At 43.6% G+C, this 57,671-nt stretch carries 53 protein-coding genes (1 of these 53 running past the window's edge); 31 read left to right on the top strand and 22 right to left on the bottom strand.

The window, feature by feature from the left end:
- Positions 1–1,201: the 5' portion of a trigger factor gene (gene tig / locus BK820_RS07870; protein ID WP_071320593.1), read on the bottom strand. Its footprint begins 131 nt before the window's first position; only the first 1,201 of its 1,332 coding nucleotides appear in the window; it begins with the start codon at positions 1,199–1,201; its stop codon lies off the left edge, out of view.
- Positions 1,202–1,703: 502 nt separating this feature from the next.
- Between tig and BK820_RS07865 the strand changes: the two genes are divergently transcribed.
- The 10 genes from BK820_RS07865 to rdgB all read left to right on the top strand — a co-directional run bounded on the left by BK820_RS07865 (position 1,704) and on the right by rdgB (position 16,449).
- Entirely contained in the window at positions 1,704–3,989 is a 2,286-nt protein-coding gene (locus tag BK820_RS07865; RefSeq protein WP_071320592.1) for a TonB-dependent receptor, read from the top strand.
- Positions 3,990–4,373: 384 nt separating this feature from the next.
- Entirely contained in the window at positions 4,374–6,629 is a 2,256-nt protein-coding gene (locus BK820_RS07860; RefSeq protein ID WP_071320591.1) for a catecholate siderophore receptor Fiu, read from the top strand.
- Positions 6,630–6,708: 79 nt separating this feature from the next.
- Positions 6,709–7,392 (top strand): Fe2+-dependent dioxygenase, encoded by a 684-nt coding sequence (locus BK820_RS07855; protein ID WP_071320590.1) that lies wholly within the window; start codon positions 6,709–6,711, stop codon positions 7,390–7,392.
- The gene (locus BK820_RS07850) at positions 7,392–8,498 is read left to right on the top strand and encodes an alpha-hydroxy acid oxidase (RefSeq protein ID WP_071320589.1); all 1,107 of its coding nucleotides are present in this window, start codon (positions 7,392–7,394) and stop codon (positions 8,496–8,498) included. Before BK820_RS07855 ends, BK820_RS07850 begins: the two co-directional genes overlap by 1 nt.
- 314 nt (positions 8,499–8,812) lie before the next feature.
- Positions 8,813–11,104 carry a TonB-dependent receptor gene (locus tag BK820_RS07845; protein WP_071320588.1) on the top strand — a complete coding sequence of 764 codons (2,292 nt, stop codon included), beginning with the start codon at positions 8,813–8,815 and terminating at the stop codon, positions 11,102–11,104.
- Between the two features lie 464 nt (positions 11,105–11,568).
- Complete coding sequence (leuA, locus tag BK820_RS07840) at positions 11,569–13,266, top strand: 2-isopropylmalate synthase (protein ID WP_071320587.1); 1,698 nt, start codon at positions 11,569–11,571, stop codon at positions 13,264–13,266.
- Positions 13,267–13,378: 112 nt separating this feature from the next.
- On the top strand, positions 13,379–14,539 hold the full coding sequence (gene metX, locus BK820_RS07835) for a homoserine O-succinyltransferase MetX (protein ID WP_071320586.1): 1,161 nt from the start codon (positions 13,379–13,381) through the stop codon (positions 14,537–14,539).
- Positions 14,539–15,132, top strand: coding sequence for a methionine biosynthesis protein MetW (gene metW, locus BK820_RS07830; protein WP_004890183.1), 594 nt, complete (start codon positions 14,539–14,541; stop codon positions 15,130–15,132). The genes metX and metW overlap by 1 nt, the downstream gene beginning before the upstream one ends.
- Positions 15,129–15,719: a tetratricopeptide repeat protein gene (locus tag BK820_RS07825; RefSeq protein ID WP_004813225.1), complete on the top strand. Its 591-nt coding sequence runs from the start codon at positions 15,129–15,131 to the stop codon at positions 15,717–15,719. The genes metW and BK820_RS07825 overlap by 4 nt, the downstream gene beginning before the upstream one ends.
- 103 nt (positions 15,720–15,822) lie before the next feature.
- Positions 15,823–16,449 carry an RdgB/HAM1 family non-canonical purine NTP pyrophosphatase gene (gene rdgB, locus BK820_RS07820; protein WP_071320585.1) on the top strand — a complete coding sequence of 209 codons (627 nt, stop codon included), beginning with the start codon at positions 15,823–15,825 and terminating at the stop codon, positions 16,447–16,449.
- 102 nt (positions 16,450–16,551) lie between these two features.
- Here rdgB and BK820_RS07815 read toward each other — a convergent pair whose 3' ends face one another.
- Together BK820_RS07815 and BK820_RS07810 are read right to left on the bottom strand one after the other, a co-directional pair.
- Entirely contained in the window at positions 16,552–17,433 is an 882-nt protein-coding gene (locus BK820_RS07815; RefSeq protein ID WP_071320584.1) for an AEC family transporter, read from the bottom strand.
- A gap of 112 nt (positions 17,434–17,545) precedes the next feature.
- A complete protein-coding gene (locus BK820_RS07810; protein ID WP_071320583.1) occupies positions 17,546–18,328 on the bottom strand; it encodes an NRDE family protein in 783 nt (260 codons plus the stop codon).
- Positions 18,329–18,422: 94 nt separating this feature from the next.
- Here BK820_RS07810 and lgt point away from each other — a divergent pair, with 94 nt between their 5' ends.
- From lgt to BK820_RS07795, 3 genes are all read left to right on the top strand, one after another.
- Entirely contained in the window at positions 18,423–19,232 is an 810-nt protein-coding gene (gene lgt, locus BK820_RS07805) for a prolipoprotein diacylglyceryl transferase (RefSeq protein WP_071320582.1), read from the top strand.
- 95 nt (positions 19,233–19,327) lie between these two features.
- The gene (locus tag BK820_RS07800; RefSeq protein WP_005220888.1) at positions 19,328–19,717 is read left to right on the top strand and encodes a hypothetical protein; all 390 of its coding nucleotides are present in this window, start codon (positions 19,328–19,330) and stop codon (positions 19,715–19,717) included.
- On the top strand, positions 19,710–20,084 hold the full coding sequence (locus tag BK820_RS07795) for a hypothetical protein (protein ID WP_071320581.1): 375 nt from the start codon (positions 19,710–19,712) through the stop codon (positions 20,082–20,084). Before BK820_RS07800 ends, BK820_RS07795 begins: the two co-directional genes overlap by 8 nt.
- Before the next feature lie 33 nt (positions 20,085–20,117).
- Here the strand turns inward: BK820_RS07795 and BK820_RS07790 are convergent, their stop codons facing one another.
- Positions 20,118–20,663: a hypothetical protein gene (locus BK820_RS07790; RefSeq protein WP_004813242.1), complete on the bottom strand. Its 546-nt coding sequence runs from the start codon at positions 20,661–20,663 to the stop codon at positions 20,118–20,120.
- 418 nt (positions 20,664–21,081) lie between these two features.
- On the opposite strand from BK820_RS07790, the gene BK820_RS07785 reads away from it, so the two are divergent.
- The 6 genes from BK820_RS07785 to msrA all read left to right on the top strand — a co-directional run bounded on the left by BK820_RS07785 (position 21,082) and on the right by msrA (position 25,447).
- Complete coding sequence (locus tag BK820_RS07785; protein ID WP_071320580.1) at positions 21,082–21,573, top strand: lipocalin family protein; 492 nt, start codon at positions 21,082–21,084, stop codon at positions 21,571–21,573.
- A 173-nt stretch (positions 21,574–21,746) separates the two neighbouring features.
- On the top strand, positions 21,747–22,589 hold the full coding sequence (gene thyA, locus BK820_RS07780) for a thymidylate synthase (protein ID WP_005220875.1): 843 nt from the start codon (positions 21,747–21,749) through the stop codon (positions 22,587–22,589).
- Between the two features lie 96 nt (positions 22,590–22,685).
- Positions 22,686–23,198, top strand: coding sequence for a trimethoprim-resistant dihydrofolate reductase DfrA44 (gene dfrA44, locus BK820_RS07775; RefSeq protein WP_071320579.1), 513 nt, complete (start codon positions 22,686–22,688; stop codon positions 23,196–23,198).
- Positions 23,199–23,226: 28 nt separating this feature from the next.
- The gene (locus BK820_RS07770; protein WP_071320578.1) at positions 23,227–24,273 is read left to right on the top strand and encodes an Lnb N-terminal periplasmic domain-containing protein; all 1,047 of its coding nucleotides are present in this window, start codon (positions 23,227–23,229) and stop codon (positions 24,271–24,273) included.
- A gap of 100 nt (positions 24,274–24,373) precedes the next feature.
- Complete coding sequence (locus tag BK820_RS07765) at positions 24,374–24,835, top strand: META domain-containing protein (RefSeq protein ID WP_004890277.1); 462 nt, start codon at positions 24,374–24,376, stop codon at positions 24,833–24,835.
- A gap of 93 nt (positions 24,836–24,928) precedes the next feature.
- Positions 24,929–25,447, top strand: a complete 519-nt coding sequence (gene msrA, locus BK820_RS07760; protein WP_071320577.1) for a peptide-methionine (S)-S-oxide reductase MsrA — start codon at positions 24,929–24,931, stop codon at positions 25,445–25,447.
- Positions 25,448–25,505: 58 nt separating this feature from the next.
- Here msrA and BK820_RS07755 read toward each other — a convergent pair whose 3' ends face one another.
- The 5 genes from BK820_RS07755 to BK820_RS07735 all read right to left on the bottom strand — a co-directional run bounded on the left by BK820_RS07755 (position 25,506) and on the right by BK820_RS07735 (position 29,183).
- Positions 25,506–25,910 (bottom strand): ExbD/TolR family protein, encoded by a 405-nt coding sequence (locus BK820_RS07755; RefSeq protein WP_004813257.1) that lies wholly within the window; start codon positions 25,908–25,910, stop codon positions 25,506–25,508.
- Positions 25,910–26,530 carry a MotA/TolQ/ExbB proton channel family protein gene (locus BK820_RS07750; protein ID WP_004813259.1) on the bottom strand — a complete coding sequence of 207 codons (621 nt, stop codon included), beginning with the start codon at positions 26,528–26,530 and terminating at the stop codon, positions 25,910–25,912. Before BK820_RS07750 ends, BK820_RS07755 begins: the two co-directional genes overlap by 1 nt.
- Positions 26,531–26,555: 25 nt before the next feature.
- A complete protein-coding gene (locus BK820_RS07745) occupies positions 26,556–27,329 on the bottom strand; it encodes an energy transducer TonB (protein ID WP_071320576.1) in 774 nt (257 codons plus the stop codon).
- A 207-nt stretch (positions 27,330–27,536) separates the two neighbouring features.
- Positions 27,537–28,403 carry a formyltetrahydrofolate deformylase gene (gene purU / locus BK820_RS07740; RefSeq protein WP_004813265.1) on the bottom strand — a complete coding sequence of 289 codons (867 nt, stop codon included), beginning with the start codon at positions 28,401–28,403 and terminating at the stop codon, positions 27,537–27,539.
- 60 nt (positions 28,404–28,463) lie between these two features.
- On the bottom strand, positions 28,464–29,183 hold the full coding sequence (locus tag BK820_RS07735) for a TetR/AcrR family transcriptional regulator (protein WP_008302057.1): 720 nt from the start codon (positions 29,181–29,183) through the stop codon (positions 28,464–28,466).
- Between the two features lie 136 nt (positions 29,184–29,319).
- Between BK820_RS07735 and BK820_RS07730 the strand changes: the two genes are divergently transcribed.
- The 4 genes from BK820_RS07730 (at position 29,320) to BK820_RS07715 (ending at position 33,211) form a co-directional block, all read left to right on the top strand.
- Positions 29,320–30,768: a coniferyl aldehyde dehydrogenase gene (locus BK820_RS07730; RefSeq protein WP_071320575.1), complete on the top strand. Its 1,449-nt coding sequence runs from the start codon at positions 29,320–29,322 to the stop codon at positions 30,766–30,768.
- Positions 30,769–30,933: 165 nt separating this feature from the next.
- Complete coding sequence (gene rpmB / locus BK820_RS07725; protein ID WP_004813275.1) at positions 30,934–31,170, top strand: 50S ribosomal protein L28; 237 nt, start codon at positions 30,934–30,936, stop codon at positions 31,168–31,170.
- A gap of 16 nt (positions 31,171–31,186) precedes the next feature.
- The gene (rpmG, locus tag BK820_RS07720) at positions 31,187–31,342 is read left to right on the top strand and encodes a 50S ribosomal protein L33 (protein WP_001205031.1); all 156 of its coding nucleotides are present in this window, start codon (positions 31,187–31,189) and stop codon (positions 31,340–31,342) included.
- Between the two features lie 153 nt (positions 31,343–31,495).
- Entirely contained in the window at positions 31,496–33,211 is a 1,716-nt protein-coding gene (locus BK820_RS07715; RefSeq protein ID WP_004813277.1) for a cation:proton antiporter, read from the top strand.
- A gap of 60 nt (positions 33,212–33,271) precedes the next feature.
- Here the strand turns inward: BK820_RS07715 and BK820_RS07710 are convergent, their stop codons facing one another.
- The 11 genes from BK820_RS07710 to BK820_RS07660 form a co-directional block, all read right to left on the bottom strand.
- On the bottom strand, positions 33,272–33,550 hold the full coding sequence (locus tag BK820_RS07710; RefSeq protein ID WP_004813278.1) for a hypothetical protein: 279 nt from the start codon (positions 33,548–33,550) through the stop codon (positions 33,272–33,274).
- A gap of 103 nt (positions 33,551–33,653) precedes the next feature.
- Positions 33,654–34,157 (bottom strand): DUF6586 family protein, encoded by a 504-nt coding sequence (locus tag BK820_RS07705; RefSeq protein ID WP_004813280.1) that lies wholly within the window; start codon positions 34,155–34,157, stop codon positions 33,654–33,656.
- A 410-nt stretch (positions 34,158–34,567) separates the two neighbouring features.
- Positions 34,568–34,819 carry an RNA recognition motif domain-containing protein gene (locus BK820_RS07700; RefSeq protein WP_004890294.1) on the bottom strand — a complete coding sequence of 84 codons (252 nt, stop codon included), beginning with the start codon at positions 34,817–34,819 and terminating at the stop codon, positions 34,568–34,570.
- An 83-nt stretch (positions 34,820–34,902) separates the two neighbouring features.
- Positions 34,903–36,891, bottom strand: a complete 1,989-nt coding sequence (locus BK820_RS07695) for an ATP-dependent helicase (RefSeq protein WP_071320574.1) — start codon at positions 36,889–36,891, stop codon at positions 34,903–34,905.
- A gap of 308 nt (positions 36,892–37,199) precedes the next feature.
- The gene (locus BK820_RS07690; RefSeq protein ID WP_071320573.1) at positions 37,200–38,327 is read right to left on the bottom strand and encodes a glycerate kinase family protein; all 1,128 of its coding nucleotides are present in this window, start codon (positions 38,325–38,327) and stop codon (positions 37,200–37,202) included.
- A gap of 122 nt (positions 38,328–38,449) precedes the next feature.
- Entirely contained in the window at positions 38,450–39,208 is a 759-nt protein-coding gene (locus tag BK820_RS07685; RefSeq protein ID WP_071320572.1) for a hypothetical protein, read from the bottom strand.
- A 3-nt stretch (positions 39,209–39,211) separates the two neighbouring features.
- Positions 39,212–40,015 (bottom strand): NYN domain-containing protein, encoded by an 804-nt coding sequence (locus BK820_RS07680; RefSeq protein ID WP_004890306.1) that lies wholly within the window; start codon positions 40,013–40,015, stop codon positions 39,212–39,214.
- Positions 40,016–40,107: 92 nt separating this feature from the next.
- The gene (gene topA / locus BK820_RS07675; protein WP_071320571.1) at positions 40,108–42,750 is read right to left on the bottom strand and encodes a type I DNA topoisomerase; all 2,643 of its coding nucleotides are present in this window, start codon (positions 42,748–42,750) and stop codon (positions 40,108–40,110) included.
- A gap of 31 nt (positions 42,751–42,781) precedes the next feature.
- On the bottom strand, positions 42,782–43,231 hold the full coding sequence (locus tag BK820_RS07670; RefSeq protein ID WP_048882541.1) for an ammonium transporter: 450 nt from the start codon (positions 43,229–43,231) through the stop codon (positions 42,782–42,784).
- Between the two features lie 70 nt (positions 43,232–43,301).
- Entirely contained in the window at positions 43,302–44,300 is a 999-nt protein-coding gene (locus BK820_RS07665; RefSeq protein ID WP_071320570.1) for a hypothetical protein, read from the bottom strand.
- Positions 44,301–44,478: 178 nt separating this feature from the next.
- Positions 44,479–44,724 (bottom strand): SlyX family protein, encoded by a 246-nt coding sequence (locus tag BK820_RS07660; protein WP_071320569.1) that lies wholly within the window; start codon positions 44,722–44,724, stop codon positions 44,479–44,481.
- 35 nt (positions 44,725–44,759) lie between these two features.
- Here BK820_RS07660 and BK820_RS07655 point away from each other — a divergent pair, with 35 nt between their 5' ends.
- A complete protein-coding gene (locus tag BK820_RS07655) occupies positions 44,760–46,670 on the top strand; it encodes an ATP-binding cassette domain-containing protein (RefSeq protein WP_071320568.1) in 1,911 nt (636 codons plus the stop codon).
- 121 nt (positions 46,671–46,791) lie between these two features.
- Positions 46,792–47,727, top strand: coding sequence for an LpxL/LpxP family acyltransferase (locus BK820_RS07650; RefSeq protein WP_071320567.1), 936 nt, complete (start codon positions 46,792–46,794; stop codon positions 47,725–47,727).
- Between the two features lie 765 nt (positions 47,728–48,492).
- Here the strand turns inward: BK820_RS07650 and BK820_RS07645 are convergent.
- Positions 48,493–49,620: an endonuclease/exonuclease/phosphatase family protein gene (locus BK820_RS07645; RefSeq protein WP_071320566.1), complete on the bottom strand. Its 1,128-nt coding sequence runs from the start codon at positions 49,618–49,620 to the stop codon at positions 48,493–48,495.
- 188 nt (positions 49,621–49,808) lie between these two features.
- Between BK820_RS07645 and asd the strand changes: the two genes are divergently transcribed.
- From asd to truA, 5 genes are all read left to right on the top strand, one after another.
- A complete protein-coding gene (asd, locus tag BK820_RS07640; protein WP_071320565.1) occupies positions 49,809–50,927 on the top strand; it encodes an aspartate-semialdehyde dehydrogenase in 1,119 nt (372 codons plus the stop codon).
- 141 nt (positions 50,928–51,068) lie between these two features.
- Entirely contained in the window at positions 51,069–52,655 is a 1,587-nt protein-coding gene (locus BK820_RS07635; RefSeq protein ID WP_081409051.1) for a FimV/HubP-related protein, read from the top strand.
- 73 nt (positions 52,656–52,728) lie between these two features.
- Positions 52,729–54,138, top strand: coding sequence for a T4P machinery localization factor FimV (fimV, locus tag BK820_RS07630; RefSeq protein ID WP_071320564.1), 1,410 nt, complete (start codon positions 52,729–52,731; stop codon positions 54,136–54,138).
- Positions 54,139–54,183: 45 nt separating this feature from the next.
- Positions 54,184–55,152, top strand: a complete 969-nt coding sequence (locus tag BK820_RS07625; protein WP_171260602.1) for an asparaginase domain-containing protein — start codon at positions 54,184–54,186, stop codon at positions 55,150–55,152.
- 18 nt (positions 55,153–55,170) lie between these two features.
- Entirely contained in the window at positions 55,171–55,968 is a 798-nt protein-coding gene (gene truA / locus BK820_RS07620) for a tRNA pseudouridine(38-40) synthase TruA (RefSeq protein ID WP_071320562.1), read from the top strand.
- Positions 55,969–56,059: 91 nt separating this feature from the next.
- Here the strand turns inward: truA and BK820_RS07615 are convergent, their stop codons facing one another.
- The gene (locus tag BK820_RS07615) at positions 56,060–57,067 is read right to left on the bottom strand and encodes an AraC family transcriptional regulator (RefSeq protein ID WP_071320561.1); all 1,008 of its coding nucleotides are present in this window, start codon (positions 57,065–57,067) and stop codon (positions 56,060–56,062) included.
- 231 nt (positions 57,068–57,298) lie between these two features.
- On the opposite strand from BK820_RS07615, the gene infA reads away from it, so the two are divergent.
- Positions 57,299–57,520: a translation initiation factor IF-1 gene (infA, locus tag BK820_RS07610; protein ID WP_001284370.1), complete on the top strand. Its 222-nt coding sequence runs from the start codon at positions 57,299–57,301 to the stop codon at positions 57,518–57,520.
- The last annotated feature ends 151 nt before the right edge of the window (positions 57,521–57,671 follow it).

The following is a 57,671-nucleotide window of genomic DNA, read 5'->3' as shown; positions in this document are numbered from 1 at the left end:
GTTGTTGCTTGTCGTTTTTGAAGTATTCAATCACTTCAGCAGGATCTTCATAAGAAGAAGCCATGTCTTCGATGTAAGCTTCTACACGTGCTTGATCAACTTCGATTTTCGCGTCAGCAAGTACTTTACTTACCAACACGCCAAGTTTCACTGATTTTTCAGCTTGTTCTTTGAACAGTTCATCTGGAAGCATGCTTGAATCAAATGCTTTCGCGCCTTGAGCACCAAACTGTTGAGTGAACTGCTGGATCATTTGTTGACGTTGACGGTCAACTTCTTGAGCAAGCATTGCAGCTGGAATTTCAACTTCGTTTGCAGCTACAAGCGCATCAAAAGTTGCGCCTTTCACCTGGTTGCGAAGACCATTTTTCACTTCACGTTCCATGTTTTTACGAACGTCAGCTTTCAGTTTTTCAATGCCTTCTTCTTCAGTTAAACCGAAAATTTTCAGGAATTCAGCATCAATCTCTGGAAGTTTTTGTTTTTCAACAAGTTTCACAGTGATTTTAAATTGAGCTTGTTTACCCGCAAGGTTTTCAGCCTGGTAGTCTTCTGGGAAAGTTACATCGATAACTTTCTCTTCGCCTTTCTTCATGCCGATGATGCCATCTTCGAAGCCAGGAATCATACGACCAGAACCTAAAACAAGTTTAAAGTCTTCTGCAGAACCGCCTTCAAATTTTTCGCCATCAACTGAACCTTCGAAATCGAAAGTTACTTGCATGTCTTTTTTCGCCATGCCTTTAGTTTCAGCCCAAGCAGCACGTTGTTTTTGAAGATTTTCGATCATCTTCTCAACGTCTTTGTCGTTTACTTCAGCTTCGTTGCGCTCAACTTCAAGGCCTTCAAACTTCACTTCAACTTCTGGGTAAACTTCAACAGTTGCTTCATAAACTAAAGCATCATCTTTCATTTCAGTTTTTTCGATGTTTGGCATACCAACAGCGTTGATTTTCTCTTGTTGGATTGCTTCAAAAACTGTATCGCGAATGATGTCGTTAACAACTTCTTGGTAAATACCAGCGCCGTATTCACGACGAATAACGTTCAAAGGCACTTTACCAGGACGGAAGCCGTTGATCTTCGCAGTTTTAGCAGTGCGTTTTAAACGAGCTTCAAATTGCTCATTAATTCGGCTCGTCGGTACAGAAACATTTAAACGACGGGCAACGCCCGAAACCGCTTCAGAAGTTACTTGCATGGCTTCCTCTATATATTTGGTAATAACAGGTTATAAAAAAATGTGCCACATTATATGACATCATTTAAAGATATACAAAACACAATACTTGAATCGTCTTTATTGATGCTGTAATAATCAAATTTATTCAGTCAAATTCATTTTTCTTTGATTAAATATCCCTTCCCTCAAATAACAATAGATATATTGATTACTCAAACTGGACAGATCATCCCATTCATCTCCATTTATGGATTTTTATAGGGCTTTTAGTAAACTTTCTTTTATTTTTTCTTCAAAATTTTTAAACTCTAATAATCTCAATAAAAGTAACGATAATAATCTATTAATCAGATTTAGTTTAAATACATTAACTTAGAAACATTTTGATACACTATAACATCGTTAAAGGCAATTAATATAATTTTTAAAATCGCCATTTCCTATCGGCAAGTAATTCTTAATTTAAATAAGAATTATTATTATTCGCATACATAAATTTTAAGCTTTTTCGGGTTCCCACATGTCGTTTATCAAATCACGTAAAAAACTCGTTTCATCGGCGATTGCCTCTTCCCTCTCGATTGTAACCGTAAATGCTGTGGCTGATGAAAATGTGGTCAAGCTCGAAACTATTCATCAAGAAGTTAAAGCTGAACAGGCACCAAGTTTAAAAGTAGATAATTCCGCAAATAAGAAATTTGTTGCACCCTTACTGGATACACCTAAATCTGTATCAGTAATTTCTAAACAACTGATTGAGGATACTCAAGTTACTACACTTTCTGATGCTTTACGTACTGTACCGGGTATTACTTTGGGTGCGGGTGAAGGCGGCAACCCGAATGGTGATCGTCCATTTATCCGTGGTTATAACTCTGAAAGCTCAATGTATGTAGATGGAGTTCGTAGTGCAACTTCGCAAAACCGTGAAATGTTTGCCGTTGAGCAGGTTGAAGTCACCAAAGGTTCGGCTTCTGCTATGGGCGGTGCAGGGACCACTGGTGGTAGCATTAACATGATTTCTAAAGTTGCCAAAGCAGGGGATTCTTTAGAAGGTTCTGTTGCTGGAGGCACTGACAGCTACGCACGTATTACCTTAGATGGTAATAAAGATTTTGGTAACGGTGTTGCAGCGCGTGTGGCTATCATGGGGCATCAAAACGAAAAAGCAGGTCAAAAAGACGGTGCTGAATATAAACGTGCCGGTATTGCGCCAAGTATTAGTTTTGGTCTAGATACCCCTACTCGTGGGACTTTAAGCTATTACTACTTAAAATCTGATGATACACCAGATTCTGGTGTGCCTTACTGGAATTCAGCAACTCAAACTGCTGTAGGCAAACCACTCAATGCTAAACAAGGTATTTATTATGGTTGGCTGGATCGTGACTTCCAGAAACAGGAAAACCAGATTGGTACTTTAAAGTTAGAGCACGATTTAACAGATGATCTAACCATTAGTAACACGGTTGTTTATGGTCGATCTAAAAATGATTATGTCTGGACTCAGCCAGATGATTCCAAATTAAATATTGCCAATGGACAAGTGGTTCGTCGTGCAAATACCCGTATTACTGACACAGATACATTTAGCGATCAGCTTTCATTAACCGGTAAATTTAATACGGGTACACTAAAGCATAGTTTTAATGTAGGCACTGAATATTCTAAGCAAGAATCTGACAAAGGAAATTATTTACTTACAGATTTAGGGCAGGCGGCAAGCTCTACTCTTCCGGCTAACCTTAGTGGAAGCAAAGCATGTAATACATTTACCAATGCTACCTCAAATTATTGGTGTACGAGTGCTGATAACCCGAACTCAAATGATCCCTGGTTAGGTTCAACTTCTGCAAATCGTGCAATTTCTACTACGACCACTAAAAATACATCAGTGTATTTCTTAGATAACATCGAGATTAACCCTCAATGGCTGTTAGATCTTGGTGTGCGTTGGGATAAATTTGATACTGAGCAGGTCTACAACAAAGAGTCAGGCTCTGGCAGTAGTTTAATTCCAGCTGGAACAAAATTTGGTACTAATGATGATTTCTTTAATTACCAGGCAGGTCTAACATTTAAGCCAGCTGCGAATGGCAGTATTTATGCAAGCTATGCAACTTCTGCCAACCCAGTGGGTGTAGACGCTGCTGATGGTTCAGAAGGACTTTCTGTACCTGGACGTAATACCACTGAAGCACAAGCTCAGGCCATGAACAACCTTAAACCTGAGGAAGTTCGCACCATGGAACTTGGCACAAAGTGGGATTTATTTAATGATAAATTGAATCTAACGGCTGCTATTTTCCGTACTGAAAAAACCAACACTCGCGCTACTGATACCGACGGTTTTACCCGTAATATTGGTGAAACACGTGTGGACGGTTTTGAACTTGGAGCGAACGGCAATATCACTGACAAATGGGCTGTATCTGCTGGTTATACTTATCTAGACAGTGAAATTGTTGATGATGGTGCAGGTACCAATGATGGTAACCAGGTTCAGAATGTTGCGAAAAATTCTGCGACACTTTGGACGACTTATGACCTAACCCCTGCTTTCACAGTTGGTGCGGGTGCAGTTGCCATGGATAAAGTTTACGGTAATGCCGACAACACCAGATACGTTCCAGGTTATGTTCGCTACGATGCAATGGCGCGTTATAATGTGAATCAAAATGTTGACCTGCAGTTGAATGTAAACAATCTGACTGATCAACGTTATTTCACTAAAGCTTATGCATCTCACTATGCAACTGAAGCAGAAGGTCGGAATGCAGTCCTTTCTCTAAACTTTAAATACTAAGTTTTCGCTTCATCCCTATTTAAAGATAGCCTCATTCATGAGGCTATCTTTATTTCTGTCCTATATATCAAGGACTACTTGAACATACTGTTTTTAACGCCTGTTAGCTATCTTGTTTAAGTCATGGCTTAGAACCTCAAGAAAAATATAGACCTTACTTTTTTTCTATAGAGATCCTGAATCAAATTCTAGAATTTAAACAGTAATTCCATGCACAAAGTTATAACAATGACTGAATTTAATATTGTTAATGATAATTATTATCACTAAAATTCGCAAAATTGTTAAAGGCCATAACAATAACTCCATAATTGCTGCTATTTGATGAACTCGAGCATATCAAGGTGGTAAGGGAAATATTATTTAATTCAGGAATTCTGCAATATGGCGCATATCAAAAGCCGGAAAAATCATTATAAGACTTCATTGGTCGCACTTGCTGCAACTCTGCCTCTCATCGCTCATGCGGATAACACCACCAAGGAAGGAGTTATTCAGCTTCCAGAAATTACGATTAAAAACAAAACTGTAAGTGAATATAAAGTAGATCAATTAAGCTCCGTTAAATCTAGCCAAGCTTTGGTAGATACGCCGCAAACTGTTTCGATTATCAACAAAAATTTATTAAAAGAACAAGGTGCGACTACCTTGGTTGAAGCTCTGCGTAATACACCAGGAATTACCTTGCAACTGGGTGAAAATGGCAATACCAGTGCTGGCGATGCTTTCCAGATGCGCGGCTTTTCAACTCAAAGCTCGACCTATCTGGATGGTATTCGTGATCTGGGCGCTGTGAATCGTGATGTATTTAATCTGGAGCAGGTGGAAGTTGTAAAAGGCCCGGCAGGTGCAGAGGGTGGACGTGGTACAGCATCCGGTTATGTGAATCTGGTCAGCAAGCTGCCTCATCTGGAAAACAGCCGTGAAGTGTCTGCAACCTATAACACGGCAGAACATACACGCCTTGCTACCGACATTAATCAGGCCATTAATGACAGCGTCGCCATTCGCCTGAATGCGATGGGACAAGATGGCGGTGTGGAAGGACGCAATTATATCGAAAATAAAGGCTGGGCTATTGCTCCTTCCATCGCCTTTGGTCTGGATAGCGATACTCGTTTATATCTTTACTCACAACACATTCGTCAGCGTAATATCCCGGATGGCGGTATTCCGACGATTGGCATGAAAGGATTTTGGAATGCAGACCCGCTGATCGCCAGCGCACCTAAAGTAGACCGTGAAAATTATTATGGCCATGCAGATGACCATGAAGATGTTGATGCTGACATGTATACAGCCAAAATCGAAAGTGACTGGGCTGAAAATCTGAAATTTACCAATATTACCCGTTTGGGCAATACCCATATGCAGCGTACTCTGACGGGGATTAATAGCCTTTCAAGAAATGACTCTACCGATCCTCAAGACTGGACAGTAAGCCGTTCACGCCAGGGTGTCGATCAGGAAAATAAAATTCTGGCTAATCAGAGCACGGTGAACTGGAATATCAAAACCGGTTCAGTGGAGCATGATGTGGTCGCTGGCGTAGAGCTATTAAAAGAGCGGCAATATTCTAGAACGCTGGCTACACAAATGCCAGGGCAGCCTACTAACAGTACACCACCCGCGAATCTATACCATCCTGACCGTCACCAGAATCTGCCTGATCCTGTGTATAAGGGCGCTTATTCAAATGGTGAAACCCAGACGGCGGCTGCTTATCTTTTTGATACGCTCAAGTTTGGTGAACGTTTTCAACTCAATGGTGGCGTCCGTGTCGATTATTACGATACCAATTACGATGCACTAGGTTACTCAACCGATAGTACGACACTAGCAGTAACTGAAACCAAAACAGATTTAAAAGCCCATGACACTTTATTCAGCTGGAAGCTCGGTGGTTTATATAAGCCAACTGCCTACAGCAGTGTCTATGCATCTTATGCCAAATCCCTGACACCGCCGGGTAGCAGTAACTTTAGCCTTTCAACCACAGGAATAAACAGCTCAGCCGCAGACCCTCAAGAAACTCATCATTATGAAATTGGCACCAAATGGGATCTACTAGAGGGTGATCTGGCTTTAAATGCTGCTGCATACTACACCGAAAATGAAAACCAGTTTACCCAAGATCCGATTACCCGCGAGTCTGTTCAGGAAGGTAAAACTACAGTTAGAGGAATCGAATTGGGTGCTGTCGGTAAAATTACCGATGCCTGGAATATTTCAGCAGGTGTAGCCCATATGAAAACCGAGCAAAAAGACCAGTTCAGTGTCAACTCCAACACGGGTGTAGTGACCCAGACCAATAGTGTACGCTGGTCACCTGAATGGACCGCTTCACTGTGGACGACCTATAACATTGCCGGTTTAAAACTGGGCTTGGGGGCACGTTATGTGGATGAGCAAAAACGTGTGATTACCGATAGTACTGCTGCAGCGAATATGCCAAGTATTCCAAGCTATGTGGTGTTTGATGCTATGGCCGGTTATACCTTTAATGACCAGACTTCCTTAAACCTGAATGTTTATAATCTGGCAGATAAAGAGTACATCAGCACGCTGAATAATGGAGGTGGTCGTGTGATCTTGGGTCAACCACGTTCAGCAGCTTTAACCTTGAACTATAAATTTTAATTTAGCTTTTATCTCTATCTATCAATATCGTGTATTCTCTTGAATGCACGATATTTTCAATTGCAGGAATGCTTTTAAAATGATGTTACATATCCCGGCAGTATTAAGCAAAGCACAAGTTGCCGAACTGAGACAGCAATTAGATCGTTCAGAACACTGGATGAATGGGCAACTCAGTGCCGGGAGTCAGGCACAGAAAATCAAAAAGAACCTACAACTGGATTCTTCTTCTGTCCTGTATCAGCAGATTAGCCCGATTATTTTACAGGCACTTAAAAGTCATCATTTAATTACCTCTGCTGCCCTGCCGAAACATATCCTGCCGCCCCTGTTTAACTGCTATCAGGATTCAGGTACTTATGGTAATCATGTCGATAATGCCATTCATTACTCTCCTCTACTCGGACAGGCCATTCGTACCGATGTGTCACTGACTTTATTTTTATCTGAAATCGATGAATATGAAGGTGGCGAGCTGGTCGTTGAAGACCAATATGGTTGCCATGAAGTGAAACTGGACGCTGGTGATGTGATTGTCTATCCATCGACCAGTCTGCATCGGGTTGAACCGGTGACTCAAGGCAAACGTATAGCAGCTGTCACCTGGATTCAGAGTATGGTTCGCGAAGATGCCAAACGCAGCATGCTATTTGATCTGGATATGACCATTATCAAACTGCGTCAGCAAATTGGCGATACGGAAGAAGTCCTGCAGCTGACCCATCATTACCACAACCTGATTCGTCAATGGGGTGACTTGTAATGTCGCAGGATCCAATCGCACCACTGACCCAGATTCCCGCCTACTTACAAACCATTGCCGATTATGAAATGGAGGCAAAAAAACATCTGTCCAGTATGGTCTGGGATTATCTGCAAGGTGGTTCTATGGATGAAGTCAGTGTCCGGGATAATTTACAGCAGTTTCAGGATATTCAGTTATTACCTCGAATGTTGAAAGACCTGAGTCAAGGCAGTACTGAAATTGAAATTTTTGGACAGAAATTTCCGCATCCGATTTTCCTGGCACCGATTGGACACCAGCAACAATTTCATCTTGAGGCTGAAGCAGCTTCAGCGCTTGCTGCAGAAGTCATGGGCAGCAATATCATTCTCAGTACTTTTACTAATACCGATATGCGGACACTCAAGCAGGATAATCCTCGCAAATGGTTCCAGCTTTACTGGCAAGGTGATCGGGAAAAATCTTTGGCTTTGGTGAAAATGGCTGAAGCACATCATTACACGGCGCTGGTGATTACCGTGGATTCACCACATACCGGCATCCGTGATCGTGAACGTCGCGCTTTTTTCCATTTACCGAAAGACATGCAGCACCCGCATACACCAGCACATATTCCCCTGCCAGAATTAAAAGAAGGTGATCATCCGGTCTTTCATGGGCTGATGAAAATTGCTCCGACCTGGGAAGATATTGCCTGGATGGTAAAGCAGACTCATTTACCGGTCATTCTAAAAGGCATCGTACATCCGCAGGATGCCCAGCTCGCTATTCAGTATGGTGTGAAAGGTCTGATCATTTCCAATCATGGCGGCCGGGTACTGGATACCTGCATTTCTCCTCTCATTGCCTTGCAACTGATTAAAAAGGTGGTGCCAGCAGATTTTCCTCTACTCTATGACGGTGGCATCCGTCGTGGATCTGATGTATTCAAAGCGATTGCCTTAGGTGCTTCTGCGGTGCTGATTGGCCGTCCTTATATTTATGGACTGGCGACTGCCGGAGCTTTAGGCGTAGCACATGTGATTAAAATCCTCAAAGAAGAATTTGAAATCACCATGGCGCTAATGGGAACAGCAACAGTAGCTGAAATTCAGCCGGGCTGTGTGTTGAATAGAATTGAATGATGATATTTATTTGAAAATAAAAATGAAATTTCAAGAAGTCGGAAGTACCATGTTCTATTTCTTGAACTAGTATTTAAGACTATCTTAAATATTTTATATCTCGATAATTATTATCAATTAAAACTAAACTAGACCCATATTTTATCAATTTATAGCAAAAACATAGAGTTAATCCTCCACCCTCTGATCCTTTCATCTATTTTTAAAATTGATTAAATTTTATTCATCGCCAATATCAATTCAGAAAGGATAGCAACGATAACAATAATAATTATTATTTGCGAATCCAAACTTAAAAATAAAAAAGAACTATGATGAGCCAGATAAAATCTCGTAAAAAAATCGTTTCTTCAGCAATCGTTTCTTCCCTTTCTCTTGCATCCGCACATGCAATTGCCCAAGAAAACGTGGTGCAGCTTGAAACCATCCGTCAGGAAGTGCAAGTGGAATCTGTGCCAGGTTTAAAAATCGATCAGTCGGCAAATAACAAATTTATTGCCCCTCTCCTGGATACCCCGAAGTCTGTGGTTGTGATCCCTCAGCAACTGATTGAAGATACGCAGGTTACGACCTTGGCAGATGCTTTGCGTACTGTACCGGGTATTACTTTAGGCGCAGGTGAAGGTGGTAACCCGAATGGAGACCGGCCTTTTATTCGGGGTTATAACTCGGAAAGTTCGATGTATGTGGATGGTGTACGGAATTCGACTTCACAAAACCGGGAAATGTTTGCCGTTGAGCAGGTCGAAGTTACCAAAGGTTCTGCCTCTGCCATGGGCGGCGCTGGTACTACTGGCGGCAGTATTAACCTGATTTCAAAAGTGGCGAAACAGGGAGATGCGCTGGAAGGCTCCATTGCAGGTGGCACAGATATGTATGCACGTATCACTTTAGACGCTAACGAGGACTTTGATAATGGTATGGCAGCTCGTATAGCTGTCATGGGCCATCAGAATGAAAAAGCAGGACAGCATGACGGTACAGAATACAAACGCACCGGTATTGCACCTAGCTTCAGTTTTGGTCTGGACAATGCAACGCGTGGTACTTTGAGTTATTACTATCTAAAAACTGATGATATTCCAGACTCAGGCATTCCCTATAACAATCCGTTTGGGGCGCCTACTGGAAATAACCCTGATAACCGGCCATTAAATGGCAATGGTAAACCGATTAACGTCAAACAAGGGCAGTATTATGGCTGGAAAGATCGTGATTTCCAGAAACAGGAAAACCAGATTGGCACCCTCAAGCTGGAACATGATCTAAATGACAATTTAACCCTCAGCAATACGGCGGTATTTAACCGTTCTAAAAATGACTACCTCTGGTCCAATCCTGATGATTCACGCGGAAACTTCATTTTAAATGGTAATGTCTGGGCTCGGGCCAATTCACGTATCGCAGATACCGATACCTTTACTGATTTGCTGGCTTTAACCGGTAAATTCAACACCGGTATCATCCAGCATAGCTTTAATCTGGGTGCAGAATACTCGGATCAGGATACTGAGCGTACTCAATATATTATTAACGGTCTGAATGCGACTGGCAGTTCCTATGCAGCCTGTGGTACTCCTGCCAATATTATCTTAGGTTGGTGTACCTCTGTAGACAATCCAAATCGGAGTACCTGGACGGGAACGATTAGTACGGATGGTGCAGACAGTTATCATATTGAGACCAAATCCAAATCGATCTACTTCCTGGACAGCATCGAACTGCATCCGCAATGGATTGTGGATCTGGGTGTGCGCTGGGATGACTATAAGACCCAGCAAACATTGACCTATGGACGATTCAATAATGCGGTGACAGGTGCCAACAATATGCCGATTACAGCCGTTCCAGGTGATCAGCTCACCCTTGAAAATGAAGATGACTTTATTAACTATCAGGCCGGTCTGGTCTTTAAGCCAAGAGAAAATGGCAGTATTTATATTAGCTATGCCACTTCCTCAAATCCGGTTGGTATCGATGGCGGTGATGGCTCCGAAAGTATTACTGTAGCTATTGAAAATTTAAAACCGGAAAAAGTCCGTACCATGGAACTGGGGACTAAATGGGACATTCTGGAAGACAAACTCAATTTGACCGCCGCCATTTTCCGTACTGAAAAAACCAATACCCGTTCAACCGATGCTGATGGTACTACCCGTAATATTGGAGAGACTCGTGTTGATGGAATTGAGCTAGGTATCAATGGAAATGTCACTGACAAGTGGGCAATTTCTGCAGGCTACACTTATCTGGACAGTGAAATTGTTGACGATGGTACTGCTACTAATGATGGTAACCAGGTGCAGAACGTACCGGAAAACAGTGCAACCTTGTGGACAACCTATCAGGTCATGCCCCAACTGACACTGGGTGCCGGTGCGGTGGCAATGGACAAAGTATATGGCAATGCTACCAATACCAAATTTGTTCCAGGTTATGTCCGTTACGATGCCATGGCGCGTTATCAGGTCAATTCAAATGTAGATCTACAGCTAAATGTGAATAACCTGTCCGACACACGTTATTTTAGCAAAGCCTATTCTTCCCACTATGCCACTGAAGCAGAAGGCATCAGTGGTGTTTTAGGCCTGCATTTTAAATACTGATCTGAGCAATCTTCATGATATTAAAGGCTAGTCTGAATCCATCAAACTAGCCTTTATTTTTTAATATGAAAGATTTCATGCATACATTGCTTAAGAACTTCTAACAAAGCTATTATATAAAGAAATATTTTAGCCTTATCGCTTAATTACAGGAAAATCCAACAAGATTAAAATAGATTAGAGAAATATTTTCCCAATTAGCAACTTTATAAGAAAATCTTTTTTAAGATACGACTAAAATCCATAGAAAAAGCAAAAACTTTTCACGTTTTCTGGACTAAAATTTAATTATAGGTTCACCATGTAGGTGTCTGGTTGATCCTGATGATCAAAACTTAAAAAATACAGGATTGATCTAATTTATCCTCACCTACATGTAAACGAATATATAGACAAAATCTATGCTGTAGACCGAACAACTGCTACACCAAGCGAGTATGCCAGGCTACCTAAGGAGCTCTCTCATGATGTTGGCTGATCCAAGTAAAAAATACCGTCGCATGTATCAACGTGTGGACTTACCAGACCGTCAATGGCCGAACAATGAAATCACTAAAGCGCCAATCTGGATGAGTACTGATCTGCGTGATGGTAACCAGGCGATCTTCGAGCCAATGAACATCGAGCAGAAGTTCAAAATGTTCCAGATGTTGGTAAAAATCGGTTTCAAACATATTGAAATCGGCTTTCCATCTGCATCGCAAATTGATTTCGACTTCACTCGTAAATTGATCGAAGAAGGTCATATTCCGGATGACGTCTACATCGAAGTATTGGTTCAGGCACGTGATCATTTGATTGCACGTACTTTCGAATCTTTACAGGGTGCGAAACGCGCAATTGTGCATATCTATAACTCGAACTCACCGACCTTCCGTCAAAAAGTGTTAAATGTGGATGTTGAAGGTGCGAAACAGTTAGCGATCAATGCAGCGCAAAAAGTAAAAGAATATGCAGCGAAACAGCCTGAAACTGAATTTATCTTCCAGTACAGCCCTGAATGTTTCTCTGCAACTGAATTAGAAGTCGCGAAAGATGTCTGTGATGCAGTGACTGAAATCTGGGAAGCATCTCCGACCAACAAAGTCATCTTGAACTTGCCGGCCACTGTCGAAGTCTCTACACCAAACGTGTATGCCGACCAGGTGGAATGGATGCACCGCAACATTGAGCGTCGAGACGGCGTGATCATTTCAGTTCACTGTCATAATGACCGTGGCTGTGGCATTGCAGCGTCTGAATTGGCGATTATGGCGGGTGCTGACCGTGTCGAAGGTTGTGTATTCGGCAATGGTGAACGTACCGGTAATGTGGACGTAGCGGCAATTGCCTTAAACATGTATACCCAGGGTGTTGCACCAGAATTAGATTTCTCGAACATTAACGAAATCATCGCGACTGTTGAAGAATGTACCGGTTTGCCTGTACATCCACGTCATCCATATGCGGGCGATTTGGTGTTCACAGCATTCTCTGGTTCACATCAGGATGCGATCAAAAAAGGCTTCGAATTCCAGAAAAACGAAGAAATCTGGGATATGCCGTACTTGCCAATCGACCCAAAAGACTTGGGTCGTGACTATGACGCCGTGATTCGCGTGAATTCACAGTCAGGTAAAGGTGGTATCGCGTACTTGTTAGAATCGAACTATAACGTGACTTTACCACGTCGTTTACAGATCGAATTCTCGCAAATCGTGCAGCAAAAAACCGATGAAGATGGTACTGAGATTTCAGCACAAGCGATCTGGAGCTTATTCAAAGATACCTATGTTGATGCCAAAGATGCACACTACGCTGCCAAGAACTATAAATTGTCAGATGAAAATGGCAACCAGGTGATTGAGCTAGATGTTGAAGTCAATGGTGAAACTCAGCACTTGCGTGGTGAAGGTAACGGTCCAATCTCTGCGATTTTGGATGCATTACAATTGCCAATTGACGTGTTGAACTATGAAGAACGTAGCATCAGTTCTGGTGCACATGCCAAAGCCTTGGCATTGGTTGAACTGCAAGTGAAAGGTACCGGTAAATCCGCCTTCGGTGCTGGTGTCCACGACAACATTGTGACCTCTTCAATTGAAGCGATTATCGCATGTACCAACCGCCTGATTGACCAGGGTGTGTTAAGCACTGAACAGGTGATTGCTGCTGCCGTCTAGACACGGTATTAGAATTAGCGATAATTCATAGCACTAAAAAGACTTTAGAAGGATACCTGCAAATGGTATCCTTTTATTTATTCATACTAAAGATTTAAGGCGAATCATTCCCGTGTCTTTTCCAGCTGACTCAGTGGGCCTTGTTGTCCCACAAAAGTTCCAATTCGAACAGCCGTTAGAGCTTGAATGCGGTCGCATCCTCCCCCGTTTTGAACTGATGGTTGAAACTTATGGCGAACTCAATGCCGATAAGTCCAATGCCATTCTGATTTGTCATGCCCTTTCCGGTCATCATCATGCTGCTGGCTATCATCATGAAGATGATAAAAAACCAGGCTGGTGGGAGGCCTGTATTGGTCCAAACAAGGCAATTGATACCAATAAATTTTTTGTGGTTGCCCTGAATAATATTGGTGGCTGTAGTGGTTCAACAGGTCCAACTTCTCCGAACCCTGAAAATGACAACCGCCCTTATGGTCCTGATTTTCCTCTAGTGACTGTACGTGACTGGGTGAAAACCCAAGCCATGCTGTCTGACCGTCTCGGCATTGATGTATGGTATTCCGTCATCGGTGGCTCATTAGGTGGTATGCAGGCATTACAATGGTCGGTAGATTATCCAGACCGTCTGCAAAAATGTGTGATTATTGCCAGCGCACCTAAATTATCTGCACAGAACATTGCCTTTAATGAAGTCGCACGTCAGTCAATTCTGTCAGATCCGGATTTCCATAATGGCCGTTATCTGGAACACGACAGTTATCCAAAACGTGGTCTGATTCTGGCACGTATGGTCGGTCATATCACCTACCTGTCTGAAGAGGCCATGAAGCAGAAATTTGGTCGTGATTTAAAATCCGGTAAATTTATGTATGGTTTCGATGTGGAGTTCCAGGTCGAAAGCTATTTGCGCTATCAAGGTGAACAATTTAGCCGGAACTTTGATGCCAATACTTACCTGATTATGACCAAGGCGCTGGATTACTTTGATCCTTCACGTGAATACCAACAATCATTGGTAAAGGCAATGGCCCAAACCAAATGTAAATTCCTCGTGGTCTCTTTTACAACTGACTGGCGGTTCTCACCTTCACGTTCTGTTGAAATCGTAGATGCCTTAATTACCAATAATAAGCCTGTCAGCTATCTGGATATTGATGCTGAGCAAGGCCATGACTCCTTCCTGTTCCCAATTCCACTGTATGTGAAGTCATTGCGTGCCTTCCTGGGTGGTGAAGAACTGTTAAAATCAACCCCGAAGGAGACGGTGTAATGCGTATTGATCAACAACTGGCAGAACGTTGGATTAAACCGGGTTCACGCGTCCTTGACCTAGGCTGTGGTGACGGTGAATTACTGGCTCATATGAGCAAAAAGCACAATATTCGTGCATACGGATTAGAAATTGATCAAGAAAAGATTGCAATTGCAGTCAGTCGTGGGTTAAATATCATCCAGCAGGACTTAAACCTCGGTTTAAGCCGTTTTGCTGACCAGTCTTTTGACTATGTGGTGATGGCACAGGCTTTGCAAGCTGTAGATGCACCAGACGTTTTATTGCGTGATATGGTGCGAGTGGGTAAACAGGCGATTATTACTTTCCCGAACTTTGCGCACTGGAAGACTCGTTCTTTCCTGGCACTAAAAGGGAAAATGCCTGTTTCGGAAGCTTTACCCTATATGTGGTATAACACACCGAACATCCACTTATGTACTTTCCGTGACTTTGAAGCACTTTGCGCGGAAAATAATATCAAAATTATTAACCGACTCGCTGTGAATGGGAATCAACAAGGCAGCATGCTCAGCAAGCACCTCCCTAATCTGTTTGGTGAAGTCGCAATTTATCGAGTGAGCGCTCTATGAAAAAATTATTACTAAGTACGACGCTACTGGCTGGACTTTTTAGCTTTCAGGCCCATGCAGACTATGTTGCTCCAACGCCTTCTGTCGCAAGTCAAGCCGCACAATATTCCATCATGGACATTAATAGCCTGATTAAGGCAGCGAAGGCAGGACAGCCGGGTGCACAATTCTATTTAGCAACCAAATACCAGTATGGCAAAGACATTCAGAAAGATGAACGTCAGGCTTTTGCCTGGTATAAAGCAGCAGCAGATCAAGGTCTGGCAGTTGCTCAATTGAATGTAGGCCGTATGCTGGCAGATGGTATTGGCACCAAGAAAGATGAAACACTGGCTCGCCAGTACTTTGAAAAAGCAGCCAGCCGCGGTGATAATCGTGCCAGCTTTAACCTGGCGATGATGGAAGAGAAAAAGAAAAACTATATGGGTGCTTATCAGTGGTATGAACTCTCTACTCGTGACGGCATGCTGGACAATAAAGTGATTACTTTATCTGAAGGCAAGAAAACTGCATTGGCAGCCAACTTGACCCAGGAACAGATCCGTCAGGCACGTGATCGTGCAGACCGTTGGATTCAGGCACAATAAGCTGAATGGTATAAATAGCACCTTCGGGTGCTTTTTTATTGCCGCAAATTCTTCATCCATTGCTAAAATAGCGCCCATTCTTTATCTAATAATGAGTTTTAACATGGCTGCAACTGACTGGTTATCCCAAGGCACACTGGTACTGGCAAGTAATAACAAGGGCAAGATTGCAGAATTTGAAAAGATGTTTGCAGAACTCAAACTTCCAGTTGAAGTTATTCCTCAAGGTAAGCTGCATATTGAAGACGCAATTGAAGATGGTTTGAGCTTTGTTGAAAATGCCATTATCAAGGCACGTCATGCATCACGTATTTCTGGCAAACCTGCGATTGCTGATGATTCAGGGATTTGTGTACCATTTCTGGGCGGTGCACCTGGGATTTACTCTGCACGTTATGCGGGTGAACATGGTGATGATGCAGCGAACAATGAAAAATTACTGGCTGACCTGAAACCACTGCGTAACGACGGTGAACCGATTGAAGGCATGTTTGTGTGTGTACTGGCCTTAGTTCAACATGCCGAAGACCCATTACCACAAATCTTCCAGGGCATCTGGAAAGGTGAGATCTTGGAAGCAGCCCGTGGTGAAAATGGCTTTGGCTATGATCCGCTGTTCTGGTTACCTGAACTGGGTATTGCGAGTGCGGAAATGAGCAAGGAAGAAAAAAACAGAATTAGTCACCGTGGTCAGGCAATGCAGCTATTTAAAGCGAGTCTGGAAAAGTAAGTTTCATCTCTCATTGCTCCCTCTCCCGTTGGGAGAGGGCTGGGGTGAGGGATTTAAAATGCATCTTATTCTCTCTCGGGGAAAAGGACTTTTCTTATATTTTTATAAACCCGGCACCAACGCATGCACCACCACTCCATATACGCCGATCAAAATCGCACTGGCAATCGTTCCTGAAGCAATATATTTCGCTGAATAACCCGTACCTTGATAATGGGTTTCCAGTGCCACAATATTGGCTGCTGGTGGAAGCAGGAAATACATCATTAAAACAGCATAAGTTAGTATTTGATGCGGAATTGACAATAAGAAATAAGCACCTGCTGCCAGTCCTAAAGACAGAATAAAGCGACCACTAATTAATATTAAACTACGGGTCAAATCACTTAGCTGAATCCGGACATGACGGAGCCACATGCCTAGAATACACATACCAGCAAAGGTCACCAGAAACTTGTTCGCGGCATAGCCCCACTGAATCACTGGATGCGATTCATAAGCACTAACATCCCAAAATGATAAAACTGCTGCAACCGTCAGTGCAATCACCGGTGGAGACTTCAGCATATTTTTAATAATGAATTGCGGTGTCTGCTTTTCAGCACTCACTGCTACAACTGCACTGACATTTCCAAATAAAGAACCGCCGATATATAAGGCAACAATGGTATTTAAAGCATCAGGACCAAATAACGCCAAGGCAAAAGGAAATCCCAGCCAGACACCATTCAAATAACTAAAACATAGTGCACGTAATTTATCTTTGGAGAAAAAGTAGAACAGACCGAACAAAAACAGCGAGCTAAAGATACTAAAGCCAATCAGCCACAAGCTACCCTGCTTATAGAACACCATGTTGTAAATTATAATCAACGGGATCAGCAGACGAGCCAGTAAAGCGGCCATAAATGGACGAACCGGCTTTAAATAATGGATGCCCCAGAATCCAATCAGAAATGAAATAAGTGGTAGGAGCAGTGCCATAAAAAAGATAAAGTCAGGAGTAGTAGACAGGCTTCATCCTAGCACATCTATATACTCAGAAGGGTGTTGTTTAAACTGATATCTTTATAAACATCATCGCCAATACTGTTATTTAGCTAATAATCGGAATAACTTGTTCAACGATCTGTCCTGCTGTTTCACCCTGCTGGGATTTTTCCAGCCACTGCCACTCATCGGTTTTCATTCTCAGGAAATTGGAACAGCGCGTGCCATAAGCCGGACTTTGAATAAAGGTTGAAGACAACAACTGTTCCAGTTCATGTGAAATCCCGGTCTTCGGCAACAACTCCGGAATGATCTTGCGTTCATCTTCCAGAATATCCCACACCGCATGAGACAGATCAGCTTCCGAAATTTCTTGCTGTTGCAGCATCGGTAAAAATTCCTGGGTAAAACGCTTGCGTAAGTGACAGGTCTTTTCCCAATGCTCAGTCAGCAAACCATTGGATACCACATACACACCATGTGCCAACATTTGCGGTGCTTCACCACGGTTGCTCATATAGACCGCCTGCTCTCGATCACCGACAAACAGGTTAAAGCCTGCATAGTCACATTGCTTTTTTTCCAGTTCTTGGGCAAACCGAATTGGGGTTAATTCAGATTCCAGAAAATCCTGAAGAATATGACCGCGTGAAGTCGGATAAGACTTTTGGTCCTGCCCATCTCTAAAATTGGTCATCACCGCCCAGCGGCCCGTAGCAGTTACTCCCATCCAGGTACCACCAGACTGCAAATCCTGACCTGCAATAATTGGGCTATTTTGCCAGGCATGCAGGGCGGCTGTCGGACGCTGATAAAACTCATCCCGGTTTGAAATCAGACAAAGTGGCGTGTCATCCAGTACACGCCAGGCCAAGGCAACGATACACATAATTGATGCTCTAGATCTTTACACATTGAATGTACAACATTTTTCCCAAGTTTAGGCTAAAATCAGGACAAAACAGAAAGACAAAGGAAGATGCATGCTCAACTATCCCAATATTGATCCTGTAGCGATTTCGCTCGGGCCATTGCAGGTCCACTGGTATGGACTGATGTATCTGATGGCATTTTTATTTGCCTGGGGACTGGCGACGTATCGCGCTAAACAACGCGGCTGGACATCAGATATGGTCTCGGATTTAATCTTCTTCGGGGCACTTGGGGTGATTATCGGTGGTCGTGTTGGCTATGTATTTTTCTACGGTTTTTCCCAGTTTCTGGCAGATCCATTGTGGCTGTTCCAAATCTGGACAGGTGGCATGAGCTTCCATGGCGGTTTCCTGGGTGTAATCCTGGCGATGCTGCTCTGGTGTAAAAAATACAACATGACCTGGTTCCAGACTCTGGACTTTATCGCGCCGTGTGTACCTACTGGTCTGATGTTTGGCCGTATTGGTAATTTCATCGGCGGGGAACTGTATGGTCGTCAGGTGACTGACCCAAACTTTGCTTTTGGCATGATTTTCCCAACCGATCCACTCCAACTGGTTCGTCATCCATCACAACTGTATCAGGCACTTTGTGAAGGTCTGATTCTGTTTATTGTACTGTGGTGGTTCAGTTCTAAACCTCGCCCACGTATGGCAGTTTCTGCACTGTTCCTGATTGGTTACGGTGTGGCACGTTTTATCGTCGAATTTTTCCGTGAACCGGACAATGGTCAATTGTTTATTGGCTGGATGAGTAAGGGGCAATTCCTCAGCTTGCCAATGATTCTAATTGGCCTATGGATGATGTGGTATGCCTACCAGAAAAAAATTTATGACTGGGGTCCACAGAAAAACGTATAAGACATCCTGAACATATTGCGAGGCATCTGCCTCGCTTTTTTATATCTGAAATATGCTAAAGTGCAGATCAACTCTTTTGGATCTTCACGGTTGCCATGCTTGAATACTGGTTTAATCCGCAAATTTCTGTCATTAAAAAATTACTGATTTTTATCGTGATTGCCGTACTGACAGCAGTACTGTACTGGATAGAACCTTTACCGCTGGATGCGATTCTGATGTTCGCCGGTACTGGAATTATTTTCCTGATCTGCCGTTATTGCAAAATTCATTTTGCTGCAAAGAATCCGACAGGCTTGTTCTATCGCATACTGACCTGGATTCCAATTGCCCTATTATTGGCATTAGTCTTTATGAATATGAAGGATGGCGAGATCCTGGTTTCAGGTGGGCAGGGCATTGGCTTTATGGCGATTGCCATCTGCCTGTTTTCACCACTGTCTTTAATGCATAAAAACACGGACACTCCACCGCCTCATGCTTAATTACTGGTATTCCGAACGCTGCACACGCCAGATCAGGCTGATCATCTGTATCGCCACCTGTGCAGTGATTTATTACGCTTCTACCTTTGCAGAACTGAATACAATATTTGTCGGCATCAGTCTGGCAATTGGGATGCTGAGTCATGGCTTACGTACAGTCGCCTTGAAACTGCCTGAGCAGAATCCCTATCGGGAAGGTTTTACACGACTGTTTTTCTGCATTCCGCTGATTGCCCTGATCACCCTGTTTGGTTATCTGCCTGAACAGCACAAGATAGCTTTAGGCATTCAATGCATTGGCTTCAGCGCGGTTGGACTGTTTATCCTGTCTATTTACGGGAATCGTGCGAAACGCTTCGATGATTGAACCATTTCGCAAATGCTACTTTCAGCTTCTAGCTTAAAGGTGAGAATCCAGGCGGTAATAAGTGTATTTCACATCAGAATTACGATAAACCGCATAACCTGACTGTCTGAAATCCGATACCCATGCAGAACCTGAGTATGCTGCAATATGCCCGTACTTATGCTTGGAAGTCCGGTCAATGATATAGATATCACCCTTTTTCGGACGGTCAAATGACAGGTTGATTTTGCGGTAGCCCAATTTCTGTAAGGTGCCGCCCCAGTCAGCTGCAGCTACAGGATGATTCACAATTTTTGCACCTGAAGATTGCAAACCGATACGAATACTGCGCGCACATTTCTGTGTACTGGTACTACGGGTAATGCCTTGCAGATAACTGGTGAATTTTTCAATATTAAAACGCTGGCCATTCATCGCACTAAAAGTCTTGCGTGATTCAGAACTTGTATTACGAGCTGATTCAGAGCTGTTACGCTGAGGCTGACGTTTAGAATTTTGTCCCGACTGGGAACGAATTATGACGTTCGCTTGAACAGGAGCATGAACTTCACTCATATTCACTTGATGATCATAAATCATATTAAACCAAGTACTCCTCGCCCTTAAGCAGGCGTTCATATATTTTGAAAGGCCCAAATACTAGCCCCATTAATGTTATTTTTCACGTTCAAAATGTAAATAAATTTATCAATATTTAACTGATTAAATGTAAACCACTATTTCGCATAGAATTATTTAAATCTAATAAGTAACAAAAATTTTTATTATTAATTTTTATTGAACAATAAATTAATTAATCGACATATTTTTAAGCAATAAATTATAAAAATATGACTAGATTCTGACCTACTTAACATTTCTTGTATATGCTCTACCCATTCCCATCCCATTGAAAACAAACACAACATTTCCCTACATGATTACATCTTTTCTTTAGCAGCTTCATGTTTAGACTGATTGAGCGCAAAAAATGAACTGAAATAAAACGGAGAAAATAATGAATCATGATATCCCTACCGTTTCAAATTTTGATCTTACCAAATATTTAGGCACCTGGTATGAAATTGCCCGCCTCCCAATGAAACATCAACCTGAAGACAGCACTGATATTTCAGCTGTTTATAGCCTGAATGAAAGTGGTAGCGTACGTGTTCAGAACCGTTGTCTGGATGGTGATGGCAAGCTGGATGAATCCATTGGTGAAGCAACGATTGTAGATGCGGCCAATGCCAAACTTGAGGTCAGTTTCCTGCCAGAAGGTTTACGCTGGGTGCCATTTACCAAGGGAGATTACTGGGTATTAAAGCTGGATGCTAGTTATAAAACGGCTTTGGTCGGTGAGCCAAGCATGAAGTATCTGTGGCTGTTGCATCGCACTCCCACCATTGATGAAGCAACCAAACAGGAATATCTGGCTTATGCACAATCGCTCGGTTATGACTTGTCTGATCTGATTGACACAGTACATACCGGCAAGCCAACAGCTTAAAGCAGGCAATAAAAAAGGCATCCATAATGGATGCCTTTTTTATTGCCTTTTCTCTCTCCTCCAGTCACCTTCCCGGCGATGTGGAACTGCGAAAAAAAATGTTATGATGAGCGCAATTTTAAATTGCTCAGTTCAAATAAAAGCAATTTTTCAACGGATTTTAAGAGAGACTTATGCGCCAATACCTTGACCTTTTACAACATATCCTCGACAACGGCGGCGATAAAGGCGACCGTACCGGTACTGGTACACGTTCGGTATTTGGTCATCAGATGCGCTTTGATCTTTCCAAGGGTTTCCCTCTACTAACTACCAAAAAAGTCCACTTCCGCTCAATCGTGATTGAACTATTGTGGTTCCTCAAAGGCGATACCAACGTTCAATATTTGAAAGATAATAAAGTCAGTATTTGGGATGAGTGGTCAACTGCGGAACAGACTGCACGTTTTGGCCGCCCAGAAGGTGAGCTTGGTCCTGTATACGGTCATCAGTGGCGTAACTTTGGCGCCACAAAAAATGAAGATGGCAGCTATAAAAATGATGGTTTTGATCAAATCAAATGGTTGGTGAATGAGATCAAAACTAATCCAAACTCACGTCGCCTGATTGTGTCTGGTTGGAACCCGAACGAAGCAGGTCAAGTGGCACTGCCACCTTGTCATACCCTGTTCCAGTTCTTTGTACATAATGGCAAGTTATCTTGCCAGCTGTATCAGCGTAGCGCTGACGTGTTTTTAGGTGTCCCGTTCAATATTGCCAGCTACGCCCTGCTCACTCATATGATCGCACAAGTCTGTGAGCTTGAGGTCGGTGATTTTGTCTGGACGGGTGGTGATACGCACCTGTATGCCAACCACTTTGAACAGGCCAAACTTCAGTTGAGTCGTGAGCCTTTAGGTCTATGTCAGTTAAAACTGAATCCTGAAATTAAAGATCTGTTCGATTTCAAATTTGAAGATATTGAAATTGTCGGTTATGAATCCCATCCGGGAATTAAAGCGCCTGTCGCGGTTTAATTTTTCCTAAACCCAAGAAAATCGAAATCCCACTTTGCTTAAAGTGGGATTTTGCATTTTAATAGGAACAATTTTTACTTGTTTTTGAGTGTGGGTATGGCATTTCAGGATTTAGAAGTCGTTCATGTCGTTGCAATGGATCAGCAGCACTGTATTGGTAAGGACAATGACCTGCCTTGGCATATCTCAGCAGATCTCAAACATTTTAAGGAGATCACCCAGGGCGGTGTAATTGTAATGGGACGTAAGACCCTTGAATCCATGGGACGTGCCTTGCCTAAACGTATCAACTGGGTCATTACCCGTGATACAGACTGGTCTTTTGAAGGTACTAAAGTCGCACACACAATTGAGGATGCCTTGAACCAAGCTGTTGCAGATGTAAAAGCGTCAGAAAAACCGGAGTCTATTTATATTATTGGGGGTGGTGAAATCTTCAAACAGACAATGAGTATTGCTGACCGTCTGGAACTGACCCATGTCGAACTGGATGTACAAGGTCATGCCTTCTACCCGGAAATTCCTGCTGAATTCAAAAAAGTTTTTTCCGAACAACATATCGACGACAAAACCGGGATTGCTTTTGAGTTTGCAACTTATAGAAAATGAAGAATAATTTTTAATTAAAGATTCAATTATGCATACACAGGGAAATCCTGCACCTCACTGGCTATTCTGGTTACTGAATGCAGTATTTACCCTGTTTGTCATCACATCAAGTCTATGGCTGTGCCTTGCGATTTGGGTACAGCAACCCTTAGGCATGATTGGCAGCTCTGTGCTGATTGGTCTTTGGATTGTTTTAGCCTGTGCAGTTCTCGGCATTTATTTTAGCCGTCATCTGATTTCACGTGGTGTAGATACCCTTCTTTATATTCTGGCTTTTCTGTTTAGCCTGTTCTGGTATTTCAGTCTGGACGCTCGTCAGGACCGGGAGTGGAATCCTGAAGTTGCCCGTATTCTCAGTTATGAACAACAAGGCGATCAAGTCACCTTACATAATGTGCGTAATTTTGTCTGGCTGCCAAATGGGAAATATATTGAGCGCTGGGAAAGTCGCAGCATCAATTTAAATCAGATCACCGGGGTCAATGTCATCACCTCTTACTGGATGGGACCGCATATTGCCCATACCCTGGTGAGTTTTGACTTTGCTGACCAGAAGCCACTGACCTTTTCGATAGAAATCCGTAAGGAAAAAAATGAAGATTTCTCTGCTATCGGCGGCTTCTTCCGCAAGTTTGAGCTGAGTCTGGTAGCAGCTGATGAACGGGATATTATCTACACCCGTAGCAACACCCGCGGTGAGCAGGTATATTTTTTTCCGGTTAATATGCCACAAGCACAAGCCAAGGCGCTTTTCAAAGAATATCTCAACAAGGTGGATGATCTGGCTCAACAGCCGAAGTGGTATAACACTCTAACCAGTAATTGCACTACCTTGGTGTTTGATATGGTTCAGGCTGTTTCCCAGAAACCATTACCAACAGATTATCGCCTGCTGGCGTCGGGTTATTTGCCAAATTATATGTATAACCTGCAAGCATTGGATCAGGATTGGGACTTAAGCACCTGGTATGCTCGAGCGCATGTAAACCCACGTGTTAAAGAATTTGCTCAGGTCAGTAGTGAACAATATTCTGCCCTACTGCGGCAAGGATTACCTGCGCCAAAAGCAGAATAGAACCTATCTTCCCGGGAGCCCGAAGATACAAATTGTATTGGTATCATTCTATTTTTTCTGTTTATATACAGTGATGTATCAAAGAAAAAGAGTAAGCCCAATGTTAAAAAAAGTGACCACGATTGCAATGTTCGTTTCAGCGCTGGCAATAACAGGCTGTCAAACCACACCAGACCAGACCTCTTCCCAAGCGGTTGAAAATTTGCAGCAACTTCAGAACCGCACCTGGATTGTCACTCACATTGGCAGTACAGAAATCACCACTGCACCTACCACACGTAATATTCCAAGCCTGCAATTTGATGCTGCCACTCAGCGTGTTAGCGGTGCCGATGGCTGTAACCGTATTATGGGCAGCTATACTGCAGGCAAAGACACTTTGAATCTTAGCCAGATGGCGGGTACAAAAATGGCTTGTCTGAACAATGACAATCTGGATCAGAAATTTAATGAAGCCCTGGCTAAAGTGACCCACTATCAGGTTTTTGGTAAAACACTGAAGCTGCTCGATAGCTATGGCAACCCAGTCATTCAGCTGGCAAGTCCGGTACAACCACGCTAAAGCTTAAATAAAAAGCCTGTTTTTACAGGCTTTTTTCTATTTGGTATTTACAGCGTAGAATAGAGAAAGAAACTCGGAATTAAGGACAAGATTATGCAACAGGCGCTATTTGGTGGTGGATGCTTTTGGTGTACCGAAGCGGTATTCCTGCAGATTCGTGGTGTCAGCAAAGTCGTTAGTGGCTATGCCGGTGGACATACCACTCATCCAACCTATGAAGAGATCTGTAATGGTGATACCAACCATGCAGAAGTGATTCTGATTGATTTCGATGAAAGCCAGATCAGCTTTAAGCAATTGCTGGATGTATTCTTTGCCACTCATGATCCAACAACGCTCAATCGCCAAGGCAATGATGTCGGTACACAGTATCGTTCTGTTATTTACTATCTGAACGAAGAACAGCAACGGCAGTCACAAGAAGCTATTGATGCACTGAAGGCTGAAGGTGTAAATGTAGTCACTGAACTCAGTCCTGCTCCGACCTTCTATCCAGCTGAAGATTATCATCAGAACTTTTTTGCCAAAAACCCAAGTCAGGGTTATTGCAACTTTGCCATTCCTCCAAAGCTCAACAAGCTACGTGCCAAGTTTGTAGAACTGTTGAAGTAAAGCAATATTGTCATAAAAAAGCGACCATCTCAGGTCGCTTTTTTTGATCTTGGAAAAATCAGTTATCGGTTGCAAAAGCAATATCGGTGAGTCCGGCTCCACTCGCGCGTGACATCACTTGAGCAACGGTGTCGTAACGTGATTCCTTATCCGCCTTCAATACAATCGTTGGCTGACGCTCTGCCTGCCCAGCTTCATTGAAACGGGTTTCCAGCTGTTCCAGGCTAAGCACATCACCATTCCATGCCACATCACCCTGAGAGTTAATGCTGATGGTAATGTTCTCTGGCGGAAGATCAATAATTTCCGCAGTCGTTTGTGGCAAGGTTAATGGAATTGATGGGTTCGCAACGGTCGCTGTCACCAGGAAGATGATCATCAATACCAACATAATGTCGATCAGGGGAATGAGGTTCATCTCATTCATGCCTACATCGTTGTCTTCACCCAGTTGAAAAGCCATTAAACTTGACCTCCCACTAAACTGTCTTGTGCAACTTTGCTTTCAGCTTTCTTGGCAGATTCCTGTTGCAGCATCGTATCAATCAATAAGCTATGAGCATGGTCTTGTAGTTCATGCGATAAACCACGGTTAAAACGTACCGCGATGTTATAAGCCAATACAGCTGGAATCGCCACTGCCAGACCCAGACCTGTCATGATCAGTGCTTCACCTACGGGTGTTGCCACCTGAGCCAGACCTGCCTGACCGCTCTTACCCACTGCTACCAGTGCATGGAAGATGCCCCATACTGTACCGAATAAACCAATGAAAGGTGAAATCGATGCGATGGTACCCAGAACTGACACACCTTTTTCCGCATTGGCTTTTTCAGCTGCAATCTGGCGTAGCAATGCTTGTTCAGCTACGGCTTTGCGTTGTTCAAAGCCCAAAGGCGCCATTTTTGATTTCAGTTTATCTAGGGCATCAGATAACTGTGCATAAGCCACTTGCTTGAGTTGGCGCGTACCGAGTAAACGCAGTACAAAGATCGTCCATGTCGCAATCGACATTGCCAGTAACACAAAATAAAGTGTTTTACTGACTGCATCAGCATGTTGCCAATAAACTGAAAAGTTCATATTCGAACTCCTAATGGGTTAGCCGTTATCTGGTAATCTGGAAGTCAAAGGGCTGCTCAACACGTGTTGGATAAGCAACGCCATTTTCAACATATTTGGTTAATTGTGCACGACGTACAGCAGACTCGACCTTACGGTTAATCGAAGGGCTGCAGCTTGAATTACGTGCTGTCGCAGCCACTACCTTGCCTTGTTCATTCGCTGAGATATCGACCACCATGGAACAGGAACTTTTCAATTCACCTGCTGACATCGATACTTTTGGCGTACGCAACCAGGTCACACCACCACCCAAAGAAACACTTTTAGGAGAAGGAGGCGCAGGTGGTGCCGGTGGCGCAACAGGCGCAGGCGGTGCCACAGGTGCTGGTGGAGGTGTCGGAGCGACTTTGGTTTCTTTCACAACCGTTGGTACAACCGGACTTGGCGTTGGTTTTGCTTCAACTGCTGGTGCCACAACCTTAGGCGTTTCAGCCTTCTTCACTTCCTGGATTTTTTCAACCTTTTTCGGAGGTGGTGGCAACGGTTTTTCAACAATCTTGACCTCTTTCGGCTTCGGCGGCTCTTTCTTCGGCTCAGGCTTTGGCTTCGGAGGTAATGGTTTTGGTGCTTCCTGCAGTTTTACAAAGCGAACCTTCATCGGCTCCTTGTCTACAGGCTTGAGGTCAGGTGCTTCCATCTGGCTGACAGCCCACAATAGGCCAACATGTCCCACCAGTACAGCTGCCATAACAGCTGCGACTTTCTTTTTCATCTGGTTGGGTGGAGTAGGCATCATAGGAGAAGCAACTTGGCTCATTAAATCTTTTACCTTGAAGAGATGATATGAAACAAATAATCAAGCTCATCGGTTAGCACAATTAAAGTACGCCAATAATAAATGAGAAGGGTTTTCATTTGCAATAACAATCCCCAACTTTCTTCATTTTTTTCGACAAATGAGAGAAACAACTCAAATAAAAAAAGACATACTTAAAGTATGCCTTTTTGAATGATGATGCAAGATTTATTGGAATACCACTGTCTTGTTACCATCCACAATAATACGGTCTTCCAGATGCCATCTTACGGCACGTGCCAGTACATTACGCTCTACGTCCTGCCCCAGTTCACGCAGCTGCTCTACAGTAAAGTCATGGTTTACACGCTCTACGTCCTGCTCAATGATTGGACCTTGGTCCAGATCAGCCGTTACATAGTGGGCAGTCGCACCAATCAGTTTCACACCTTTTTCATAAGCCTGCTTGTACGGATTCGCACCCACAAACGCTGGCAGGAATGAATGGTGAATGTTGATCACTTTCATTTCCCATTTTTGTACAAATTCTTCGTCCAGAATCTGCATATAGCGCGCCAGTACTAACAAATCATTGCCTTGCATCAGCTCATCAATTTTTGCATAAGCTTCACGTTTGTTGTCTTTAGTCACTGGCACTACTTCAAATGGAATACCAAAATTTTCAACCGATTCACGCAGCGTTTCATGATTCGATACTACTTTGGTGATTTCACATGGCAGACCGCCACGTGCATGACGCCATAACAGCTCAAGTAAAGCGTGATCAACTTTAGACACCAGAATGCCGACTTTTTTCACATCACTTACCAGCGCCAGACGCCAATGCATGTTATAGCGTTCCGCAACATTGACAGCAAAAGTCTGTAACAGGCTTTCTTTACGGCTTTGCAGGTTATCGAGTTCAAACTCAACACGCATGAAGTAACGTCCGCCCTGAGCTTCTGTCGCGTATTGATCAAGCGCAGTAATATTGGCGCCCTGATGATACAAGAAGCTTGAAACAGCCTGCACGATGCCCGGCTTGTCTTCACAAGTAATCAATAAACGTGCGGTGTTAGCAGTCGTCATATTCATGTTGGTAAACGTCACTAATCAGATAAATTAAAAAATAAGCCGAGTATTCTAGCGCGTTTCTTAATTATTCTGAATAGTTTGTTCAGTTTCCCGATCTTTAGCGGATGACAGACTGGCAAAAAGCTCGGAAGAACCAAAAGAGTTCAACAGGCTTTCATAGGTATGACGGCTCTCACCACGCAGATAGGCACCTTCCAGGAATACCATTTGACGCAATGCCTGCCATACCCATTTTTCTTCCAGATGGTTCGAGTCGGTAATATGACCAGACATATACAGGAAGTTGGTCCAGTTGGTCAGCACGATCCACAGGTTGATAATTAAGGCTTCAATTTCCGAATCAGTCATTTCCATTAAGCCAGCATTGACAAAGGCTTTATAGATTTTTTGTCCCTGCTGCATGACTTCACCCGCAAAGCGCGGATACAGCTTACGGAAGTCTTCATTATTTTCCACCAGGTGATAAACATCACGATGCAGGAAACGATAGGCCCATAACTGGCTGCTAAGCACCTGAAAATAATGGATCTTGTCATTGGCATCCAGTGGACGGTCATCCGGTAATGCCAGCATTTCCAGGGTTTCCTTCTGGTACTGCTCCATCAGCTCCTTGATGATTTCATTCTTATTACGGAAATGATAGTACAGGTTACCCGGGCTCATACCGAGTTCAGCAGCAATATGATTCGTCGTAACAGAACGCTCACCACGCTCATTAAATAACTGCAAACTGAGCTGCAAAATACGTTCTTTCGTTTTCAACGTTTTGGTTTGGGACATCCTAAAATAACCATTCAGTTCATATACCCGCACGCACCAGCAGCGCATTGACGGTCGAGTACACAAAGTAACTTGACTAATTAGAGTATTTACTCTAAAAATAAATAATCGATTTTCTTAAAAGTGGTAGTGCTGCATGAACAGTCACACAAAAACGACATTAATGACACCACATTTTTTTGACAGCCAGTGCCTTAATGACATTCTGGCACAACAAAAACATGCCTACTTACGTTACCCGCTGCCGACTGCAAAGGAACGTATCGATCGTTTAGCTCGACTTAAGCGTATCTTAGTTAAGTATCAAGATCAATTTGCCGATGCAATTAATCAGGATTATGGTAACCGTTCCATTGGTGAAACCAAAATCGGGGAACTGTTGACCTGCCTAGAACACATCAAATATTACAGCAAGAATCTGACTGGCTGGATGAAACCATCCAAGCGTCACGTCAGCATTATTCACCAGCCAGCCAAAGCCTGGGTGCAGTACCAGCCATTGGGCGTGGTCGGCATTATTGCGCCCTGGAACTATCCTTTACTCCTCTCGATTGGACCACTGGTCTGTGCACTGGCTGCAGGCAACCATGCCATGATTAAAATTTCGAGTGCCTCTGCTCATTTTGGAGCGGTACTTGAAACAGCCTTGGCGGAAGCCTTTCCAAAAGAACTGGTCGCAGTCATTACTGGTGGCGGTGCAGTATCTGATGCCTTTTGCCGCTTGGCTTTCGATAAAATGATTTTCACGGGCTCAACCGCGGTGGGTAAAACCGTGATGGCAGCAGCTGCAGAAAATCTGGTGCCGGTGATTCTGGAACTGGGGGGCAAATCTCCAGTACTGGTTCATCCATCTATTGATATTGAAGATGTGGCAGAGCGTATTGCCGTGGGTAAACTCTGGAATGCTGGTCAAACCTGTGTGGCCCCTGACTACATGTTCCTGCCACGTGGTAAAACCGCTGAATTTATCGACCATTTCCGTAGCTATGTGGAAACCATGTATCCGGATATCACCCATAATCAGGACTACACTTCGATTGTGAATGACAAGCAGTACAATCGTCTGCAAGGCTATTTGGAAGATGCACGTGCACATGGCGCCCAGATTATTGAAATCAACCCGCGTAATGAAACACCGGCAGATCTGCGTAAAATAGCACCGACCGTTCTGACCAATGTGACGCCAGATATGGATATCATGAAAAATGAAATCTTTGGTCCACTGCTGCCAATCATGGAATATGATCAAATTGACGATGTAATCGACTTTATTAATAGCCGTCCGCGTCCACTTGCATTATACTATTTCGACTTTGATCAGGCGCGTGCCGATTATGTCGCACAGCGTACCCATTCAGGGCACTTCGGCCAGAACACGGTACTCACTCATGTTGCACAGGATGACCTGCCATTTGGCGGCGTTGGCGCTTCGGGGATGGGTAAATACCATGGGCCAGAAGGCTTCTTCAGTTTGTCGCATGAACGGTCTGTAATGTCCAATCCTAAGCTGTATAGCTTGAAATACATTCTCCCGCCGTTTAATAAGCCGATTCATAAACTGATTTCGAAGACTCTTCTTCGATAAATGATCAAGGCATGAGCTGTTGCACCAACTCATGCCCGGTTTTAGACAAAATCGCTTGTCTTTTAAGCGCATTTTTGGTATAAAACGCCCCTTGAATGAATTCAATCCGTTTATTTTTGACTGGCCATACAGATTTGCTGTTGGCTAAATCAATGGAGTTACACCATGTCTAAGGTTTGCCAAGTTACCGGCAAGCGTCCAGTCGTTGGTAACAACGTCTCACACGCCAACAACAAAACTAAGCGCCGGTTCGAGCCGAACCTGCACCAACACCGCTTCTGGTTAGAAAGCGAAAAACGTTTCGTACGTCTTCGTCTTACTACTAAAGGTATGCGTATTATCGATAAATTGGGCATTGAAAAGGTTGTTGCTGACCTTCGTGCTCAAGGTCAAAAGATCTAAGTAAGGAGTCAGGACAATGCGTGATAAGATTCGCTTAGTTTCTTCAGCTGGTACAGGTTATTTCTATACCACTACTAAGAACAAACGTACTATGCCGGAAAAAATGGAAATCAAAAAATTTGATCCAAAAATCCGTCAACACGTGATCTTCAAAGAAGCTAAAATTAAATAATTTTAGTTTTTTGAAAAAAAGCGACCTTTTAGGGTCGTTTTTTTTTGCATTTTTTTTATTCAGCTTGATAAACTTTCTTTTTGTTTTGGCACTTTTTGTGCTTATTTCCCATAAAAAACTGAAATTTTAAAATTCATCTTAAAGGAGTGTTTAGTGCCACATGACGTAGATCTCATCATATTACTGGCTGTAGGCTTTGGACTGGCGCTGGCATTCGGCTATATCGCTGCGCGCTTGCGTCTACCTCCCTTGATCGGATATCTGATTGCCGGGATCCTGATTAGCCCCAATACCCCTGGGGTAGTCGGTGACATCCAGCTCGCCAACCAGCTTGCCGAATTAGGCGTCATGTTCCTGATGTTTGGTGTCGGGATGCACTTTTCCTTAAATGACCTGATGCAGGTAAGGCGCATTGCCCTGCCTGGTGCGATCCTGCAAATTGCAGTGGCTACCCTGCTTGGCGTTGGTGTATCCATGCTCTGGGGCTGGAGTTTTGGTTCTGCGCTTGTTTTTGGTTTAAGTCTCTCCTGTGCCAGTACTGTCGTGCTCCTAAAAGCACTGGGAGACCGTGGTCTGCTTGAATCCATTAACGGTAAGATTGCTGTAGGCTGGCTGTTGGTTGAAGATCTGGTCATGGTATTGGCACTGGTGTTACTTCCTGCAACCGCAGTTTTACTCGGTGGTCAGGCACTGGAAGGTAGCAGTGATGGGAATATCTGGCTCACCTTGGGCATTACCCTACTCAAGGTCGCAGGCTTTATTGCCTTTATGCTGATTGTTGGTAAACGTCTAATACCAATGATCATGCAGGTTGTCGCGCGTCTAGGCTCACGTGAACTGTTTACGCTAACTGTTGTGGCCGCTGCTGTATCGATTGCCTTTGGTGCCTACAAAGTCTTTGGTGTCTCTATGGCACTAGGTGCATTCTTTGCGGGTATGGTCGTGAAAGAATCTGATTTCAGCCATCGTGCAGAAGAAGAAACCCTTCCGCTACGTGAAATTTTCTCGATTCTATTCTTCGTTTCTGTTGGTATGCTGTTTGATCCGCGGATTATGATTGAGCAACCCCTGCATGTGCTGGCGGTTGTTGCCATTATTATGATTGGTAAGACCATTGCTGCGATGGCATTGGTACTGTTCTTCCGTTATCCAATCAACACAGCGCTGACAGTGGGTGCGTCACTGGCGCAAATCGGTGAATTCTCGTTCATTCTTGCTGCACTTGGGGTATCGCTAAATCTGCTGTCACTGGAAGGGCAAAACCTGATTCTGGCGGGTGCCTTGATTTCAATTACCCTGAACTCTTTTATTTTCGCTGCCATCGAACCAGTACAGAAATGGATTCGCGAACGTTCCAACCTGGCGCGTTTACTGGAGCGCAGTGGCGATCCACTGGCCATGCTGCCTGATGAAGTATCCCAGGACTACCTGCGCGATCAGGTAGTGATTGTCGGCCATGGTGAAGTGGGACGTCGCATCACGACTTCCTTGATGGAACAAAATATTAAAGTTGTGATTGCTGAAGAAAACCGGGAGATTGTGGAAAAATTGCGTGCCAAAGGCATTGCAGCGGTATCGGGTGTGGCGACTGAACCAGGCGTCTTAATTCAGGCCCATATTCAGCATGCACGTCTATTGGTCATTTCCCCTATGGATATTCTGGACATTCATAAAATCGTAGATATTGCCAAAACTTTAAATCCTGAAATTCAGGTACTGGTCTGTGCCGAAAGTAAGGAAGAAGCTGAAGTCATCCGCCGCGATAATGTGGGTGCGGTCTACTATGCTAAAGAAGAAATGGCGAAGAACATGAGCCGTCATATCCTGCATCAGATTCAGATTGCTCATCAGAATCCATCACATCATTAAAACTATAAAATAAAAAAGCGCACGTTAAAGTGCGCTTTTTTATTTAGAATAGGAGAGCAATCAACTTAAATATTTTGGTTTTTCATCCACAATTTCAGCCTGCATTTCATTTGCCTGCTTTTCGAGCAGGCCAAATAAAGCCGCCTGAATCATATGCTGAGCAACCACCGGGGTCTGATCACCGAGAAGTGCTTTTACTTCATCATTAAACTGAATAATGACCAATGGCTGTTTTTCTGAGCCTGCATTGCGTAATGCTAACTCACCACTTTCCAGTTGAACGAGTTCTAAAATCGCTTCTTGACTACCAAATAGTTCTTTCAATTGTTCTATAGACATATGTCCTCCATGTTCAACATGGTGGCAAAGCGCAGAATCACTTTGCATCGCTGTTTATTGGATATATGGTTAATAATTTCAATTTCAAGGGCCATTGGTCGGATTAAAATTCCACCATCTCATTGCGAAAACCATCAATCAATTGTGTCAGGTCTCGATGCCATTCACGCAGGATTGCTGTATCTGGTAACCACGCTTGAGGTGTTTGAGTGACTTTAATAATCAGTTTAGAAGATGTTTCATCTTCAGGCTCCGGCACACTCGGCTCGGGTGTGTACTGACACAAACGATAAGCACGCTTCAGCTCAGCGATAAAGCCGTCTTTAGAAAGTTGCTGCATTACGGTGACTTCTGGAGAGATCTGCCCTTTCGCAGCCATCTGCTCTTCAATCGATTTCAAGGTCGGACTCAGATCATTTAAACGGTAATAACGCACCAGTTCCTGCAAAAAAGCCAAGACTGCACCATGCAAATGGAAAACTGCTGATTCACGATGTGCCTGAGCCTGCTGGACATGATCGGTTTGCTCTGCCTGCTGACAGGCAAGGCGGGCAAAATAAAGTTTCTGATTGGTACGGTCCGCATGATAGCGAGCAACACGAGTCATGGATTTTTCCTAAGTGTTAAAACAAATTTTGGCTTTTATAACTTAAAACCAGATCATTATTTTTACAATGGAATTTATTTTATTTATTGGTTTTTTCAGGAAATATGAACAACCGGGCTGAATTACTAATGCAATTTATTTTAATTTTTGAAGAGTCATTAAATCTCTTTCATAAATCAAAAAATGATCATTCTATTCATACTTAAATAGATATTTAAAACCCTTATCCCTCTGGAATGAGAGGCACTGCTTCGCTTTATAATGATTAAAAAATGATTTATGACAGAACTCTATTTTATTGAATAGACGATAAAATTTGGATTGAGTTAGTCAATCAGAAGCTCTAACTATTTGGTCATTCAGAAAAGTTATTTCTATAAAAAAGGAGCATTATCTGCTCCTTTTTCTATTTACGCCTGTGGCTTTTCTTCAGCCTGTTTCACACGAATGCCTGTACCATGTAAGCGCAAGGTATTCAGACCTTTGATCGCTTTAACTGCTTCACGGCCATGCGGCATTTCTACAAAGGCAAAGCCTTTAGACTTACCAGTTTCAGCATCCAGCACCAGCGTACAAGTATCTACTGTGCCATATTGCTTGAACAATTCCAGTAGCTCAGCCTCTGTCACAGTACGTTCCAAGTTACGAACTAAAATTTTCATTTGATAACCTTAAGAAGATAGGCAAAAAACATCAAAAAGCACTCGCCTACTCTACTTTTTGCATACAACAATATCTGTCTAGTTTAATTGAGATCAATGCCAAAATCTAAATTAATCGACTGGCGCTCGATTAAGGCACTTTTCACGGTTTGCTGACGGGTCTTGTAATGGGTTTCCGTAGTACACAGATGGCGAGTTAGATCATTCATAAAATAACTTTCAACTTTACGGCCCTGCTCATCTACTGTTTCGCGTGCCCAGTGATTCAGATTCTGTTTTGTCAAAATCAACTCATTCTGCGCACGGGTCAACGCCACATACAGCACCCGGCGTTCTTCTTCAACATCATCAAAATCACCTTGCGCACGCGCATGAGGGTACTGTCCCGGTGTCACATTCGCCACATAACAGACCTTCTGCTCTGTACCCTTGGCAGAATGGATGGTGATTAAAGTCACCACATCAGGATCTGACTGTCTTTCAATTTCAGAAATCGATACCGGATCGAGTACATACTCTTCCAGGAACTCACTCAGCTGGGCATGTTTGGAAGCCAGCTGCTTGACCAGTTCAAAATCACCCAGACGGCGATTCCAGTCTTTTTTGTAGTTTTCAGCGAGCTGGTTTTCGATGGCTTGAATGGCCAGACTGACACAGGCTTCAACTTCTGTTTTTAACACAGCCATCTGCTTCATGATTAGAATGGATTCCAGCGGAATTTTGCCAAATTTTTCCAGCTTGTCTGCAATGATGTCCATCTCAGGCTCTGCCAAGAGTTGCTGTGACAGTTTACTCGCACCGACATCACCTACGCCATTCCACAGCGTCAGGAAACGCATCCAGGCAATATCATCCAGCGGATTGGCAACCACACGCAGTAAACTCAACAAGTCTTTAACATGTGCAGTTTCTAACAGCTTCATCCCACCGATAAAGCGATACGGTACATTGGCAGCAATACAGGCCGCTTCAATATGGCGTGCCGCAAAACTGGAACGCACCAGCACCATATGATCAGACCATTTACTGCCTTGTAAGTAATGACGCTCTTTGATATCGATGGCGATCCATTTGGCTTCATCAAACTCGTTCGGGAAGATATGCATTTTTGGCTTAATGCCTTCACCCCGATATGCATCCAGCCGCTTGTCATATTTAATTTCGGATTGATCCAGCAACCAGTTGGACAGGTCTAGAATCTCTTGAGTCGAGCGGTAATTTTTTTCCAGTTTAAAAATCTGGGCATCGGGTACGCGCTCTTTGAAATGGTGAATATTTTCAAAATCTGCACCACGGAAACCATAAATCGACTGGGCATCATCTCCAACACAGAACAGACTGATATGATCTTTGAGTGGTTCTAGCAAGGCCCATTGCAATGGATTGGTGTCCTGCATCTCATCGACCAGCATATGACGGCAGATTGAAGCGACATAATCCACTAGTCCTTCTGATTGAGCTAGCGCACTCGCAACGACTGCCAGAATATCGTCATAGTCCAGAAAGCTGCGTGCCTGCTTACGTGCTTCATATTCTTTCATGATGTCAGCAATCTGATCTTTCAGCGCCAGATATTCCGGCATCTGTTTTTCCAGCGCCAGACTCAGCTTCTGACGGGTATTGCGTGCAAAGGAATACAGGTCACACAACTCTTGTGGCTTGGGTAGATAATTCGGGTTTTTCTTGTCATCGCGTCCGCGAATCAGACGGAACATCATCAACTGATCATCACGATCAATAATCGAAAACTGCTCCAGTCCAAATGCTTTGGGAATACGGCGCAGCAGATACATACAGAAGGTATGAAAAGTCGATGCCCGCAGACCTTTGGCCTCCTCCCCCAAAGCCAATTCCACACGTGCGACAATTTCACTGGCTGCACGACGGGTAAAAGTCAAAATCTGAATCTGATTCGCAGGTACGCCCTGATCGATCAGATAAGCTGCACGTGCGACGATGGTTTTAGTTTTGCCACAGCCCGCCCCAGCCAAGACCAAACTGTGCTTTGCTTCAGTCGTCGCAGCTTGTTTTTGTTGGGGGTTCAGTTCATCTATTAGGCTGGCTAAACTCATGGTCACTCATCATTCTGTGGATGCGTGTAGTTTAACAGATCGCTCTTATAATTATGGCTTTTCATCCGCGCTGAAACAGCACCCAATTTTATCTCTTGATTTGCTATAGGGTCGATGGCATGGATGCCGTCTGCTGGATTAGGGTATAGGGATATCCCCTCAATCCAGCAAAGGATTTTTGTTACCTTGCAAAGCAGTGCTCTTTCTCATCCATGAAAAGTAAGATCTGCTTACGCGTTATTATCTACCATTATGTAAAGCTTGTGCAGCAATGACTATCTTGTAAGAGAAAACTAAGTCCTCGGTTCTCAAATATTTTTAATAGTTTTGGACACTGCTTTTTCCAGATTCACTTCCCCATTTTTTAATGCTTCTTCCAAGCTACAATCTGGTGGATTAATTCCCACAATCTGAGTAAATCCGGTATCAAATAAAGACTCAATTCCTTCACCCACCAGACCTGCAAAAGCTAGCACCGGTTTATTGAACTGTTGTGCGACCTGAGCAACGCCAAACGGCGTTTTACCTAAGGCCGTCTGGCTATCAATCTTGCCTTCACCAGTCAGCACATAATCCGCTTGAGCAATTTTTTCTGCTAATCGGCTTTGCTCAATAATCAATTCTACACCGGATTGCAACTTGGCACCCGCAAATGCCATAAGGCCAAAACCCAAACCACCCGCTGCACCCGAGCCTGCTACATTCTTTATAGAAATACCTAAACTTGCTTCGACCAGATCAGCAAAATGGCTGAGATTACGATCCAGTTGCTGCACCATTTCCGGAGTTGCTCCCTTCTGCGGCCCAAAGATTGCCGAAGCGCCATTCGGTCCACACAGTGGATTATTGATATCAGAAGCGATTAGAATTTCGGTGTTTTTCAAACGAGCATCTAACTGGGAAATATCTATTTGATTAATCTGATCTAGATTACCGCCGCAGACCTGAATCGCTTCACCTGTACTATTGAAAAACTGGACACCCAATGCCTGTGCCATCCCGGCACCGCCGTCATTGGTGACACTACCACCAAGTCCAATAATAATTTTGCTGACGCCCAAATCCAAAGCCTGCCTGATCATTTCCCCTGTGCCATAGGTGGAGGTCAGCATGGGGTTACGTTGTTCTGCTGCGAGCAAATGTATGCCATTGGCTTTGGCCATTTCAAGGACGGCAGTTCGACCATAATCGACTATGGCAAAATAAGTAGACACTTGTTGAGTCACTAAAGGCCCAGTCACCATACAGGTAATACCTTGACCATCCAAGGAGCGCAGCAAGGCCTCTACTGTTCCCTCACCACCATCTGCCATAGGCACAGCGATACAGCATGCATCAGGAAAGACCTGTAGAACACCGCGTTGCATAGCTTGGCACGCTTGCTCGGCTGACATACTTTCCTTAAAGGAATCGGGTGCCAGGACAAAAGTATGCATATTCTTCTCAATTATTAATATTTTATGGTTAGAAGTTTCAGTCTATCTATAAGCTCATAAGCCAGTATCAAATTTATTTACAAGCACGACTAAAGTTGTGGGGTAAATTCAGCATTATCCAATCAGTGTTTCCAACCCAATTCAATCGCAGTGATCTCATTAATTAGAGTCTGGCTTAAAGATTCTGGCATTTTACTTGACGTTTGAGAGGTTGGAATATGCCCTGCCATCAGTTCTGCTTTGGCTTGCGGAAACAAAGGTTGCTGATCTGGAAATGCATATCCCACAGGATACATCGGCTGACCGGTCGCCAGATCATATTTATCGCTGGCTCCAAAGGCATGTAATAGCTCATGTACAAGGACAATCTTGTTTTGTTCAGTCTGTTTCCTGGAAGCGAACAGGTTCACTGATCCAATCCGGCCTTTTTGTAAAGCCGTTGAATGCTTTAATAGTTTATGCTGTGCCGCATCATAATAGTTTAAATATAAGATCACATTGGCCGAAGGATCTGAACTTTGCTGCTGTTGCCAGGCATAGAAACGGAATTTCAGGCTCCAGACAATGGTATCTATAACTGATGCCTGCTCAGGAACTTTAGGCGGTATTTCTTTCAGTTCACGTCCAAGATTAAAATAGAAGTAGGTTGGTTGATCACGATACTGATGCGCAGCCTTTTCCAGATATTCTTGTGCTCCATTTAAATCCTGAGCCGAGAGCTGCTGAATATATTGTTGGGTAGCTGCTGAACCATCAGCATTAATTGGATGCAACAAGACAAAAATAGGCTTGGACCAGTCCTGGTTTTGGTCACGATAGGCATTGACTGCGACCACAAATAAAATCAGTAGTAAAATCAGGATTCGGATTTTTTTCCACATGCTTTAAGCACTCTGTTTTTTTATTTTTCTAAGAAACATCTGGCTCATTTCAATCTTAGTTTCAAAAAGATTTAAAGTCTTGATTAACCCAGAAAGTTTGGCACGACCATAATTACGAGAGTCAAAATCAGGTTTTACCGCACTTATGTATTGCCCAACCATACTTAAATTGGCCCAACCATTTTCATCTGCATTATCTTTTACAGCTTTATAAATTAAATTAAGCGTGGCTCGGTCCATCCCTTCAGGTAACTGAATTTCCTTTTGGGCAGATATGGTTTTTTGTCCACTTGTCTTGCTAATATCCGAAACTTTTTTATCAATTAAATCTGTTTCTTCACTATCCTCATTATTTTTAATTTCACTATCTACAAGTAAGTTTTCAATATAAATAAACTTGTCACAAGCTTTTTTGAATGCTTCAGGAGTAGCTTTTTTGCCAAAACCATAGACGGTGAGACCATTTTCACGAATACGTGAAGCTAAGGGCGTGAAATCGCTATCACTGGATACGATACAGAACCCATCTAATGCACCTGCATAAAGTAAATCCATAGCATCAATAATCAGGATCATGTCTGTTGCATCTTTACCTTTGGTATAGGCAAATTGCTGTACAGGTGTAATTGCATGTGGAAGCAAAACATCGCGCCAATTTTTTAAGGTTTCACTGCTCCAATCTCCATAAACACGTTTAACACTGGCAATACCGTATTTAGCAACTTCTTCTAATACTGATGCGATTGCATTAATCGATGAATTATCCGCATCAATGAGCACTGCGAATTTTTTTGTTTGAATATCCACACCTTCCCCAAATTTTATTATTAATCAAATTTCTAAAATTTATTCTGCCATAAAAAATGCCGACTGATGTCGGCATTTTTCATTTTTAGCTTTTAGGCTTCAACCCATTTTCCATCTTGGTAAACCAGAGACCATTTGGTTTGCTTACCTTCAGGTGTTTCTGAACCAATATATTGCGACTGGTTCTTACGGCTGAATTTCACCAGAGTTGGATTACCTTCAGGATCTACATCTGGCGCCTGCAAGATAAACTGATACTTTGGATCCAGTTGATCCGCTACAGTACGCAGTTCTGCGACCTTCGGTGCGCGAGTTTCACGGACTTTCGGGAACTTGCTCGCGGCCAGGAACAGACCGGCTGCGCCATCACGCAGAACAAAGAAATCATCATGCTTGGTTGAACGCAGGTGTTCCATCTTGATCGGATCAACGCGCGGAGGTGCAGGCTGACCATTCTTCAAGACTTTACGGGTATTCTCACAGCTGGTACAGGCAAAATAAGGACCAAAACGGCCAGTCTTCAGCTGCATTTCACCATCACATTTGTCACATGGAATGGTTGGGCCATCATAGCCCTTGATCTTGAACTCACCTTCTTCCAGTTCAAAACCGGCACAGTCCGGGTTGTTACCGCAGATATGCAGTTTACGACCGCCATCAATGACGTAGCTGTCCATGGCAGTCGAGCAGATCGGACAACGTTTTTTCGACATCAGGTCAGCAGTTTCAGCGGCATCATCGTCAGACAGTGCAGCCAAAGACTCAACCGGGGTCAGGTTCAGTGTGCCTTTACAACGTTCTTTCGGTGGCAGGTTATAACCTGAACAACCCAGGAATACACCCGTTGTGCCGGTGCGGATCTGCATCGGACGGTCACATTCTTTACAGTGTACAGCTTCAACTTCTACAGGCTGATTGCGGCGCATGCCGTTTTCACCCTGAGCATTGGTCAGACGTTTCTTGAAGTCGCCATAGAAGCTGTCTAACAGATCCTTCCAGTTACGCTCACCATCTGCCACTTTATCCAGCTGACCTTCAAGGTCTGCAGTAAAGTCGTAGTTCATCAGGTTATTGAAGCTTTCATCCAGACGATCGGTGACGATCTCACCCATCTTCTCGGCAAAGAGACGACGGTTTTCCAGTTTTACATAACCACGATCCTGAATGGTCGAGATAATGGCAGCATAAGTCGAAGGACGACCAATACCTTTTTTCTCAAGCTCTTTGACTAAAGATGCTTCAGTAAAACGTGCCGGTGGCTTGGTAAAATGTTGAGATGGATCTAATTTTTCAAGTTTTAGTACTTCACCGACTTTCACAGCAGGCAACAGTACATCATCATCAGATTTGTTCTGGCCACGAACTTTGGTGAAACCATCAAATACCAGAGTACGACCTTTGGATTTCAGTTCAACACCATTCGCATCCACTAAAATAGTCGATGATAAATATTCTGCTGGTGTCATCTGACAGGCAACAAATTGACGCCAGATCAGGTCATACAGACGCTGTGCATCACGTTCCACTCCAGCCAGACTGTCGCCTTTCAGCGCGACATTGGATGGACGAATAGCTTCGTGGGCTTCCTGCGCACCGGCTTTATTACCATAACGGTTCGGCTTGGCTGGCAGATATTTCTCGCCATATTCTGACTCGATATGACCACGCACCATATTGACTGCATCATCACTCAGGAAGGTGGAGTCAGTACGCATATAGGTAATGAAACCAGCTTCATACAGGCGCTGCGCCAGCATCATGGTTTTCTTCACCGAGAAACCTAGACGGGTACTTGCGGCCTGTTGCAAGGTGGACGTGATATAAGGTGCGCTTGGATTGACCTTGGTCGGTTTATCTTCACGGCTAATAACTTTATATTCGGCGTCTTTAATCAGATTCAATAAAGCGTCAGTTTCAGCTTTATTATGCAGCTTTAAAGTCTTGCCATTTTGCTTGACCGCTTCCAGACGAATATCATCTTTCTTGGATTTGGTATCTGCAAAAACCTGCCAGTATTCTTCCGGAATGAACTTACGAATTTCACGTTCGCGTTCCACCACCAGCTTTACAGCGACAGACTGTACACGTCCCGCAGACAGGCCACGGGCAATTTTTTCCCATAGCAGTGGCGAAATCATGAAGCCGACGACACGGTCCAGGAAACGGCGCGCCTGCTGGGCATTAACCTTATTGGTATCTAGACGTGAGGGCTGTTTAAACGCTTCCTGAATGGCATTTTTGGTAATTTCGTTAAAGACCACACGCTGGTAGCGTGAATCATCGCCGCCGATCACTTCTTTTAAGTGCCAGGCAATCGCTTCCCCTTCACGGTCCAAATCCGTTGCGAGATACACTTCATCGACTTGCGATGCCAGTTTTTTCAGTTCAGCGACTACGCCTTCCTTGCCCGGAAGGACTTCATATTTGGCTTTCCAGTCATGTTCTGGATCGACACCCATCCGGTTAATCAACGCCTGCTGTGATTTTTCCGCTTTTTCTGCTTCAGTCAGCTTGGTTCGCGTTGCTGGTTTTTTCTCTGCAGTTTTCGCAGAGCCGCCCGTTGGCAAGTCACGCACATGACCCACCGAGGATTTCACGATGTAGTTTGAACCGAGATACTTGTTGATTGTTTTCGCTTTTGCAGGCGACTCCACAATCACCAAGGCACGTTTACTTCCAGCGTCGGAAGACTTCGCCGTGCTGCTTTTTGATGTGGACCGAGGAGCGTTCGCCATATTAACCGTTTAATCCTGTTTATTTCTAAAATTAAAGTTCAGCCAAAGAATGTAATAGTGCCTTGATGTCATCAAGTTGCGTGGCTCTAAGGTCAGATTCTTCATCCCAATACAGTCCTACACAGTTTGCCTGCATATCAATAGCATAAATGCCTTTTAATGCAATGGGAAAATCTTTAAATTTGTCATCGCCTTGTACCAGCTCAAGCTTTTGATCGACCACACGGGCACGCATCAGTGGCAAACGTGCGTCTGGTATCAGCACACTATAATAAGCCACCATACTGGCACGCTTTTCAGTGGCCATCGGCACTTTGGTCCAGTCAGGAGCCACAACCAGACGTGGGTGTAATCCCATCTTGCGGGCTTTCTCACGCATCATACCCAAAGCTCTTTCCCGTGGGCTGACACGCAGACCAAAAATAGATCCCAGTACAAATACAATGATGACGACAGCAACCCAGATTCCTGTATTTTCCATAGCTCAACCTTTATGTTCTATTATTAGAGTTGCATAAGCTCAATATAAAACGCAAGTTTGCGCGACAAAATTAATTCAGGAACATCTCATGGCTATAGAGAACTTCATGACCATTCCAGTAAATATAGCCTTTCTCCAGCAGTTCCTTCAGCAATAAACGCACATCGGATTTTGGAAATAACTGTTCCAGTAAATCTCGCAATTCATAAATATCTTTAGGCTTGTCACCTTGTAGTTCACGCAGCTTGCGTGCCACTTCCATTTGTACCGGATCAATGCGGTCAAAGTTTTTGAACAATCCCTGTTGTACAGACTGAATGGCAGATTGTTCTTCAATGACTTTTTCTGGCTCTTCCGGGGTCAATTCAGCAATGGCCTGACTCAGATCAAGCGATGTAGTTGGTGCAGCAGACAGATCCAGTTGTGACCATTGCTTTAATACCTTTTTACGGAAGGCAATCTGATCTTCATAGCGTTTTACAATCTTGAGGTTAATCAGCATTCCGACTACATGCTGCGCTTTGCCTGGCAGTACTTGCAGAATATTTGCCACAGAATTTTTCAGGCTTTCCAATGTGGTTGGCTTGCCTGGCATTTTCGCCAGTGCATCACAATATTTTTTCACCAGTTGTAAAGTGGGTTTCTGCTGAATGGTGTCGAGACTTGGGATCTTGAATTTAGGAGAGATTTTTTTATCCTGTTCTGGTTCTGCCTGTACCTGAATCAGGCTACAGCTAATGTCAGATGCAATCAGCATTTGCATCAGCATTTCACTGCTGTCCATGGCTGAAATCAGTTCCACATGCGTGTCCGGTTCCAGCAGTGCCATCAGCTGTCCGACAATGACCGCATATTCATATTCACGGTGTTCAGCTTCAGGAATGTCCAGAATGACCACTTGCCCACTGGCGATCCAGCCTGCCAGTTCGGTCAGGTCTTCCAGTTCAAATTCAAACTTTCCGGCACAGCTAAACAGGTACAAGATTGGATAATGCTTGGTGATTTCACGTAATAGAGTGGCGGTCGGGAAATTATTTTCAAGATCGAGTAAAACAACTTTCTGTGACATGGAACACCAATCTGAACAAAACCTGGAAGCGCTATTAGAGGGGCAAGCGTGAAAAAGGTCAAATTATTTTCAGCATGGCTAGTTTTACTGACTAGGATTACCCTGCTGAAACAAAGCATAAACCCATTAAAGCGAAAACCCTCACAATCGAGGGTTTTCTACATGACCAATTACATAATTAATAATGCGGTGGTCGATCAATAATCGGGTCGAATTCTGCAATGCCCTCAGACAAATCTGCCGACTCAACACGTTGATATAACAGCGTCATTTGCTTTTGAAGATTGATGATTTCCAGATTCTGCCTGGTCACCAGCTGATTCAACTGTTCAACTAAATCGTCCAAAAATGCAATTCGGACTTGCAAATCTTCAATGGGTGCGGAAAATGACGCCTGATCATTTAGATTTTGTTGTTTAGTCATTTTAAGTCCTCATCATAGGATTTCAGGAAACCATTATGGCCTATATTACCCTTAGGGATGTCCAACTCGCGTTTGGCGGACCTGCACTGCTCGACGGCGCTAACTTTAATTTAGAACGCGGTGAACGAGTGTGTTTGATTGGCCGTAATGGTGAAGGTAAGTCTACCTTACTTAAACTGATTGAAGGAAGCCTGTTACCTGACAGTGGTGAAGTTTCCTTACAAAATGGCATCACAATTTCCATGTTGGCCCAAGACGTGCCGATGGATTCAGGCAAAGTCGCGGATATCGTGGCGGATGGCGCAGGTGAAGCATCAGAAGTTCTACGTGCTTATCATGAAGCCAGCGAAGCCTGCGTACTGGGTGATATGGAAGCTTGTGACCGCATGGGTTCATTGCAGCACAAGATGGATCAGCTGGATGGCTGGGCTTTAGAAACCAAGGTGAACTCTATCCTGAGTAAAATGGGCCTGGATCCTGATGCAGACCTTGCCGATTTATCCGGTGGTCGTAAGCGTCGTGTGCTGCTGGCTCGTGCCCTGCTGACCCAACCAGACGTTCTGTTACTTGATGAACCAACCAACCATCTGGACGTTGAAAGTATTGAATGGTTAGAGAAATTCCTGCTCGATCAAAATAATTTAACCCTCTTGTTTATTTCGCATGACCGTTCATTTGTAGACAGCATTGCAACCCGTATTGTTGAACTGGATCGTGGTACATTGCGTAGCTACGAAGGTAACTATTCACGTTATCTCGAGCTTAAAGCACAGCAGATGGAAGCCGAAGAAAAGCAGAATGCGCTGTTTGACAAGCGTCTTGCTGAAGAGGAAGTATGGATTCGCCAAGGGATTAAAGCGCGTCGTACCCGTAACGAAGGTCGTGTCCGTGCGCTTAAAGCATTACGCGAAGAATCAAAAGCACGCCGCTCACAACAAGGTAAAGTGAGCATGGCAACTCAGGATGCGAGCCGTTCTGGTAAAGTCGTATTTGAGATTGAACACCTCAGCGTGAAATTTGGTGACAATGCACCAATCATTAATGACTTCTCGGCACTGGTAATGCGTGGCGACCGTATTGGTTTAGTCGGTGATAACGGTGTTGGTAAAACCACACTGATTAAAGCGATTTTAGGCCAGCTTAAGCATGGCGGCACAGTGAAAACTGGTACACAGCTTGAAGTGGCTTATTTTGACCAGTTACGTAACGTACTGGATCTGGAAAAATCGGTAAAAGATAATGTCGCTGAAGGTTCTGACCATGTCGACATCAATGGCAGTCGTCGTCATATCTATAGCTATTTACAAGATTTCCTGTTCTCGCCTGAACGTGCCCGTACACCGGTAAAAGCGCTGTCTGGTGGTGAACGTAACCGTATTTTGCTGGCAAAACTTTTGCTTAAACCATCAAACCTGATTGTGATGGACGAACCAACCAATGATCTGGATATGGTGACCCTTGAACTATTAGAAGAAATGTTAAGTGGCTATAAAGGCACATTACTGCTGATCTCGCATGACCGTGCCTTTATGGACAATGTCGTGACCTCAACCTGGGTATTTGATGGTAAAGGCAATATCGATGAATATATCGGTGGATATCAGGATTATTTAGAACAGCGTCCGAACCAGACAGCAGTCGATCAAAAATCTGCCGTTAAAAAAGCCGCAGCCAAAGCTGAAGCCGCAGCGGCTGCCGCTGCTCCTGCACCGAAAAAGGTGAAACTCAGCTACAAAGATCAACGTGAACTTGAACAATTGCCTGCAGAAATCGAAGCACTGGAAAGTGAACAGGCTGAACTTTCTGACAAACTGGCAGATGGCTCATGGTTTGTGAAAGATGCAGCAGCAGCAACCAAGGCATCTGAACGTTTAGGTGAAATTGACGAGATTTTGCTGGAAAAAATGGAACGTTGGGATGAACTGGAAAATATGACCAAAGCTTAAGTTTTCTATTTCTCCAATGCCAAGCATCTGTATTCATACAGATGCTTTTTTATTTTCACTTTTTTGTTTCAAAAAGCTCTTCTGCTACACTGCAGATATCTTGAGGTTTAAATAGCAGATTATGAGTAAAAAGCCAGATTACCAACCCGGTGAATTTCAGTGGGCCTTCCTGTCTCCCCAGTATTGGGGCATATGGATTGGTATTGTATTCCTGATGATTCTGGCGATTTTACCTTGGGCGATTCAGTACCGTCTGGCTTCTTTACTGGGTAGCTTAAGTTTTAAATATCTCAAATCTCGCCGTGAAACTACAGTGCGCAATCTGGAAGTGTGTTTTCCAGAATGGTCTGCGCAAGAAGTGCAGGAAAATTCCCGTCAGGTCTTTATTGACCAGATGCTCGGTGTGTTTGAAACCTTAAATGCCTGGTACACGCCAAAATGGTTTAAAGGCCGTGTAACTATTGAAGGTCTGGAATATATCCAGCAAGCACAAGCTGAAGGAAAAGGTGCATTATTACTCGGTACGCACTCTACCCTGCTGGATGCTGGCGGCTACCTGTGTGCCCAATATTTTGAACCGGATGTCGTCTATCGTCCGCAGAATAACCCCTTGCTGGATATACTGATTTATCGCTGCCGCGCCACAATTTATGCCAACCAGATTGACCATGATGATATGCGTGGTCTGGTGCGTAATCTGAAAAATGGACATGCGATCTGGTACAGCCCGGATCAGGATTTCGGTTTAAAACAAGGCGTAATGGCACCATTTTTTGGCGTTCCTGCTGCAACCGTGACCGCACACCGTCGTTTATTAAAAATGACCAAAGCCGCTGCGATCCCACTGTATTTCTACCGTCACGGCGATATCAAAAATCCAAAATATCATGTCCTGATTGAGCCACCCGTTGAAAACCTGCCAAGCGCAGATGAACTGGATGATGCCACTCGCGTGAACCAGATTATTGAACGCCAGTTACGGATCGCCCCAACGCAATATATGTGGTTCCATCGCCGTTTTAAGACCCGCCCACAGGGTTATGATTCGATTTATTGAGTTCTCGAACTCTTTCATCATGGATTAATGATTTGTTCCCTGATAAATCCACATGGCTTCAGTATGACCAACATAGCTAAAGCCTGATAAAAACCGGTAGCATGCTGGTCAGCAACTAAAATTTTTTGATGAAATCTTGAATAACGCTCTAGCATGGCCTGCATAATTCGGCGACCAATGCCGGCCCTTGTAATTCTGGATAAACCAGTAAATGGGAAAATACATCACCAGATAGCCATCAGAAATGGCATTACCGAGTCCAACCAGTCAACCATTCATACCGGCAGTCACAAGACTATGGGAATGGTTCAAGGCTTCTAAAAGCAGTTGCGGTTTTTTTAGCTGCTGACTATTGATTGGCACAATAGGGTTTAAGTACTTCAAATTCCTGGGCTGAGTCACTGTCAGAAATAATAAACTACATACACGTTTTTCAGAAATTATTTCAACTCAATAAATTGTTTTAATAATCAATTAAATAAAAAAGAAAATTAAAGCTCTAAAATAGTTTAACCCGGGCTCTACATCCTGTAAAAACCCGGGTTAATGAGGTTGTGCTTTCAACATTTTAATTCTTGGTTTTTTGTGATTTCCATTTCATCATCATATCCATGATGTCTTCATTCAGCTTCGTCTTCCTTATGAGAAATTCCCTTCTCGACTCCCTGTGCTGATATAAGCAGAATATTGGAATCATCGAGGAATAAATATCGTTTAAGACCCCAATCTGTGTAAGTCATTTCGTACACTTTTCCGATAAATCCATCACACTTTTGAACCATTTTTGTAGGTTTGAGCAATTTCATCCGTGACTATTTTTTCTTCTTTCTCAGCTTTTTCAATACCTTCTTGTATAGCTTCCTGAGCCTGTTGCTCATCTTCTTCAGTCTGTTCCAGTTCTTCTTGTACATGATCAAAGACTCGCCCGGTTTGTAGTACCACAAACACCGGAAAATGATCCGAGCCCACATGTGGCAAACGCTCCATATGGACTAAAGCAAAGTCGGTACTGTGGAAGACATGGTCAAGTGACCAGCGGAACATCGGATAATCGGCATGAAAGGTATTCACATAACGGCGCCCGACACGCGGGTCGAGCAAGCCACTAATACGCTGAAACAAACGTGTAGTACGTGACCAGGCGACATCATTCAGATCCCCCATCACAATACAGCTTTCATCGAGATCCTTGATTTGATCGCCAACAATCAGCAATTCAGCATCACGCAGTTTCGAGTCCTTGGCTTCAGTCGGACTTGGCGGTTTTGGATGTAGGCAATATAACTGAACCGGATGGCCAGAACGTAAAGTGACTGTGGTATGAATCGAAGGAATTTCATTACTCAAAATAAACTTCACTTCGGTGTCGCTGAGTTTTAATTTACTGTAGAGATGCATCCCATACAGGTTATCCAAGGGCACAGGTACACGGTAGGGATAGTCCGCTTCAATCACTGAGAGTTGTTTCTGCCATTCTGAATTGGTTTCCAGCGTCAGTACCAGATCTGGAGCTAAATGTTGAATTTGTTCGAGTAATAGATGATATTTTTCATTGGTCATTAACACGTTAGAAACCAGTAAAGAAATTTGTTTGCTTGGATCCAGTTGCTGCCGTTTGACCTTCTTCACCTGTTTCTTCCAGATAAAGGTATAAGGCAAGACCATCTTCAACTGGTAGGCTTGTGCCGCGACTAGTCCTACAAAAATAATTTGGTCTATCAAGGTCCAGGAATGCTCCCAGAATATGTAAAGCCCTAGTGCAATGAAGCCAATGATCAGAATTTGTAGTCGCGGGAAATCGGCGCCACGGATCCACCATTCATCACGAGGAATCAGGGACCAGAAACTGAGCCAGATGACCAGCACTGACAATATCTGAATAAACAAAATCATAAAGTGACTCTTTTACTATGTTGTTATTTTTTCTAGAAGAAAATCTGCGTTATCAATTTTGTATGTAACATAAACAAGATATTTCGCTCAATATTATTGATGTTTCTATTGTGTAGCTATTGCAGTTGAGTCCCTTTTTGGTACACTCGAACCCCCTTTAATTTTTTAACGCACCGAGGCAAAGTGACATGAAAGTAGGTCTGGTCGGTTGGCGCGGGATGGTTGGTTCCGTCCTAATGCAACGTATGGTTGAAGAGAATGATTTTGCTCATTTTGAGCCATTCTATTTCTCTACCAGTAATGCAGGTGGTGAAGCACCGGCATTTGGTGGTAAAACTGCCCCAGCACTTATAGATGCGACAGATATTGATCGTCTGAAGCAAATGGATGTCATTATTACCTGCCAAGGTGGCGATTATACCACTGCGGTTTTCCCTAAGCTGAAAGCTGCAGGCTGGAATGGTTACTGGATTGACGCTGCGTCTACGCTGCGTATGGATGATGAAGCAATCATCGTACTTGACCCGGTTAACCTGAACGTGATCAAAGATGGCCTAGTGAAAGGTACTAAAACTTTCGTTGGCGGTAACTGTACGGTTTCCCTGATGCTGATGGGCCTAGGTTCTCTATTCCAGAACAACCTGGTGGAATGGGCAACTTCGATGACCTATCAGGCGGCATCTGGTGCAGGTGCACAAAACATGCGTGAGCTGATCACAGGCATGGGTTACCTGTATAACAATACTAAAGACCTACTCGATGATCCACGCTCTCCAATTTTGGACATCGATTCTAAAATTGCTGAATTACAACGTGGTGAAGGCTTCCCGTCTGCAAACTTTGGTGTACCGCTAGCTGGTTCTCTGATTCCATATATCGACAAGCAGCTGGAAAGCGGCCAGTCGAAAGAAGAATGGAAAGGTCAGGTTGAAACCAACAAGATCCTGGGCAACCAGCAGATCGTTCCAATCGATGGTCACTGTGTACGTATCGGTGCAATGCGCTGTCACTCTCAGGCAATTACCTTGAAGCTAAAACGTGACGTACCTTTGAATGAAATCGAAGATATGATCCGTCAGTCTAGCCAATGGGCAAAAGTGGTACCAAATACACGTGAAGCATCAATGACTGATCTGACGCCTGTCGCAGTAACCGGTACATTAACTGTTCCAGTCGGCCGTCTGCGTAAAATGAACATGGGTAAAGAATACCTGGGTGCATTCACTGTAGGCGACCAGTTACTTTGGGGCGCTGCTGAGCCTTTACGCCGTATGCTACGCATTCTGATTGATTATAAAAATGCTTAATTAAGCGCGTTATAATCAATCTAAAAGCCGATCTTTATTGATCGGCTTTTTTGTGTCACTATCAAGAAAATAGTTGAACAAACATAGACATCCCAATCATCGAGCCATACTGCCTATAATATGACCGATGCTGAGCCTAGAATGAAGATGACTGTATATAAAAAATTCAAAATTGCTACTTTAACCATGATGATTACACAGCATGTTTTTGCAATCACGGTTGAGCCAGTTCAGGTTCAATCAGCACCCGGGGAATTACTCTATGCGGAAATGAATTTCCGTCAGTCAGATATCAATATACCGATTGAAGTGAGTTTAGCTACGCCAGAAGATTTAATGACGCTGGGCACTACGCATCAACCTCCCGGTCATCTTAATTTTTTTACCCGTCGTAGCAGTAATGGCACAGGTGTGATTACTATTACTTCTTCACGCCCAATCACTCAAAATGATCTGAATTTTGTAGTTAAAGTTAAAGAAGGCAATGCAGCACGCTTACAACATATCAAGACCACACTCAAACCCAAGACAGATCTGCTAAAAGCTTCAATCAGCGCGAATGAACGAACATTAACCCCAGTCGTGGTGGTGAATGAAAATGAAATTGGTTTAAATTTACCTGTCAGTACGCAATACAAGCCTGCAGCAGCGAATACCAAAGCTATGGAAAAACCATTGGCTGTACAGCGTCTTACTCCACCGCCATTATCACCAAACTCTATCCCTCAGACAACATCGATAACGACTCCTGTCGTTCAGGCTCCAGTCAAGGTTGAGGAAGCTATTACAGCTGTGAATACGCGTCTAGTCGCAAGTACTTTGACGACACCCACACCAATCGCTAAACCTGCAATGCCAGCTATTCAACAAAAGCCTCTAGCTTCAAATAGTCTTCAAAAAAATCCAGTCACTACCACAGCTCAAACAAAAACTCAGGTAGCACAAGCTGCTTCAGCAGCGCCTGTTGCACAGCCGAATCAAGATATACCAACTCAAAAAGTACAAAGTCAAAAGCCAGTGGCGACCTATCCTGCTGCTGCGCCACACTCCAATTCCAGCGACCCATTAGTTAAAAAATATGCCGACGAACAAGTCGCAAAACAGAAGCAAGTCCCTCCTAAAAAACCGCCTCAAGCAGCTCCGGCTCCAGTGAAACACTCCCCTCAAGCGAGCCCGACATCTATTGCAAAAGCAAGTTATGTGGTTCAATCCAATGAATCTCTCTGGAAAATTGCTGCACGTATTGCTCAGGAACAAAACCGCGGTGTCGGTGAAGTCATGCAACAAATTAAAAAAAATAATGAACAGGCCTTTATTGGCGGAGATGCGAATCGCCTGAAGCGTGGTGCGGCACTGAATTTGAATATTGCGCCCGCACAAAAACAGCCAATTACCGTCAAGACATCTGAGCTTGCACAAGTTCAGAATAAGGCTAAAGGCAGTACCAAATATCGTTTAAATCAAGCTGAAATGAGCCTGGTTGCTGAGAACCAACAAGAAACTAAGCAACTTTCTGCAAATCAAAACACATTAGACCGTCAAACTTCGAAAGAGTTGTCATTAAAAGTTATGACAGTTCGAGAAAAAACCGTTAAATTACAGAGAAACGTAACTGAATTAGAATTGGCGCTTAATCAGAAGGATCAGAGAATTCAATTATTAAATGCCCGTCTTGCCCGACTGCAACAGCAGTTGAAAGCACAACAGGCAGATAAAAAAGCCAATTAACTAATCATTACATACATTGATTTACAGGGATGAGTGGATATATGGAGCCCTCTATCTCTAAGGGGTACTTATCATGCTGATTTATGTGATTCCATTAATTTTATTGATCATCGTTCTGATTGTAGTCAAAAAACGTCAGGATGCTCAAGAGTCAGATAAACCAAAGGCAACTACAGCGAAAGCGAGAAAAACCACCAGTTCAGCACGGGCTACCCCAGCAAAAACCCGGGTGGTTGAAGAAGTTGCAGCGAACCCTCAGGAAGCTATTGCTCTTTCAGCAGATCTGCGCAAGAAAATTGAGCGCCTGATCAGTGAAGGAAATTTCTTTGCCGCTGAAGCGCAAATCAATCAGGCACTCAAAAAAGACAACCGCCAGCATGAACTGTATCTGTTGCTCCTTGATATCCATATTCAGCAGAAAGATGAATTTGCCATTTCTCAGTTAATCACACATGTCCGTTCACTCGGTTTGGATGACATTCTTGCGCAGGCAGAAACTAAAAAGGCAGAGTTTGAAAATTCAGCTACTTCAACCAAGGATACAATTGATTTTCCTTCTGCACAGTTAAGCGCTGGCTCATCAGTAACTGAGACAGGATCTATAGACAACACTGCTGCCTTTGAAGAGCTATCCCCAACCCACAGCCCAGTAGTTAATGACCTCGCTTTTGATGAACTGCAACAAGAAAATAAGCCTCAAAAAGCTGTATTTGAGCCGGCGCCATCACAGAATGATATCCAGCCGCTGGAATTTAATTTTGAGCCCACTCTGACTAAACCGGCAAGTGATGCAGCCCAGGATCTCCCAAGAGCTACAGGTTTAGAGTTTAACTTCTCTGACGCTCCTGCATCTGAGCCTACACCGAAGACAACATCAGATACTGCCACATCTGCACTAAACTTTAGCTTTGACTTAGATAGCTCAATAAAAGCTGAAACTGAAATTGCACCTGCTGCCGAGCCTGAAACTGCCGCACCGGTTATGGACTTTAAGCTTGACTTAGGCAGCTCAGAAAAACCAGAAGTGACACCAGTACCTACTGCAGAATCAGTTCAACCTCTTGATTTTTCTTTCTCGGCAGATACAACGTCAACCACAGAAACTCAGCCAGAAATCGCAGTACCAGAATTTGATTTATCAGGTTTAGCTAAACATGAACCTATAAGTCCAGCAGTACCTGTTGTCTCAGAATTGGACTTTAAACTAGATGCCGTTCCTGAAAAACCAGCCAGCGCGGCAATCAGTTTTGATATTCCATCTGCGCCCGTTACTTCAACCGTTCATCAAAATGATCCACTGGTTCAATCATTCCCTGAATTAACGGAAACGGATGAGGTAGTATTAAATCTGGAATTGGCAGAGCAGTATATCCAATTGGGTGCCTATGATGCCGCACGTGAAATCCTGGCAGAAAAGGAAGCGGACTACAGTCCACAACAACGAACCCATGTTGATCAATTACTGAATCGAATCGCTTCTTAAGTAAATTCGTTCTACACTAAAGCAGTCACTATGGCTGCTTTTTTTATGATGAAAAATATTGCATTGATTTATATGGGAGGTACGTTTGGATGCGTTGGTGATCCACTCGCTCCTATGCCTGCCGAATCTTTTTTTATAAAACTAAAAGAATTATTGCATGAAGACACGCATTCAGTAGAGTGCTTCTGCGCCCCTGTAATTAAGGACAGCAGTGCATGTACTGCTCCTGACTGGCTAGCCTTGATTCAGTTTATTCAGCAACTGCAGGCTCAGGATTATCAGCGCTTTGTTATCATTCATGGTACAGATACCATGAGCTATGCTTGTGCCGTGCTGGCGCATCTTTTAGGGCAATCTGCCTATGTGGTTTTAACCGGTAGCCAGTACCCATTATTAAATGCAGCTGGCAAGCAGCCACGCGAATTCAGTGATGCTTTGGACAACCTATGCTTTGCTCTAGATTCTGTACAGCAGGTCGAGATGGGCGTTTATCTGGCATTTAACCAAGAACTGGTTCATGGCAGAACAGCGTTAAAGCAACATACTACTGAACTCAAGGCCTTTGCTGGCATAGATGCAGAAGTAAAAATTCCACCGCAACTATATACACATAGCATTACTGCACAAGATTTGATTAAGGCACAGCAATTTAATTGCCTGAGTATCATGATGCAGCCAATTGGGCTAGATCAGCAGCTTCATAACCTTAAGCAATTATTGGCTTCACCTCCAGACTTCCTGATTCTGCAGGGCTTTGGCACAGGAAATCTCGCAGTTAATCCTGATCTCATTCAGCTTTTTGATGATTTCTATAATGCTGGCTGTGCTGTAGTTTTGACTACACAGGTACCTTTCGGGAGCACAGACCAACGCTATGCTATTGCAGAATGGGTACAGGACTGCCGGATTTTACTCAATGATGCCTATGGCCATGCCGATCTATATGCAAAAGCCCTGAAAATGTATTTACAATACGACAGCGTGGAGCAATGGCATCACCATTGGTCTGATTAGTTGAATCTTGAGGTGAATATGCAGCGTTTTGCAGTCGGTATTGAATTTAGTGGAGCACACTACAGAGGTTGGCAAACCCAACAGCCCGGCGTAGCAAGCGTGCAGGAAACGATTGAAAAGGTTCTGTCTAAAGTCGCCAATGAAACTATTATCCTGCATGGTGCAGGTCGAACTGATGCCGGCGTGCATGCCACCAATATGGTTGCTCACTTCGATACCTCTGCTGATCGCTCCGAATATGGCTGGTTACGCGGCTGTAATAGTCAGCTGCCTAAAGATATTGCAATTCAGTGGATTCAGGAAATGGACATGGATTTCCATGCCCGTTTTAAAGCCCAAGCCCGTCGTTATCGTTATGTAGTCTACAATCACCCTGTGCGTTCTGCGCTATTGCATAAACAGGTCACCCATATCCATTACGATTTAGATGTCGACAAGATGATTGAAGCTGCGACAAAGTTTGAAGGCACACATAATTTCGAAAGTTTCCGTGCCTCTGCCTGTCAATCCAATCAACCTGTACGCCATGTGCATCACTGTCGCCTAATTCGTCATGGTCACTATCTGGTCCTGGATATTCAGGCTGATGGCTTCCTGCATCATATGGTGCGCAACATCATGGGCTGTTTGCTGGAAATTGGTCAGGGCATGTATGACATCGATCAGATTGATGCCATCTTTGCTGCACAAGACCGCAAAGCGGCAGGTGTGACTGCACCACCAGATGGACTCTACTTTATTCAGGCGCATTATCCTGAACAATTTAATTTACCAAAAGTGCCCTTGGGACCACATTGGTTAAACATGCCAGGATAATTGAATCCTTTTTTTATTCATTTACCTCCCCCTACCCCCTTCTGGAAGGAGAGAAAATTCCTCCCTTTTTTAAAGGGAGGTTAGGAGGGATTTAACGCTGCTTGCGCTTTCTATATTCCACTGGCGTTTCATTGGTCCAACGCTTAAAAGCACGATAGAAGGTACTTGGCTCGGAGAAACCGGTCAGATAAACAATCCGCTCTACACTTTCACTGGTTCCTGCGAGTAAGCGTTTAGCCAGACGGCAACGATAATCCGAAAGGATCTGCTGGAAACTAGTATTGGCTTCACTCAACTGGGTACGCAAACGGCGGGGAGTAATATTCAGCTGGGCAGCGACTGTTTCTAGCGTGGTTTCCCCACTTTCCAAGGTTGAGCCGATGGCACGGCGCACTTCACCCACCAGATCATAACGTGCCAGCTCTTGCAGCTTTTCAATTGCTAACTGCTCATGCAGCTGGAGTAATTCTGGTTCTGCCTGCCAAAGCGGATATTCAAGAATACTCGGATCAAAATAAAGACGTGTTTCTTTCTGTCCCAGACTTACTGGGCATTCATAGACACGGAAGTATTCATCATCAGTTGCGCCTTTAGAAAAATTGAAGTCGATATAAATCGGCTCAAAACGCCCTTCGGTAATAAATTTAAAGAAACGCAGTACACCAGACATAGCACATTCAGTGAAATGGCGATTGACGATATTTTCGGCAAAAAGCTGCTCACCATTGGTCAAATAACAGCGGTCATCTTCCACGACCAGTTGCGCATGGAAGGCATCACTGATGAGGCGCTGGTAAGCCAAGGCACGTTTTAGCCCTTCACCAAAGTTTTCTGATGAAATAAACAAATGCTCAATGACCTGACCACGGTAAAGTGGCAGGTGTTCACCCAAATGTAAGCCGATATCAGGATCCTTGCTGACCTCTTCTGCCGCGACCCAGAATGCATACTGTGCACTCAACGGGGTACGGTCATTGGCTTCAACCTGGTTTAAGGCAACTCCTGCTTTAGTAAGCAATTCTTCGGTTGGCAAACCCGCACGACGTATCGCCTGGTAGCCTAATCGCAGTACAACCGATGCATCTGTTAGCTGACCCACTCAAAAACCTTCCTTGTATGTGCTTCATTTATACCTAAAAAGATATTTTTTAGATTAACTGTGATTGACCAAAGTGACAACATCAACAAGCAGTTTTTTAGTTAAAATATTTGTACTGATGCTTCGCTTATTTTGCTTTCAGATGATCAGTCTAAAGCCTGCTATGCCTTGTATTATACGAAAAAATTGACTATAATTTGCGCCTTTCTAATTTATTCTTTTAGGTAGGCTATGGCCAATAAAGAGGAACTCATCGAGTTCGAAGGCGTTGTCACCGAGACGCTTCCTAATACTATGTTCCGTGTACGTTTAGAAAACGGCCACGAAGTGATTGCTCATATCTCTGGTAAAATGCGTAAACACTACATCCGTATTTTAACTGGCGACAGTGTAAAAGTGGAGATGACTCCTTACGACTTAACTAAGGGTCGCATCACTTATCGTGCACGCTAAGATTTAGCGTCAGTAAAAAAAGCCACTGATCAGGGTGGCTTTTTTTGTGACTTTAATTATTCATTATTTACCAATAAATAAAAAAATTGACATAGCCTGAGAATTACAAGACTATTCAATTTAATTAAAACAATAGACCTCTTTCATAAAT

Origin of the sequence: Acinetobacter sp. LCT-H3 (assembly GCF_001866125.1) — a bacterium.
Lineage (GTDB): Bacteria > Pseudomonadota > Gammaproteobacteria > Pseudomonadales > Moraxellaceae > Acinetobacter > Acinetobacter schindleri.
Note: the sequence above shows the minus strand (reverse complement) of the source record. Positions and strands in the feature narration are given on the sequence as shown.

Coding starts and splice junctions, on each gene's coding strand:
- BK820_RS07865 (WP_071320592.1), top strand. CDS start 1,704: ATGTCGTTTATCAAATCACGTAAAAAACTCGTTTCATCGGCGATTGCC.
- BK820_RS07860 (WP_071320591.1), top strand. CDS start 4,374: ATGGCGCATATCAAAAGCCGGAAAAATCATTATAAGACTTCATTGGTC.
- BK820_RS07855 (WP_071320590.1), top strand. CDS start 6,709: ATGATGTTACATATCCCGGCAGTATTAAGCAAAGCACAAGTTGCCGAA.
- BK820_RS07850 (WP_071320589.1), top strand. CDS start 7,392: ATGTCGCAGGATCCAATCGCACCACTGACCCAGATTCCCGCCTACTTA.
- BK820_RS07845 (WP_071320588.1), top strand. CDS start 8,813: ATGAGCCAGATAAAATCTCGTAAAAAAATCGTTTCTTCAGCAATCGTT.
- leuA (WP_071320587.1), top strand. CDS start 11,569: ATGATGTTGGCTGATCCAAGTAAAAAATACCGTCGCATGTATCAACGT.
- metW (WP_004890183.1), top strand. CDS start 14,539: ATGCGTATTGATCAACAACTGGCAGAACGTTGGATTAAACCGGGTTCA.
- BK820_RS07825 (WP_004813225.1), top strand. CDS start 15,129: ATGAAAAAATTATTACTAAGTACGACGCTACTGGCTGGACTTTTTAGC.
- rdgB (WP_071320585.1), top strand. CDS start 15,823: ATGGCTGCAACTGACTGGTTATCCCAAGGCACACTGGTACTGGCAAGT.
- BK820_RS07815 (WP_071320584.1), bottom strand. CDS start 17,433: ATGGCACTGCTCCTACCACTTATTTCATTTCTGATTGGATTCTGGGGC.
- BK820_RS07810 (WP_071320583.1), bottom strand. CDS start 18,328: ATGTGTATCGTTGCCTTGGCCTGGCGTGTACTGGATGACACGCCACTT.
- lgt (WP_071320582.1), top strand. CDS start 18,423: ATGCTCAACTATCCCAATATTGATCCTGTAGCGATTTCGCTCGGGCCA.
- BK820_RS07800 (WP_005220888.1), top strand. CDS start 19,328: ATGCTTGAATACTGGTTTAATCCGCAAATTTCTGTCATTAAAAAATTA.
- BK820_RS07795 (WP_071320581.1), top strand. CDS start 19,710: ATGCTTAATTACTGGTATTCCGAACGCTGCACACGCCAGATCAGGCTG.
- BK820_RS07790 (WP_004813242.1), bottom strand. CDS start 20,663: ATGATTTATGATCATCAAGTGAATATGAGTGAAGTTCATGCTCCTGTT.
- BK820_RS07785 (WP_071320580.1), top strand. CDS start 21,082: ATGAATCATGATATCCCTACCGTTTCAAATTTTGATCTTACCAAATAT.
- thyA (WP_005220875.1), top strand. CDS start 21,747: ATGCGCCAATACCTTGACCTTTTACAACATATCCTCGACAACGGCGGC.
- dfrA44 (WP_071320579.1), top strand. CDS start 22,686: ATGGCATTTCAGGATTTAGAAGTCGTTCATGTCGTTGCAATGGATCAG.
- BK820_RS07770 (WP_071320578.1), top strand. CDS start 23,227: ATGCATACACAGGGAAATCCTGCACCTCACTGGCTATTCTGGTTACTG.
- BK820_RS07765 (WP_004890277.1), top strand. CDS start 24,374: ATGTTAAAAAAAGTGACCACGATTGCAATGTTCGTTTCAGCGCTGGCA.
- msrA (WP_071320577.1), top strand. CDS start 24,929: ATGCAACAGGCGCTATTTGGTGGTGGATGCTTTTGGTGTACCGAAGCG.
- BK820_RS07755 (WP_004813257.1), bottom strand. CDS start 25,910: ATGGCTTTTCAACTGGGTGAAGACAACGATGTAGGCATGAATGAGATG.
- BK820_RS07750 (WP_004813259.1), bottom strand. CDS start 26,530: ATGAACTTTTCAGTTTATTGGCAACATGCTGATGCAGTCAGTAAAACA.
- BK820_RS07745 (WP_071320576.1), bottom strand. CDS start 27,329: ATGAGCCAAGTTGCTTCTCCTATGATGCCTACTCCACCCAACCAGATG.
- purU (WP_004813265.1), bottom strand. CDS start 28,403: ATGAATATGACGACTGCTAACACCGCACGTTTATTGATTACTTGTGAA.
- BK820_RS07735 (WP_008302057.1), bottom strand. CDS start 29,183: ATGTCCCAAACCAAAACGTTGAAAACGAAAGAACGTATTTTGCAGCTC.
- BK820_RS07730 (WP_071320575.1), top strand. CDS start 29,320: ATGAACAGTCACACAAAAACGACATTAATGACACCACATTTTTTTGAC.
- rpmB (WP_004813275.1), top strand. CDS start 30,934: ATGTCTAAGGTTTGCCAAGTTACCGGCAAGCGTCCAGTCGTTGGTAAC.
- rpmG (WP_001205031.1), top strand. CDS start 31,187: ATGCGTGATAAGATTCGCTTAGTTTCTTCAGCTGGTACAGGTTATTTC.
- BK820_RS07710 (WP_004813278.1), bottom strand. CDS start 33,550: ATGTCTATAGAACAATTGAAAGAACTATTTGGTAGTCAAGAAGCGATT.
- BK820_RS07705 (WP_004813280.1), bottom strand. CDS start 34,157: ATGACTCGTGTTGCTCGCTATCATGCGGACCGTACCAATCAGAAACTT.
- BK820_RS07700 (WP_004890294.1), bottom strand. CDS start 34,819: ATGAAAATTTTAGTTCGTAACTTGGAACGTACTGTGACAGAGGCTGAG.
- BK820_RS07695 (WP_071320574.1), bottom strand. CDS start 36,891: ATGAGTTTAGCCAGCCTAATAGATGAACTGAACCCCCAACAAAAACAA.
- BK820_RS07690 (WP_071320573.1), bottom strand. CDS start 38,327: ATGCATACTTTTGTCCTGGCACCCGATTCCTTTAAGGAAAGTATGTCA.
- BK820_RS07685 (WP_071320572.1), bottom strand. CDS start 39,208: ATGTGGAAAAAAATCCGAATCCTGATTTTACTACTGATTTTATTTGTG.
- topA (WP_071320571.1), bottom strand. CDS start 42,750: ATGGCGAACGCTCCTCGGTCCACATCAAAAAGCAGCACGGCGAAGTCT.
- BK820_RS07670 (WP_048882541.1), bottom strand. CDS start 43,231: ATGGAAAATACAGGAATCTGGGTTGCTGTCGTCATCATTGTATTTGTA.
- BK820_RS07665 (WP_071320570.1), bottom strand. CDS start 44,300: ATGTCACAGAAAGTTGTTTTACTCGATCTTGAAAATAATTTCCCGACC.
- BK820_RS07660 (WP_071320569.1), bottom strand. CDS start 44,724: ATGACTAAACAACAAAATCTAAATGATCAGGCGTCATTTTCCGCACCC.
- BK820_RS07655 (WP_071320568.1), top strand. CDS start 44,760: ATGGCCTATATTACCCTTAGGGATGTCCAACTCGCGTTTGGCGGACCT.
- BK820_RS07650 (WP_071320567.1), top strand. CDS start 46,792: ATGAGTAAAAAGCCAGATTACCAACCCGGTGAATTTCAGTGGGCCTTC.
- BK820_RS07645 (WP_071320566.1), bottom strand. CDS start 49,620: ATGATTTTGTTTATTCAGATATTGTCAGTGCTGGTCATCTGGCTCAGT.
- asd (WP_071320565.1), top strand. CDS start 49,809: ATGAAAGTAGGTCTGGTCGGTTGGCGCGGGATGGTTGGTTCCGTCCTA.
- BK820_RS07635 (WP_081409051.1), top strand. CDS start 51,069: ATGAAGATGACTGTATATAAAAAATTCAAAATTGCTACTTTAACCATG.
- fimV (WP_071320564.1), top strand. CDS start 52,729: ATGCTGATTTATGTGATTCCATTAATTTTATTGATCATCGTTCTGATT.
- BK820_RS07625 (WP_171260602.1), top strand. CDS start 54,184: ATGATGAAAAATATTGCATTGATTTATATGGGAGGTACGTTTGGATGC.
- truA (WP_071320562.1), top strand. CDS start 55,171: ATGCAGCGTTTTGCAGTCGGTATTGAATTTAGTGGAGCACACTACAGA.
- infA (WP_001284370.1), top strand. CDS start 57,299: ATGGCCAATAAAGAGGAACTCATCGAGTTCGAAGGCGTTGTCACCGAG.